At 56.9% G+C, this 51207-nt stretch carries 52 protein-coding genes, 2 tRNA genes and 1 riboswitch (1 of these 55 cut by a window edge); of the genes, 18 read left to right on the top strand and 36 right to left on the bottom strand.

The genetic code is table 11. From position 1 onward, the window contains the following. Window positions 1-382: 382 nt before the first annotated feature. Both HKD40_RS12665 and HKD40_RS12660 read left to right on the top strand, forming a co-directional pair. Window positions 383-790, top strand: coding sequence for a CidA/LrgA family protein (locus tag HKD40_RS12665; RefSeq protein WP_248306574.1), 408 nt, complete (start codon window positions 383-385; stop codon window positions 788-790). Beyond that, the gene (locus tag HKD40_RS12660) at window positions 787-1506 is read left to right on the top strand and encodes an LrgB family protein (RefSeq protein ID WP_169196137.1); all 720 of its coding nucleotides are present in this window, start codon (window positions 787-789) and stop codon (window positions 1504-1506) included. Before HKD40_RS12665 ends, HKD40_RS12660 begins: the two co-directional genes overlap by 4 nt. A 39-nt stretch (window positions 1507-1545) precedes the next feature. On the opposite strand, the gene HKD40_RS12655 is transcribed toward HKD40_RS12660, so the two are convergent. Then, window positions 1546-2391: a division plane positioning ATPase MipZ gene (locus tag HKD40_RS12655; RefSeq protein ID WP_248306053.1), complete on the bottom strand. Its 846-nt coding sequence runs from the start codon at window positions 2389-2391 to the stop codon at window positions 1546-1548. Between the two features lie 387 nt (window positions 2392-2778). Here HKD40_RS12655 and HKD40_RS12650 point away from each other — a divergent pair, with 387 nt between their 5' ends. Further along, window positions 2779-3612: an HAD hydrolase-like protein gene (locus HKD40_RS12650; protein WP_282567623.1), complete on the top strand. Its 834-nt coding sequence runs from the start codon at window positions 2779-2781 to the stop codon at window positions 3610-3612. A gap of 12 nt (window positions 3613-3624) precedes the next feature. Here the strand turns inward: HKD40_RS12650 and HKD40_RS12645 are convergent, their stop codons facing one another. Beyond that, a complete protein-coding gene (locus HKD40_RS12645) occupies window positions 3625-4671 on the bottom strand; it encodes a metalloregulator ArsR/SmtB family transcription factor (RefSeq protein ID WP_169196134.1) in 1047 nt (348 codons plus the stop codon). Between the two features lie 166 nt (window positions 4672-4837). On the opposite strand from HKD40_RS12645, the gene HKD40_RS12640 reads away from it, so the two are divergent. Next, window positions 4838-5524 carry a hemolysin III family protein gene (locus HKD40_RS12640; protein WP_169196133.1) on the top strand — a complete coding sequence of 229 codons (687 nt, stop codon included), beginning with the start codon at window positions 4838-4840 and terminating at the stop codon, window positions 5522-5524. A 3-nt stretch (window positions 5525-5527) separates the two neighbouring features. Here the strand turns inward: HKD40_RS12640 and HKD40_RS12635 are convergent, their stop codons facing one another. After that, complete coding sequence (locus HKD40_RS12635) at window positions 5528-5980, bottom strand: DUF192 domain-containing protein (RefSeq protein ID WP_169196132.1); 453 nt, start codon at window positions 5978-5980, stop codon at window positions 5528-5530. Window positions 5981-6006: 26 nt separating this feature from the next. Beyond that, on the bottom strand, window positions 6007-6615 hold the full coding sequence (locus HKD40_RS12630; RefSeq protein WP_248306052.1) for a cold-shock protein: 609 nt from the start codon (window positions 6613-6615) through the stop codon (window positions 6007-6009). Window positions 6616-6815: 200 nt separating this feature from the next. On the opposite strand from HKD40_RS12630, the gene HKD40_RS12625 reads away from it, so the two are divergent. From HKD40_RS12625 to HKD40_RS12615, 3 genes are all read left to right on the top strand, one after another. Continuing rightward, window positions 6816-7232, top strand: coding sequence for a VOC family protein (locus HKD40_RS12625; RefSeq protein ID WP_169196130.1), 417 nt, complete (start codon window positions 6816-6818; stop codon window positions 7230-7232). A gap of 139 nt (window positions 7233-7371) precedes the next feature. After that, window positions 7372-7848, top strand: a complete 477-nt coding sequence (locus tag HKD40_RS12620) for a D-Ala-D-Ala carboxypeptidase family metallohydrolase (RefSeq protein ID WP_169196129.1) — start codon at window positions 7372-7374, stop codon at window positions 7846-7848. Window positions 7849-7930: 82 nt separating this feature from the next. Further along, window positions 7931-8005, top strand: a tRNA-Glu gene (locus HKD40_RS12615). A gap of 134 nt (window positions 8006-8139) precedes the next feature. Here the strand turns inward: HKD40_RS12615 and HKD40_RS12610 are convergent. The 10 genes from HKD40_RS12610 to HKD40_RS12565 all read right to left on the bottom strand — a co-directional run bounded on the left by HKD40_RS12610 (window position 8140) and on the right by HKD40_RS12565 (window position 19864). Then, the gene (locus tag HKD40_RS12610; protein ID WP_169196128.1) at window positions 8140-8592 is read right to left on the bottom strand and encodes a GreA/GreB family elongation factor; all 453 of its coding nucleotides are present in this window, start codon (window positions 8590-8592) and stop codon (window positions 8140-8142) included. A 179-nt stretch (window positions 8593-8771) separates the two neighbouring features. Beyond that, window positions 8772-9035 carry a hypothetical protein gene (locus HKD40_RS12605; RefSeq protein WP_248306051.1) on the bottom strand — a complete coding sequence of 88 codons (264 nt, stop codon included), beginning with the start codon at window positions 9033-9035 and terminating at the stop codon, window positions 8772-8774. A 207-nt stretch (window positions 9036-9242) separates the two neighbouring features. After that, window positions 9243-10478 (bottom strand): cyclopropane-fatty-acyl-phospholipid synthase family protein, encoded by a 1236-nt coding sequence (locus HKD40_RS12600; protein WP_169196127.1) that lies wholly within the window; start codon window positions 10476-10478, stop codon window positions 9243-9245. A gap of 165 nt (window positions 10479-10643) precedes the next feature. Beyond that, window positions 10644-12434 (bottom strand): single-stranded-DNA-specific exonuclease RecJ, encoded by a 1791-nt coding sequence (gene recJ, locus HKD40_RS12595; RefSeq protein ID WP_169196126.1) that lies wholly within the window; start codon window positions 12432-12434, stop codon window positions 10644-10646. 417 nt (window positions 12435-12851) lie between these two features. Continuing rightward, complete coding sequence (glpX, locus tag HKD40_RS12590) at window positions 12852-13838, bottom strand: class II fructose-bisphosphatase (protein ID WP_169196125.1); 987 nt, start codon at window positions 13836-13838, stop codon at window positions 12852-12854. Between the two features lie 38 nt (window positions 13839-13876). Further along, window positions 13877-15217 carry a homoserine dehydrogenase gene (locus tag HKD40_RS12585; RefSeq protein WP_248306056.1) on the bottom strand — a complete coding sequence of 447 codons (1341 nt, stop codon included), beginning with the start codon at window positions 15215-15217 and terminating at the stop codon, window positions 13877-13879. Window positions 15218-15439: 222 nt separating this feature from the next. Beyond that, the gene (locus HKD40_RS12580; RefSeq protein WP_169196123.1) at window positions 15440-16276 is read right to left on the bottom strand and encodes a DMT family transporter; all 837 of its coding nucleotides are present in this window, start codon (window positions 16274-16276) and stop codon (window positions 15440-15442) included. 121 nt (window positions 16277-16397) lie between these two features. Next, window positions 16398-17366 (bottom strand): ABC transporter substrate-binding protein, encoded by a 969-nt coding sequence (locus HKD40_RS12575; RefSeq protein WP_169196122.1) that lies wholly within the window; start codon window positions 17364-17366, stop codon window positions 16398-16400. A 78-nt stretch (window positions 17367-17444) separates the two neighbouring features. Further along, the gene (gene rlmC, locus HKD40_RS12570; RefSeq protein WP_210257103.1) at window positions 17445-18590 is read right to left on the bottom strand and encodes a 23S rRNA (uracil(747)-C(5))-methyltransferase RlmC; all 1146 of its coding nucleotides are present in this window, start codon (window positions 18588-18590) and stop codon (window positions 17445-17447) included. 53 nt (window positions 18591-18643) lie between these two features. Further along, window positions 18644-19864 carry an LL-diaminopimelate aminotransferase gene (locus HKD40_RS12565; protein ID WP_169196121.1) on the bottom strand — a complete coding sequence of 407 codons (1221 nt, stop codon included), beginning with the start codon at window positions 19862-19864 and terminating at the stop codon, window positions 18644-18646. Window positions 19865-20284: 420 nt separating this feature from the next. On the opposite strand from HKD40_RS12565, the gene HKD40_RS12560 reads away from it, so the two are divergent. Continuing rightward, window positions 20285-21580: a glycosyltransferase gene (locus tag HKD40_RS12560; protein ID WP_169196120.1), complete on the top strand. Its 1296-nt coding sequence runs from the start codon at window positions 20285-20287 to the stop codon at window positions 21578-21580. Window positions 21581-21745: 165 nt separating this feature from the next. Here the strand turns inward: HKD40_RS12560 and lon are convergent, their stop codons facing one another. Next, window positions 21746-24169 (bottom strand): endopeptidase La, encoded by a 2424-nt coding sequence (gene lon / locus HKD40_RS12555; protein WP_169196119.1) that lies wholly within the window; start codon window positions 24167-24169, stop codon window positions 21746-21748. Between the two features lie 251 nt (window positions 24170-24420). Here lon and rocF point away from each other — a divergent pair, with 251 nt between their 5' ends. Further along, window positions 24421-25401, top strand: coding sequence for an arginase (gene rocF, locus HKD40_RS12550; protein WP_169196118.1), 981 nt, complete (start codon window positions 24421-24423; stop codon window positions 25399-25401). Window positions 25402-25607: 206 nt separating this feature from the next. On the opposite strand, the gene clpX is transcribed toward rocF, so the two are convergent. The 3 genes from clpX to HKD40_RS12535 all read right to left on the bottom strand — a co-directional run bounded on the left by clpX (window position 25608) and on the right by HKD40_RS12535 (window position 28145). Further along, on the bottom strand, window positions 25608-26885 hold the full coding sequence (gene clpX, locus HKD40_RS12545) for an ATP-dependent Clp protease ATP-binding subunit ClpX (protein ID WP_169196117.1): 1278 nt from the start codon (window positions 26883-26885) through the stop codon (window positions 25608-25610). A 174-nt stretch (window positions 26886-27059) separates the two neighbouring features. Continuing rightward, window positions 27060-27689, bottom strand: a complete 630-nt coding sequence (locus tag HKD40_RS12540) for an ATP-dependent Clp protease proteolytic subunit (protein WP_169196116.1) — start codon at window positions 27687-27689, stop codon at window positions 27060-27062. A 228-nt stretch (window positions 27690-27917) separates the two neighbouring features. Further along, complete coding sequence (locus HKD40_RS12535) at window positions 27918-28145, bottom strand: hypothetical protein (protein WP_169196115.1); 228 nt, start codon at window positions 28143-28145, stop codon at window positions 27918-27920. A 184-nt stretch (window positions 28146-28329) separates the two neighbouring features. On the opposite strand from HKD40_RS12535, the gene HKD40_RS12530 reads away from it, so the two are divergent. Next, window positions 28330-29589, top strand: coding sequence for a cytochrome P450 (locus tag HKD40_RS12530; protein ID WP_169196114.1), 1260 nt, complete (start codon window positions 28330-28332; stop codon window positions 29587-29589). Between the two features lie 94 nt (window positions 29590-29683). Here the strand turns inward: HKD40_RS12530 and HKD40_RS12525 are convergent, their stop codons facing one another. The 5 genes from HKD40_RS12525 to HKD40_RS12505 all read right to left on the bottom strand — a co-directional run bounded on the left by HKD40_RS12525 (window position 29684) and on the right by HKD40_RS12505 (window position 34152). Then, entirely contained in the window at window positions 29684-31051 is a 1368-nt protein-coding gene (locus HKD40_RS12525; protein ID WP_169196113.1) for a dicarboxylate/amino acid:cation symporter, read from the bottom strand. Between the two features lie 166 nt (window positions 31052-31217). Further along, the gene (locus tag HKD40_RS12520; RefSeq protein ID WP_169196112.1) at window positions 31218-31826 is read right to left on the bottom strand and encodes a hypothetical protein; all 609 of its coding nucleotides are present in this window, start codon (window positions 31824-31826) and stop codon (window positions 31218-31220) included. Window positions 31827-31991: 165 nt separating this feature from the next. Beyond that, window positions 31992-32474, bottom strand: a complete 483-nt coding sequence (gene rpsI / locus HKD40_RS12515; RefSeq protein ID WP_169196111.1) for a 30S ribosomal protein S9 — start codon at window positions 32472-32474, stop codon at window positions 31992-31994. 1 nt (window position 32475) lies between these two features. Next, the gene (gene rplM / locus HKD40_RS12510) at window positions 32476-32940 is read right to left on the bottom strand and encodes a 50S ribosomal protein L13 (RefSeq protein ID WP_169196110.1); all 465 of its coding nucleotides are present in this window, start codon (window positions 32938-32940) and stop codon (window positions 32476-32478) included. Between the two features lie 159 nt (window positions 32941-33099). Continuing rightward, the gene (locus HKD40_RS12505) at window positions 33100-34152 is read right to left on the bottom strand and encodes a COX15/CtaA family protein (RefSeq protein ID WP_169196140.1); all 1053 of its coding nucleotides are present in this window, start codon (window positions 34150-34152) and stop codon (window positions 33100-33102) included. 89 nt (window positions 34153-34241) lie between these two features. On the opposite strand from HKD40_RS12505, the gene HKD40_RS12500 reads away from it, so the two are divergent. Then, the gene (locus tag HKD40_RS12500) at window positions 34242-34460 is read left to right on the top strand and encodes a DUF2842 domain-containing protein (RefSeq protein ID WP_169196109.1); all 219 of its coding nucleotides are present in this window, start codon (window positions 34242-34244) and stop codon (window positions 34458-34460) included. Here the strand turns inward: HKD40_RS12500 and HKD40_RS12495 are convergent. Next, complete coding sequence (locus tag HKD40_RS12495) at window positions 34457-35497, bottom strand: polysaccharide deacetylase family protein (protein ID WP_169196108.1); 1041 nt, start codon at window positions 35495-35497, stop codon at window positions 34457-34459. The two genes, HKD40_RS12500 and HKD40_RS12495, sit on opposite strands and share 4 nt — an antisense overlap. Before the next feature lie 11 nt (window positions 35498-35508). After that, the gene (locus HKD40_RS12490; protein WP_169196107.1) at window positions 35509-37785 is read right to left on the bottom strand and encodes a GumC family protein; all 2277 of its coding nucleotides are present in this window, start codon (window positions 37783-37785) and stop codon (window positions 35509-35511) included. Between the two features lie 150 nt (window positions 37786-37935). Between HKD40_RS12490 and HKD40_RS12485 the strand changes: the two genes are divergently transcribed. The 3 genes from HKD40_RS12485 (at window position 37936) to HKD40_RS12475 (ending at window position 41209) form a co-directional block, all read left to right on the top strand. Beyond that, complete coding sequence (locus HKD40_RS12485; protein ID WP_169196106.1) at window positions 37936-38487, top strand: polysaccharide biosynthesis/export family protein; 552 nt, start codon at window positions 37936-37938, stop codon at window positions 38485-38487. 29 nt (window positions 38488-38516) lie between these two features. Beyond that, window positions 38517-39623, top strand: a complete 1107-nt coding sequence (locus HKD40_RS12480) for a glycosyltransferase (protein WP_169196105.1) — start codon at window positions 38517-38519, stop codon at window positions 39621-39623. 185 nt (window positions 39624-39808) lie between these two features. Continuing rightward, on the top strand, window positions 39809-41209 hold the full coding sequence (locus HKD40_RS12475) for an undecaprenyl-phosphate glucose phosphotransferase (RefSeq protein WP_349236810.1): 1401 nt from the start codon (window positions 39809-39811) through the stop codon (window positions 41207-41209). A 268-nt stretch (window positions 41210-41477) separates the two neighbouring features. Here HKD40_RS12475 and HKD40_RS12470 read toward each other — a convergent pair. Beyond that, window positions 41478-41554 (bottom strand) — tRNA-Pro (locus HKD40_RS12470). 234 nt (window positions 41555-41788) lie between these two features. On the opposite strand from HKD40_RS12470, the gene HKD40_RS12465 reads away from it, so the two are divergent. The 3 genes from HKD40_RS12465 (at window position 41789) to HKD40_RS12455 (ending at window position 43707) form a co-directional block, all read left to right on the top strand. Next, window positions 41789-41992, top strand: coding sequence for a YMGG-like glycine zipper-containing protein (locus HKD40_RS12465; RefSeq protein ID WP_169196103.1), 204 nt, complete (start codon window positions 41789-41791; stop codon window positions 41990-41992). Between the two features lie 191 nt (window positions 41993-42183). Beyond that, window positions 42184-42325: riboswitch (FMN riboswitch) on the top strand. A gap of 94 nt (window positions 42326-42419) precedes the next feature. Beyond that, window positions 42420-43382 (top strand): DMT family transporter, encoded by a 963-nt coding sequence (locus HKD40_RS12460; RefSeq protein WP_169196102.1) that lies wholly within the window; start codon window positions 42420-42422, stop codon window positions 43380-43382. 76 nt (window positions 43383-43458) lie between these two features. Beyond that, window positions 43459-43707, top strand: a complete 249-nt coding sequence (locus HKD40_RS12455; RefSeq protein ID WP_169196101.1) for a hypothetical protein — start codon at window positions 43459-43461, stop codon at window positions 43705-43707. Between the two features lie 33 nt (window positions 43708-43740). Here HKD40_RS12455 and HKD40_RS12450 read toward each other — a convergent pair whose 3' ends face one another. From HKD40_RS12450 to HKD40_RS12425, 6 genes are all read right to left on the bottom strand, one after another. Next, window positions 43741-44196, bottom strand: a complete 456-nt coding sequence (locus tag HKD40_RS12450; protein WP_169196100.1) for a MerR family transcriptional regulator — start codon at window positions 44194-44196, stop codon at window positions 43741-43743. A gap of 27 nt (window positions 44197-44223) precedes the next feature. After that, window positions 44224-44535 (bottom strand): integration host factor subunit alpha, encoded by a 312-nt coding sequence (locus tag HKD40_RS12445; RefSeq protein WP_169196099.1) that lies wholly within the window; start codon window positions 44533-44535, stop codon window positions 44224-44226. A gap of 185 nt (window positions 44536-44720) precedes the next feature. Then, entirely contained in the window at window positions 44721-45698 is a 978-nt protein-coding gene (locus tag HKD40_RS12440) for a beta-ketoacyl-ACP synthase III (RefSeq protein ID WP_169196098.1), read from the bottom strand. Between the two features lie 5 nt (window positions 45699-45703). Then, window positions 45704-46765 (bottom strand): phosphate acyltransferase PlsX, encoded by a 1062-nt coding sequence (gene plsX / locus HKD40_RS12435; RefSeq protein WP_169196097.1) that lies wholly within the window; start codon window positions 46763-46765, stop codon window positions 45704-45706. A gap of 74 nt (window positions 46766-46839) precedes the next feature. Next, window positions 46840-47385 carry a YceD family protein gene (locus HKD40_RS12430; RefSeq protein WP_169196096.1) on the bottom strand — a complete coding sequence of 182 codons (546 nt, stop codon included), beginning with the start codon at window positions 47383-47385 and terminating at the stop codon, window positions 46840-46842. A 3-nt stretch (window positions 47386-47388) separates the two neighbouring features. Continuing rightward, entirely contained in the window at window positions 47389-47910 is a 522-nt protein-coding gene (locus HKD40_RS12425; protein WP_169196095.1) for a ubiquinol-cytochrome C chaperone family protein, read from the bottom strand. 167 nt (window positions 47911-48077) lie between these two features. Here HKD40_RS12425 and bamE point away from each other — a divergent pair, with 167 nt between their 5' ends. Then, window positions 48078-48515, top strand: a complete 438-nt coding sequence (gene bamE / locus HKD40_RS12420; protein ID WP_169196094.1) for an outer membrane protein assembly factor BamE — start codon at window positions 48078-48080, stop codon at window positions 48513-48515. Here bamE and HKD40_RS12415 read toward each other — a convergent pair. The 4 genes from HKD40_RS12415 to glyA form a co-directional block, all read right to left on the bottom strand. Then, window positions 48420-49523, bottom strand: a complete 1104-nt coding sequence (locus HKD40_RS12415) for an acyltransferase family protein (protein WP_169196093.1) — start codon at window positions 49521-49523, stop codon at window positions 48420-48422. The genes bamE and HKD40_RS12415 overlap by 96 nt on opposite strands. Window positions 49524-49616: 93 nt before the next feature. Beyond that, window positions 49617-50099: a transcription antitermination factor NusB gene (nusB, locus tag HKD40_RS12410; RefSeq protein ID WP_169196092.1), complete on the bottom strand. Its 483-nt coding sequence runs from the start codon at window positions 50097-50099 to the stop codon at window positions 49617-49619. 20 nt (window positions 50100-50119) lie between these two features. Beyond that, entirely contained in the window at window positions 50120-50596 is a 477-nt protein-coding gene (gene nrdR / locus HKD40_RS12405) for a transcriptional regulator NrdR (RefSeq protein WP_169196091.1), read from the bottom strand. A gap of 15 nt (window positions 50597-50611) precedes the next feature. Further along, on the bottom strand, window positions 50612-51207 hold the final stretch of the coding sequence (glyA, locus tag HKD40_RS12400; RefSeq protein WP_169196090.1) for a serine hydroxymethyltransferase. Its footprint extends 694 nt past the window's final position; only the last 596 of its 1290 coding nucleotides appear in the window; the start codon falls outside the window, past its right edge — the gene reads right to left on this strand; the stop codon is at window positions 50612-50614.

The following is a 51207-nucleotide window of genomic DNA, read 5'->3' as shown; positions in this document are numbered from 1 at the left end:
CAGGGACAATCTTGCGCGGTTCAATCGGCGGACAAAGCGCGTCTCCAAAACAGTGCAGATGCTCGAGATTACGCTCAATCTGTTCTTCAACAGACACCTCATAAGGAGTCCCAAATGAACAGTCCCCCTGAAGGGGGAGGCGTGCATCGCGGTCGTGGATGGAAGGGCAGAAGGAACTCGCCGAGGTGGGAGTGAGTTATCGGGTTGTGGCGAAACTGATTCAAAACGCCTGCCTATCTGACTGACAAGCTTTGTCTTTTTTCATGCGGCAGATGTGACAGGGCCGAGGCAGGCGATTGCGTCTTGGCGGGGAGCGGCATATGTCGGGCGCAATAGCTCAGCGAAGCGGCAGCCCTATGCACGCTTCACAACGGAGATTTCGGTGCCCCCAATCGAAGAACAGCCGCTAAAGCCCGGTGATTATGTCGCCGGGTTTGCCATTCTCATCCTCTGTCAATTGGCGGGGGAAGTGCTGGTGCATGCGATCCGCATTGTGCTGCCTAGTTTTGCTTTCCCCGGCCCTGTGGCGGGAATGCTGCTCTTGCTGGCGCTGCTGCCCAGATTACCAAAACAGCGTCGCTCGGTGATGGCTGTCGGCAATGCCCTCCTCGGCATTTTGGCAATGCTATTTGTGCCTGCGGCAGTGGGCGTGATGCAGTATGGCGATCTCGTGCTGGCTTGGGGCATTCCCCTTGTCTTGGCGCTGGTCGTTTCAACGGTGCTGACACTGCTCGCGACGGTTGGCACGTTCCTGCTGACAGAAAAGCTAATAAACCGAGGCAAGCCATGACCGGGCTGACGGGCGTTTGGGTATATCTCGCAGCCTCCCCCCTCACCTGGCTGGCAGTGACGCTGGTGGCCTATGCCACCTCGCTCAAGATCGGGGCATTCTTCAAAGGCTCTCCCTTTGCCAACAATGTGCTGATCAGCGCCGCGATCATCATTCCGATCCTGCTGATCTCCGGAACGAGCTACCCGACCTATTTTGAGGGGGCGCAGTTCGTGCACTTCCTGCTTGGGCCAGCAACCGTTGCGCTGTCGATCCCCTTGTTCCGGAATATCGACGCGGTGAAGCGCTCGCTGGTGCCAATTGCGGTATCACTGGTGGTGGGAGCTATCGTGGCCATGGCGAGCGCCGTGGGCATTGTCTATCTCTTTGGCGCGCCGGCTGAGGTGATCGCGTCGATTACCCCGAAATCGGTCAGTGCGCCGATTGCGATGGAGCTAGCCAAGAGCCTTGGCGGCATTCCATCGCTGGCCGCCGTCTTGGGGATCTCCACGGGCATTACCGGGGCTATTTTGGTTACGCCTCTGATGAACGCCCTCAAGATCAAGAACTATGCGGCGCGTGGCTTTGCTGTCGGCGTAACTTCGCATGGCATCGGCACCGCCCGCGCCTTGCAGGTGAGCGACGTGGGGGGCGCGTTCTCAGGCATTGGCATGGCGCTCAATGGCGCGTTCACAGCGCTGATCGTGGTGGGCTTACAAGTGTTGTTTGGCGCGTAGCCAGACAGACAAAAAGCGGCGTTTCGGCGCCGCTTTCTTTTATGCTGAGAGACGTTCGTCCTGCGCGAGACGCGGGTCTGGCAAATGCAGCATGGCGACCAGATCGCGGTATTCCTGCCGCGCATTGACGTGGGACATGGACGGCGCCGCGCCCAAGAGCTGGGCGTCCAATGGATCAAACACGGTCATGCCGATGGGGAAGAGCGAGCGGAAGATCACGCGCTCGGCAATGCCATCGGCGACGCGGCAGGTCAGTGCATCGGCAATTTTCACCACGCTATCATGCACGCTCGCGCCATTGCGGTTAGAGAGCGCCGAGATGCGGTTGCGGACAATGACCCAATCGCTTGGAGCGCCGGTGGCGATTTGGCGCTCGGCGCGGGCGCGCTGCACGTTCTTGGAATAAGGCGAGAGACTTTCTGGATCGCCGGTGCGCACGTCAATTTTCGCCAACACGTCGAGGTCGATCATGCTGTCGTTGACGGGGGTCACAAGCGTGTCGGCTGCACTATGGGCGAGACGGGCGAGATGAGCATCAAATCCCGGCGTGTCGATGACGATGAAATCGACCTCGTCGTAAAGCTTATCCATCGAGCGCGAAAAGAGCTCGAGCTCGGCCTTTTGGTTTTCCTTGATCGAGTCGCTCCAGCCAGTGGGCACATGGACGTGCTTTGGCATAGGAATGTCACGGCCCGTGGTGTCGAGCGTATTGCGGCGATTGCGGATGTAGCGGGTCAGCGTTTGCTGGCGGCTATCGACGTCGACCGTGGCAACGCGAAAACCTTGATGCAGCAAATAGACAGCTAGGTGCAGCGACAAGGTCGACTTGCCGGAGCCACCCTTCTCATTTCCCACCACAATGACGTGCGCGCGTTGCTGGCCCAATTCCGCCTCCAAATCACAGGAGTTACCCTTAATGCCATCAACGGCTCGCATGGTTAATAAGGATTTAAGAGTACCCCAAAACACTGCGCTTATGCCGCGTGGTTTTGCGCTTCGGCACATGGTGAGTCTGGCAAAAGACGCCGCGCCTTCACCTTGCATGAACGAGCGGGAGGCACCTTGCGCCCGGCCATGGGAGTTCTTCCAAGTGCATTTTCTGGAGGGCGAAGTCCCAAGGGCCACTCTCTGGGACCCGCCACAGCGTTCGGGAATAAATTTCCAGCTCAGGTCAGAGACTTAATAGAGCGCTCAACTGGTCGATAACCCTGAGCTTTTTGGGAATTTGTTCGGGCTCAGAGCAGTGGAAAGATCGGATTTGAGCGCCCGATATTGTGGCTTCTCCGCGGCAAGTGGGCGCGGGGTTGGCCCTGCAGGGTTGTACGGCGGACAAATTTAGGCCATTTTAACTATCGTCTAACGGGAGCTGAACCTCTGGCTAACCAAGCGAACCGACCAACCATCGTCCTCTTCGATCTTGATGGGACCCTGGTGCACCACGTCAATCCACGCGTGCTGCAAATGCTCGAATTCTTGGACGACTGTTCCCATAAGGGTGGACGGCTCGCAGCACGATTCCGTCTGCAGCGTCGCCAGCGCTTAAAAGAACAACGCCCACCGCGGTTATTGGTTCACCGCGCGATCCACAAAGTGCGTCGTAAGACGGTCAACGAGATGCTTTCGCCATGCGAGAACATGCGTTGCGTCCTCGAGCGCCTCCACGCCGAAGGTGTTGCCACTGGCGTCGTCAGCAACGGCCTTGGCCGTGGCTATGGCCATGATGTGCTGGAAGCTTTCGATCTGCGGAAGTATTTCTCGACGGCCGTGTTCCGTGAAGACGTACGCCGCGGAAAGCCGTGGCCAGATTCGATCCTCGAAGCGCTGTCCAATATTGGCCGCGACCTCCGCCGGACCGACGTGATCTGGTACATTGGCGACCAGCGTAAAGACATTGCCGCTGCACAAGCGGCTTCGGAAATTATCGGCCACACCATTCGCCCGATCGCCTTGGGCGCAAGAGCAGCACTTGGCGCGATCGAACAGCGCATCCCGAATTCGCAGATTATGTGGTGTGCAGCTGATTTTGAACGCGCGGTCCATAACGCCTTCGACAGCGATGATTACTCGCTGCCGATGTATGGTCCTGTCGCTGCGCCTGTCGTCTAACAGCCGACCTCTTTAGAAGTCGAAGCCCATTTGGTTGATCGAAAGCTCAATCTCTTCGGCTTCGACTTTTTTGTCTTTCTTCTTTGGCTTCTGCTTGGCCTTTGCGGCCTCTTCGGCCGCAGCTAGTGCTGCCGCTTCAGCAGCGAGATCCGCCTCGGACTGAATGACGAAGATCGACTCTAGGTCGTCCACGGGCTTTGCGTCAGCGGCACTGGCATCGCTCGACACAGGCTGCGTGACGCCGACCTCAGAAGCTGCCTCTTCCAAATCCGTGCCCTGCAGGACGCTTTCATCCTCGACAACGAAGTCCTCAGCGGCGGCAGCGAGCTCCTCCCCGTCGAAGAACGGCGTATCGTCGGTAGAGGCATAAGCAGGCGCGCTAAAGACCTCAGCGTCTTCCAAAGTATCCATGGCCGCAAATACGGCTTCGGCTTCAGCTTCGGCTTCGGCTTCGGCTTCGGCTTCGGCTTCGGCTTCGGCTTCGGCTTCGGCTTCGGCTTCGGCTTCGGCTTCGGCTTCGGCTTCGGCTTCGGCTTCGGCTTCGGCTTCGGCTTCGGCTTCGGAGGTCATGTCATCTGGCTGTTCAGATGCAAGCGCTTCTTCGTCAAACACCGGCGCAATATATTCGCCCAGCTCAACGTGCTGCGGGTCTTCCGTTTCGGCAGGTAACACTGGCGCGCTGTGGGCGTGTTCAGTGGCTTCAAAACTTTCAGCGACCGGAGCCGACACGGTTACCTGTTCGTCGGCTGAGACGAGCACATCGGCTTCATCATCCACGACCGCTTTACTGAGCAGAAGCTCGACCCAATCGGTGGCTTTCACCAGCGGCTTGGTTTTAAGAGTGTAGAGGTTTTCGCGCCCCTTCTTCACCTCAACCACGAGCCCCGCCGTCTTTAGCACGCGCAAATGGCGCGAAATGGCCGGGCGGCTGATCGTGAAGGCGTCCGCGAGCTTATGCACGGGAATAGGCCCCTGCATGAGGATCTCGATAATGCGGCAGCGCGTAGCGTCGCCGAGTGCGGAATAAACTGCGATGGGGGCTTTGGTCTTGCGCTTCATACTCTGGTTTAAAGTAACATCAGAGTTACCCGTCAAGTGAGCACGCAACTTCCTCAGAGTTTGTTCACTGAGATTGTTAGAGCATTCTAGACCATGGCCGTATTTTGCGGAACTGAAGAAAGGTTTCGGTCATTCCCGTCCCACAGGATGCTGGAAAAGGCCAAACATGAAACAGACCAGTTACAGCACCAATGCCATGCAGTTCGACCCGCGCCGCCGATATTCGGTTGGCGAAATGGTGGCCGACGCGGTGGTGCATGTCCTAGGCCTGATAGTGGCGATTGCCGCTGGCTCGGCTCTGCTGACGCTCACAGCCTTCGAGACCGCCCCGGAAGCGGTGCCCGCATTGTCGATTTACGTTGGCACGTTGATCTTCGTCTTGGGCGTATCGCTCGCTTATAATCTATGGCCCCACAATTCCTGGAAACACGTGTGGGCGCGCCTTGATCAGGCGGCCATCTTTCTCTTCATCGCGGGTAGCTACACGCCATTTTTGGCAGTGCTCGGAAATTCCACACTCGGGATTACGATGATGGCAATTGTCTGGGGCGCGTCGCTCGTCGGAGTAGCGCTAAAGCTGATCGTGCCAGAGCGTTTTGGGCGCGTTGCCATCCCGCTTTATCTCGGGATTGGTTGGAGCGGCATCTTCGTGTTCAACGCCCTTGCCACCGCCCTGCCCCCAACAACCCTATGGCTGTTGCTGGCAGGCGGCGTCGCCTATTCGGCGGGGATCATCTTCCACGTGTGGGAAAAGCTTCGCTTCCAAAACGCGCTTTGGCACGTGTTTGTGGTGGCAGGGGCAAGCCTGCACCTTTGGGCCGTCATTGACTGTATGATCGTTGCACGGATGTAGCGGTTACTGAATGCGCGAATGAACGACGCTGTCGCCAGCCTCGATGCCCAATTCGACGGTGCGTCCGCCGGGCACTTCAAGCACATACTGCACAGGACCATCCGAAGGGATTGAGGTCTTGTCATGCGGGACGGCGTTGACGTGAATGTTCTTGATGGTGCCATCCGCGGTGATGAACAGCATGTCGAGCGGGATGAAGGTGTTCATCATCCAGAAAGCAACGGGACGCTCTTCTTTGAAGTCAAAGAGCATGCCAGCGTCTGGCGCGAGCTCATGGACATTCATCAGGCCCTTGGCACGGGTCTCAGGCGTATCGACAACGTCAACCGTAAACACATGATCACCGGTCGCCGACTTTATCGTCAGGCCCTCTTCCTGGCTATACGCAGCCAACGGCAGCGCAACGACAAGAGCCGTCGCAGCGGCGGCGAGAGTGCGGGTTACGCTGTGTATCATGAGGTCCTCGTCAGGTAGGGCAGCCGTCAGTGTGACGACGGCGCGTCGCCCCAACCGTCAGGCCGAATTTCGGCGACCATAAGGCCTTTCGGGCCGTTACCATAACGAACCAACACATATTGGCCGGGACGCAGTTCTGTAATGCCGAAGCGGCGCAGGGTTTCCATGTGAACAAACACATCCGGAGCACCCTCGCCTTCCGAGAGGAAGCCGAACCCGCGGATACGATTGAACCACTTCACTTCAAGGCGAACCATGCCGGAGGTTGGCTCAACCACCACATGGGTGCGCGCTGCTGGCATTTGGGAAGGATGGCGAGCCGTCGACTCGTCCATGGAAACAATGCGGAAGGCCTGCAGACCACCAGGGCGGTTCAGCGCTTCGACAACGATGCGCGCGCCTTCATATGCGGTCTGATAGCCATCTCGTCGGAGGCAAGTGACGTGCAGCAGGATATCTGCGGTGCCATTATCGGGAATGATGAAGCCAAAACCTTTGCCCGCGTCAAACCACTTAATGGTACCGGTAACTTCTATGGTGTCTAAAGCGCCCTGTGGAGACAGGGCAGTTTCGTCAACCCGTTTCGTCACCGCTGCCTCACTGGACAGATCGATAGTGCCGTCGCTGTCGCCCATGCCCTTGGCCCCCATGACCCCTCAGCCCTTTTACACGTCCGCTTACGCGGGTACTCAACCACTAGACCAAATCAGTCTGTCCGATTCAGTGTCAGAAGTTAAGAAGTTCTTGCTGATTTGTCGACATATGCCGTGAACGCATTGTCGAATTGCCAGTGACTTGGTAGCCCAGAGGGAATTTCGTCCGATTGGAGGATGTCTTGAAGTATCTACACACGATGGTGCGCGTCACCAATATCGAAGAAAGCCTGCGGTTTTACTGTGAAGGCCTCGGCCTTGAAGAGGTGCGCCGCCGCGAGAGCGAAAAAGGTCGATTCACACTGATCTTCCTCCGCGCCCCGGGCGATGAGGGCGGAGAAGTCGAACTCACCTATAATTGGGACCCAGAAGAGTACACAGGTGGACGCAACTTCGGCCACCTCGCCTACCGCGTTAAGGACATCTATGCCCTGTGCCAGCATTTGCAGGACATGGGCGTCGTCATCAACCGCCCACCACGCGACGGGCACATGGCCTTCGTTCGGTCGCCAGACGGCATTTCCGTTGAACTGATCCAAGACGGCACCCTTGAACCACAAGAGCCATGGCTCTCGATGCCGAACACCGGCAGCTGGTAAACAGCGTTTAGAGCGAATTCATGTTTCGCTAACCTTTCCAGTTAGCGGGTGGTTAGCGAAACATCTCTAATTTTAGCGATTATCTCACCGGCCACTTGCCTGTTGCGCAATGACGACACCGGCCCCGTGGAAATCGCTCATGCCCCCTATCGCACGCTCACTCGCCGCTATCATCACCACCGCCACTGTTTTGGCGGGCTGCTTGCCAATGGCTCTATTCGCGAGCGGTTCAGGATCTGGCTACAGTGGCGTGCGCCAAGACTGGGGCACCTACGTCGCGTCAAAGCAGGTGAATGCCTTCTGCATTTCTCCAAAACTCCGATTTGTCATCTGGGAGTTTGAAGGTCGCTTTGGCAAGAAGGTGGTCATGCAGTCGGGCTATCGCGACACTGCGCATAACAATGCGGCTGGCGGTGCCTCCAACTCGTTCCACACCAAGTGCATGGCGGCGGACTTCTACATACCGGGTGTTCCGAAGGACCAGCTCATCGCCTTCGCACGCAATCTTCCCAGTGTTGGCGGCTTAGGTTGCTATCCGGGCCGGAACTTCATCCACGTCGACGTTCGCGATCGTCCACGCAGTTATCGCGGCCCTGTTACCTTCTCAGGCTGTTGAAAACTAACAGGTTTGCATTTTTCTTCGCGCTCGGGGTTGCGCAAGCCGCAACCTCCATCTATACGAGCTTCATCGAACTGATGCGCCCTTCGTCTATCGGTTAGGACGGCACCCTTTCACGGTGCAGAGAGGGGTTCGATTCCCCTAGGGCGTACCACTTTCCACCTGTTTTCCTTACAACGGTGGACGATCTCTCCTCCCCCACACTGTTATAGTTCAAGCAGACGCAAGTCCGCTGTGTATTTTCCGTTCGAATTGGCAGCCCCTGCGAACAGAGACTGCCAGTGGTTTTTAGGCTGCCGTGGGGCCAGATGGATCTGTGTCGGTGGTGTCTGGGTTTGACACGCTAAGCACTTTAATGCGCCGCACGGCCTGATCCGCCCCTTCAACCCAGCTCATGACATGGCCCGGCCGCAAGCCGAGAAGGGCCGCGCCCTCTGCCGAAGTCACCGATAGGCGGTATGTACCGCCCAATTGCGCCTCTTCCGGCATGACCAGCTTGGCGCAACGCTCTTCGCCCGGCAGCAGAACATATTTGACCAAGCTGCCAATCCGCACGACATCTCGCGGCAAGAACGCATCGGCAATAATGCTTGCCCGATCAAGCTCATAGAGTAGAAAGTCCATGCGCTCGGCGGTTTGTCCAACTTCGGTCAGAGCTGCCACCGTCAGGCGCTTATGATCCTGCTCGCCAATGAGGAGCTCTGGCGAAGGCATCCAATCAGACAAAGAAATGGTCGTCATTTTCCGGTCTCCTTGAGGGACAAGGCGGTCGATGGAATTTTCGATGCTCGGTCAAAGGTGGTAAATAAGTGTTCTGGTGCCGCAGGGGGCTTATCGAAATCGCGCAGGCACCACGGGCAGCGATTAGCTGCCCGTGGCCTCGGTCCTGAACAGGATCGACAATAGCGGAGAACCTGCATTCATTTCTCCGAGCCGTCGAGCGACCTTCGCGAGATGTTCTGCAACAGTGTCTGACGGTCTTCCAGCGAGCGCAGACGGATGGTCATCGTCTCCGTCTTGATCGGCGTTTGTGGTGGAAGATTGTAATCGAGCTCCGGCATGTGAGCATCGGCCCAAGCCTTGAAACGGCTCAGCTTGTGGCTGCCAAGGATAGCGAGGGTGACTGAATACTTATAGGTCATCGACAGGATCTCATGCGCAAATAGACCCGATGCAGAAAGCATCCGGCTAAAGCGTTCAAAATGTGAGAGAGGGGAACACTGAGGTTATCCTGGTGCCGCTCTTGCCATTACGGCAGGTAGCAACACCAGGCTACTAAAGTGCCTGGCGAAGACCGTGTCCCAACAATCGGGTTATGCAGATCGTCCCGTTCATGGCCCCATCATGGCCATTTAGACAGCTTTGTCAAACCGTTGGCGAAAAGCCCGAAATTACTCGGGCTTTCTGTATTGATAGATACCGACGTCGATAGCGCCCTCAGCAAAACCCGCTTCGCAATAGCTCAGATAATAGACCCATTTGCGCTTGAAGTGCTCGTCATAGCCTAGCGGCGCGATCATGGGCCAACGCTCCAGGAAGCGCTCACGCCAGAGTTTTAGCGTGCGCGCATAGGACAGCCCGAAGAGCGATGTGTTTTCGAGCACGAGGCCGTGGCGCTCGCCAAATTCCTTCATCGCCGACTTGGTCAGCAGCATGCCGCCCGGGAAGATGTAACGCTGAATGAAATCAGGGCCACTTCTATAGGCCTCAAAATCCTCTTCCCGGATCGTGATCGCTTGGATGGCGGCGGTGCCGCCGGGCTTGAGACGGTCATTCAGGGTTTTGAAATAGCTTGGCCAATTGTCTTCGCCGACGGCTTCGATCATTTCGATGGAACAGATGTGGTCAAACTGCCCCTGCGTATGGCGATAGTCCTCAAAGACGAGAGTGCCGAGATCATCCAGCCCTTGGCGGGCGAGGCGTTCTTTGGCGAATTTGAGCTGTTCCGCAGACAGGGTGATGCCGCGCAGATGGGCCTTATAGTCTCGCGTGACCGTTTCAGCGAACCCGCCCCAGCCGCAACCGATCTCGAGAATGCTGCTCCCCTCCGTGACGCCTGCCATATCGGCAACGCGGCGATATTTTGCCAGCTGCGCCTCTTCAAGGCTTTGGTCACCGGAACTGAAGAGCGCTGACGAGTAGGTCATCGAAGGGTCGAGCCACTGCCCGTAGAAGTCATTGCCGAGATCGTAGTGCTCGGAGATGTTTTTCTTGGAGCCCTCAAGCGTGTTCCGGCGCGAAAGGTGATAGTGCAAATCGCCAGCGGCCTTCTTAAAGAACCCCTTGTTGGCATTATCGAACATGTCGCGGTTTTGCAGGAAGAAGCGAAACACCTGCGTGAGGTCATCCGCTTCAATATCCCCATTCATATAGGCGGCTGCAAAGCCAACAGTGCCGCGCTGACTGGCTTCTTTAAGGACCTTAAAATTGTTCAGGCGAAGCGTGGCATGGCCACCAGCATTCCCCTGCCCGACAGTCCGACTGCGACCATCGGGAAACACAACCGTTAGGGAACCATGGCGCGGATTGCCGATTAGAGAAACGCCAATCTGCGCGACCAACCAAGACGAAAAATGCGCCCACAAAGACGCGCCGCCGTTGGAATTATTGACAGCTGTCTTGCTCATTGCCGTGTCGTCCTACCATCCAAAAAGGCGATGGCTCATGGCCGTCGCCGAGACATCTAAGCGCAGGCACCCGAAGTGTTGCTCGCCCTTGGGCGCACTACAGGTCAGCGCTTAGTTTATTCACTGCAAATGGATACGCAAGCGGGCAGTTCCCAGATCACCGCTTTAGCGGCCGGGACGAGCAATATCTGTAAGGCGAAGCTGAGCTTGCTCGCGGCCTTGGTAATGATCGAGCGAGAGGCTGCCAGCGAAGTGGAATGGCTGATCGGCCTCACGCAAAAGCGTGTCCCCAATTGGTGTGCCCGCCGCGCGGAAGGCGATGGCTTTGAGCTTGGCACCATCGTCGGAGGTGAGGGTGAAACTGACGTGACCGCCCTTGCCCACAACTTGCGGATAGCGCGCGCGGTGCGCCGGAAAGACGAAGACCGGATTTGGGTTGCCAGAGCCATAAGGCCCGGCTTTTTCGATTTTGTGCAGAAGATCAACTGTTGCCCCACGGGCCGTGAGCGCAGCGTCAATTTTGAGCGCGGAAGCGGCGCGCGCCGTGCGCACGCTGGCCTCAAGACGATCAGCCATAAAGGCGCGGAAGACGCCGAGGTCGCCTTCCTTGATGGTGACGCCTGCCGCCATCGCATGGCCACCGCCTTTGGGCAGAATGCCGGCGTCCACAGCAGCGATAACCGCGCTACCGAGATCCACGCCCGGAACCGAGCGGCCCGAGCCCGTGCCGGTCCCATCCGGATTGATGGCAATGGCAAAGGCGGGCCGATCAAAACGCTCTTTGAGGCGCGCAGCGACGAGCCCGACAACGCCAGGGTGCCACTTTGCCGAAGCCAGAACCAGAAGCGGAGGCCCCTCACCGCCGGCGATTTCAAGCTCGGCAGTGGCGTAGGCTTCTTCGACGGCCTCAACTTCAATGCGCTGACGCTCGGTGTTGAGTTCATCGAGTTTGGCCGCAATGACCATCGCCTGCTGCTCATCATCAATGGTGAGGAGCTTGGTGCCCAAAGCGGCATCGCCGATGCGACCGCCAGCGTTGATGCGCGGCCCCAAAAGGAAACCAAGGTGATACGGGTTAAGGGGACCATTGAGGCGAGCGGCTAAGCTAAGCGCCTGCATGCCGGGCTTCTCGCCCTTGCGCGCAACTTCGAGACCGCGAAGGACAAAGGCGCGATTGAGCCCGACCAAAGGCACGACATCGCAAACAGTCGCTAGTGCCACAAGATCGAGCAATTTCATCAGGTCTGGGAGGCCTGAGTCGCCGCGATTGCGCAGCACACGATTGACCGCGACCAGAACCATAAAGGTTACGCCTGCGGCGCAGAGGTGGCCAAGGCCCGAGATATCATCGGGCCGATTTGGGTTCACCAGCGCATTGGCATTTGGCAGAGCGTGGTCGGCCAAATGGTGGTCGATCACCAGAACATCGGCGCCGCGCTCGCGCGCATGGGCGATTGGCTTTTCGCTGGTGGTGCCGCAGTCGAGCGTGATGATGAGCGTTGCGCCACCGTCGATGAGCTTATCCATCGCGCCGATGTTGGGGCCATAGCCTTCAAAGATGCGATCGGGGATGTGAACCTGCGGGTTGAGCCCGAAGTGATGCAGGAAGCGCGCCATCAGCGCACAGGAGCACGCGCCATCGACGTCATAGTCACCAAAGAGCGCGACGTTTTCATTGTCGGCGACGGCTTTGGCAATGCGCTCGGCCAGTTCGTCCATCGCCGTGAGGGTGGACGGATCGGGCATGAGATTGCGAATGGTGGGCTCTAGGTAAGTCGCTGCTTCCTCGATGCCAATCCCGCGCCCGGCAATGATGCGCGCCAGAATATCGGGCAGTTCAGAGCGCTGGGAAATCGCGGCCGCGATGCGCCCTGTCGCTGTGTCCAAACGATCCACCCATGCACGACCGGTGATGGAGGAGGTGACGTCGAGGAAATGGCGCGGAGCTTCTTGCATGAGGCAGGGTTAGGCGATTTTGGTCGCGCGGTCGAGAGGGATGAAGCTTTCATTAGCACCCTTGAAATGCATAATAGCACTCCCTATGTTCGAAATTCACGAACGAAAGGCGCAACATGAGTGTCAGCGCAGCTCTATCCAACATTACCAAACAGTACGCGGCTTCCGGCGAAAAATTGGTCAGATCGCTGCCCAGGCGCCGACTAGACCGAAACGGACGACTATCAGTTGACCCGAATGAGGACGCAAACTGGTTTGAATGCTACGCTCTCGCGCAAGACCTCTACTACGGCATAAGGCATGAGCTCACCGGCGGCGGCCGATATTTGCTAAGGCCCGAATATTTAACCCTCTGGAACGCCACCGAGGACACGATGTCTAAAATAGATGCAGCGGCAAGGGCGTAAGGCATAGCCGTCACCTTGCGTGGCGGGCTTTGATCCAGCGAGTGGTTTGGCTCCAGGAGCGCATGACAACGGTGGAGGTTTCGATTGTCGTGCGGCGGAGGCGGACGCCATCGACGAGCGAACCATCGGTGACGCCAGTTGCCGAGAACAAAACATCGCCCGAGGCGAGCTCGGAAACATCGTAGACGCGGTTTGGATCGGTAATGCCCATTTCATGCGCGCGCTTACGCTTGTCGGGCGTGTCGAGAATGAGCTTGCCCTGCATCTGCCCGCCAATGCAGCGCAGTGCTGCGGCCGCCAGAACGCCCTCAGGCGCGCCGCCGGAGCCGAGGTAGATGTCGACGCCGGTATCTTCAGTGTTCACCGCGTGGATAACGCCAGCGATGTCGCCGTCGCTGAGGAGTTTTACGGAAACACCAGCGCTGCGCAGCTCTTCGATGAGAGCGGCGTGACGGGGACGATCGAGCACGATAGCGGTGATTTCACTTACCGGAACGCCTTTGGCCTTCGCGAGCGAAGTGACGTTTTCAGTGGCGGTCCAATCAATGTGAACCGTTCCGGCCGGGTAGCCAGCACCAATGGCGATCTTGTGCATGTAGACGTTGCGAGCAACGTTGAGCAGACCGCCTCGTTCGGCCATGGCCAGTACGACGATCGAGTCAGGCTGGTTCTTGGCGCAGAGGGTGACGCCTTCGAGCGGATCGACAGCAATATCGACTTCGGGCCCCTCGCCCAAGCCGACTGTCTGACCGACGTAGAGATCGTCACATTCGAACTGTTCGCCTTCGCCAATAACGATGTTACCGGAGATTTGAACGCGGTTGAGTTCGGTCACCATGGCTGAGACAGCCGCTTCGTCAGCGGCCTTCTCATTGCCCTTGCCGCGCCATTCAGCGGCAGCAATTGCGGCCCGCTCGGTGACGCGGACCATTTCCAGCGTCAGCCAGCGATGCAGCTTGGTTGCGTTTCTGTCCTGGTCGACTTTACTCAGCTTCATGCCGTCCCCCTCCGAGCACTAGGCCCAGACCGGTAAGGTCAGAGCTTTTCGATGCGGATCAGTTGTGCTTTCCCGACTATGAACCCATCTGCTGCGATGAGCGCAAGCGCTTCTCGCACGGATGATTCCAAAGTCTGTTGGGTAATCATCACAACGGTACGGGTTGGTGACCCATCCGGAGCGACTGCCTTAGCACCAAGATCAGACCGCTGGATGACAGAATCGATAGAAATTCCCTTTTCACCCATGCGTGCGGTAATGGCTGCCAAAGCCCCAGCAACATCCTTAGCGGCAAGGCGAACGTAGAACCCACCTGCATGAGGAAGCGATGGCGCCTCAACATAGGGAAGTAGCTCGTCGCTTGGCACGCCCAGAGGCGGCACGCGGGTGCCACGGGCAATATCTAGAATATCCGAAAGAACCGAAGACGCAGTCGGAGGACCACCTGCGCCTGGACCTGCGAGGAGCAGTTCGTGCACGTGGTCGGTTTCGAGCGCGACGGCGTTCATCACGCCATCTACGCCAGCAATGGCGCTGCCCTTGGGCACGAATGTCGGGTGAACGCGCTGTTCAACGCCGTTCTCGGTGCGCTCAGCAATGCCGAGGAGCTTGATTTTATAACCAAGGTCCTGCGCGACCTGAATGTCGTGCTGGGTGATGTTGGAGATGCCTTCGATGCGCATCTTGTCCGGCGCAATCTCATAGCCGAAGCAAAGAGTCGCGAGGATCGAAAGCTTGTGCGCGGTGTCAAACCCTTCAACATCGAAGGTCGGGTCGGACTCGGCATAGCCAAGGGCCTGCGCATCCTTCAAGCAATCGGCGAAGGAAATGCCTTCGTTGCCCATGCGGGTCAGGATGTAATTGCAGGTGCCGTTCATAATGCCAAAGACCTTGGCGATACGAGCGGAGCCGAGACCTTCGCGCAGGGTTTTGATGACCGGAATACCGCCCGCAACGGCGGCTTCAAAGCCGAGCTGCGCGCCGGATTCTTCGGCGATCTTAGCAAGGCCCACGCCATGCTTGGCAAGAAGGGCCTTGTTTGCAGTGACGACCGGACGGCCGATTTCGAGAGCAGCTTTAACGGCTGCATAGGCGGGGCCATCTTCGCCGCCGATGAGTTCTACAAAGAGATCGATGCCATCCCATTTCGCCAAGGCGACCGGATCGTCGAACCACTCTATGTTAGAAATATCAATGCCGCGATCTCGGGAACGCGAGCGCGCGGCAACAGCAACAACTTCGAGCTGTCGACCAAGTTTTCGCGTGAGTTCGGTGCCGTCTTTTTGCAGGATACGAACCAAGGTCGCACCCACATTGCCAAGGCCAGCTACGCCAATGCGTAGTGGTGCTTGGCGGTCAGCTTCGCCGAGTTCCGCCATCGCCTTGAGAATACGCGCGCGCGTTTCGGTGCGTGGCTCACGGCCATCGCGCAGATCGAAAACGAACAGCGGATCCCCTGCAACAATTCTGCCGAAACGGGTGGGTGTCCACCCACGAGCAGAGATGAAGGATTCGACGGTTTGGCGGAAAGACTGAATGTCACTCATAGTGGGCGCCATCTGCATAGGAAATCGCCTAGAGGTCAATAGGAGTTTGGTCGATTATCGAGCGAGACCCAAGCAAATCGCGCCTATAGCGACGATGACCGCCGAGACGATGCGCCATGCGTTGAGTTTTTCGCCCAAGACCAGCCAACCGATGATCACCGCAAACACAACTGAGGTTTCACGCAAGGCAGATACGGGCCCAGCCGAACCGATGGAGAATGCAACAATGACGAGCGTATAGCTCACCATGGAGATCGCGCCACCAAGAAGAGCCTTGTGGGTTTCTCTGCTTTTCCAATCGACAGTGAATCGCCTGCGAACGGCCAGCACGCAGACCGGCAGCAGAATGCCAAAGCAGATATTGCCCCAGGCCGAATAGGCAATGGCATTCTCGGCAAACCGCACGCCGATTGCGTCGGCGGTTTGATAGCTGGCAACGAACAGACCTGTGGCAAAGGCAAAGAGTATGGAACTGGTGTTGGCCCTGCCCCGCGAAAAAGCCAGACTCATGATGCCGACTGCGATGATCGCAACGCCAATGATCTGAAGTTGCGATGGCACTATTCCGGTGAGCAGGAATGCACCCAGCATAACCAGTAGAGGAGCGGTGCCGCGAACAATGGGATAGACCTGCCCCAGTTGGCCGTAACGATAGGCCGCCACAAGGAAGAAGCCATAGGCCGTCTGAAAGAGTGCCGAAAGAAGAATGTAAGGCCACGCCTCTGCGCTCGGCATAGGCAAGGCGATCACCAGCGGAATAGAGATCAGGGTGCCGGCAAAGCTCATGACCGTCAGCACCCAGAGGCGATCGGCACCGGAGCGCAAGAAGGCATTCCACGTGGCGTGAAAAATTGCTGCGGTTAAAGCCAGCAGGATTACAGTCGTCGACATTAGTGCAGTCCAGCCGCCCACAAACAGGGGCAGCAGCACGACGCCCCGACAATATCCCCTCAGGCAGGCTATCAGCGCCTAAGGGGATGTCAATTTAACGCCAAGGCGTTTCGCCCCGATATTACTGCGCTTTAGACTTATCCACGGCTTCGCTGATGCGCCGAATGTATTCTGGATAGCCCCATTTGAGCGAAAGAGCGCTCGGGGGCGATACTGAATTGATCAACTCGGGACCTACCATGCTGGCAATAGCGCCGGAGCGCACTTGAAGGGTTCGTGCCATGGCTGGGTGGCCAAAGAAGGCCTCCGCATCGGCGTCGGTGTCAGCATAAGTGATATAGATGTCACTGGTCAGCTCGTTCGCACGCTCGAAACTGAGGCTGTAGTAGAAGCTGTTCACGTCACCCAATTGCGCAACACTGGGCGCGAGGGTGAGGCCAGCGTCTTCGAGGAAGGTCATGCGCGGATCGACCGCCGTATAGACCGACACAGCGCCATCATAACCGCCAATACCGGCAAAACTGGCGCCCTGTACCTGCGGGTATTTTGCCGTTTCGTCTGCAATAAACTGCTCCAATTCAGCGACCAATGCGTCAGCCTCTGCGGCCTTGCCCATAGCCGTGCCGGTCAGGGTGATTGTGTCCTGCCAGGTCGTACTCCATGGCTTGTCCAGGAATGCTACAACGGGCGCGATTTGGCTGAGGCGGGTGTATTCCTCTTCGGTGATGCCGGAATAAACGGCGATAATCACATCGGGCGTAAGCGCTGCGATGGCCTCATAGGGCACGCCACCGGATTGCGAGAGAATAGTGGGAAAATCAGCGCCAAGCGCAGCAATCGCGTCTTTGGTCCAAGTCAGAGCCCCATTATCGTCGCCACCGTAGGTGAAATGCGGAATGCCGACAGGCGCTTCGCCCAAGGCAACGACAGCGTCCTGAACGGCCCAGCCCCAAGTGACAATGTGAACCGGCTTCTCAGGGATGATTGTCTCCCCGTAGGTGTGCTGCATTGTGAGGGGGAACTCTTGGGCGAAACTGGCGCCAGCGAGCAGGAACAGCGGAACGGCGTATACAATCGACTTCGTCAGCATTGCGCACCCTTTTGCGGTTTAGTGAAACCTACAAAAGATGACAATCATTGTCATGTAAATTATTGGATGCCCGCGTGGTCAGTTTCGACGGGTGAGCAAAACCATGATTTCGTAGTGATCGGTTTGCGGGAACATGTCGAAGAGGCGGATACGCTCGGCTGCATAGGATGGCAGCATTTCTAAGTCGCGTGCCAAGGTGACGGCATTGCAGCTGGAATAGATGATTGTCTCGGCCTTAGTCGTTTCGAGCGTAGCACAAAGCTTGTCGCCAAGCCCACGACGTGGCGGGTTGACGATGATGGCGTCAATCGTTGTCTGAGCATCGAGCCCTGTGGCGTCTCCGACAGCGAAGGTGACATCGGCGAGGCCCGCTTCAGCGGCGCTCAGACGCGCAGACTCGACGGCGGGCTGACTAACCTCGACGCCATGCACTTTCCGTCCCGGCGCAGCGACGTGAAGGGCAAAGCCCCCTACTCCGCAATACAGGTCCCAAACGTTGTGCGCTTCGGCTTCGTCGATCCACTCGCGCGCCTGATCGTATAGAGCCTTGGCAATATCGGTGTTGGTCTGGAAGAAGCTCGCCGGGCGCAGGTGCAGCACATGCTCGCCCAAACGCATAGCGAGCGTTTCATCGCCCGCCAGCAGAACCTCCTCATCCCCTTCCACCACGGCTTTATGCTCGGGCAGCAGGTTTGCAGTAACGACAGCTAGCTGAGGGAGCGCGGAAAGCAGGTTCGGCAGATGTTTTTGCATCCGGCTCAGCGCTTCGGTGGAACGCAGAACGAAGCGCACCATCAATTCGCCGGTGGCGGATTGCGTGAGGAGGACGTTCTTGAGTTCGCCACGACGATTGGCAACATCGTAGGGCGGAATTCGCGCGGCGGTGATGAAGGCTTTGATTGGGTCGAAAGCGGCACGCAGACCAGTTTCGAGAATGCCACAGGCTGAGAGATCGACGCCGTGCTGGGTTGGGTCGAGAATGCCGAGTGTCGGCGCTTCTATCGTGCCGCCCACAACCATTTTGGCCTTATTGCGAAAAGCCTCCGGGCGACTGAGCATGGCTGGTAGCCATTGCGCCGAAGGGTATGCGGCGAGCAACGCGCGGGCATGCGCATCTTTTGAGGAAATCTGCGCATCATAGGGTGTCCCCATGAGCGTACACGAGCGGCAGACGCCATTGTCGTAGTAGCCGCATTGCATAACGGTGCTCAGAGATGAATTCACCCGTTTACCTCACGGCAAATAGGGAGGCGGACCCCGCCTCCCTAAGCTTGAAATTACTTTACTTCAGCGACTGGAGCGGTGTTGCTCTCATCAGACTTGCCGCCAAGGAAAGCCTTGATGTTGCGGGCCGCCTGACGAATGCGCTGTTCGTTTTCAACGAAGGCCAGACGAATGTACTGGTCGCCGTATTCACCGAAGCCAACGCCTGGAGCCACGGCAACGCCGGTCTCACGAACCAGAAGCTTTGCAAACTCGAGCGAACCGAGGTGCGCATATTTTTCTGGAATTGGTGCCCAAGCGAACATGGTCGCCTTTGGCACAGGAATATCCCAACCAGCACGGCCAAAGCTCTCGACCATAACGTCGCGGCGGCTCTTGTAGATCTTACGCACGTCTTCAATGACATCGTCCGAACCATTGAGCGCAGCGACTGCTGCCACCTGGATCGGCGTGAATGCACCGTAGTCGAGGTAGGATTTTACGCGGGCAAGAGCGGCGATGAGGCGTTCGTTACCGACGGCAAAGCCAACGCGCCAACCTGGCATCGAATAAGTCTTCGACATCGAGGTGAATTCAGCGGTGATGTCTATCGCGCCCGGAACCTGCAGAACCGACGGAGGTGGTTCGCTTTCGTCGAAGAAGATTTCCGAATAGGCCAAATCCGACAGAATGAAGATGTCGTGCTCTTTGCAGTATTTTACGACTTCAGCGTAAAAATCGAGCGTCGCGGTGTAGGCGGTCGGGTTCGCTGGGTAGTTCAGAACCAATGCGATCGGCTTAGGGATCGAGTGGCGCACAGCGCGATCAAGCGAGCGCATGAAATCTTCATTAGGATCAGCAGGCATGGAGCGGACAACGCCGCCAGCCATGATGAAACCGAACGAGTGAATTGGATAGGTCGGGTTTGGCACCAGAACCACGTCACCCGGAGCGGTGATGGCCGAAGCCATATTGGCAAAGCCTTCCTTCGAACCCAAGGTTGCAACAACCTGAGTGTCCGGGTTCAGCTTCACGCCAAAGCGACGCTCATAATAGTTTGCCTGGGCGCGGCGCAGGCCGGGAATGCCACGCGAAGTGGAATAGCGGTGGGTGCGCGGATCGTTGACCGTTTCCTTGAGCTTATTAACAATACGCTCAGGGGTCGGCATATCTGGATTGCCCATGCCCAGATCGATGATGTCTACGCCATCGGCGCGCAGCTTGGCCTTAATCGGGTCAATGTGAGCAAAAACGTAGGGCGGGAGACGACGGATGCGATGGAATACTTCGCTCATGGGGTCCTCGTGGTCTTTTCGACCGAAACAGGTCGCGACGCGCTCACAGGCAGCAGACCTCTGTATAGGAGATCAATTATCGCGGAATTGTGGTTCTGAATGGGTTAAGAGTCCGCTCGGCGGACCTCGACAAATTCTATTCGGCTCTTCCCGGCCAGCTCGTGGCCATTGGGAAGAGCTATCGGGCGCTCGCCTTAGCGACCGCAACGGCCGCCACAATATTGCCGGTGAGCGCAGCTCCAAACCATGCAACAGTGAACGGAGACGCCATGTCTCTTGCCCTTCGGAAACGACTTCTGGTACCACGTCGACGCGTGACCAAGCTTTCATAAGTTGTCCGACCGTGCTTGTAAATGCCGTAGAGGCGCTACAATTATGTCTGCCCCAAGGGTTATCGGCCGGAATTATTCAGGTAGGTGCATGAAGAAGCGTATCGCTATCGCAACCATAGGCACCTCGGGCGACGTTCGCCCTTATCTCGCGCTTGCGCTGGAATTGAAGCAAGCCGGCCATGATGTGATTCTGGGCACTAACGCCGACTTTCAGCACCTTGTGGAAAGCCACGGCATCGAATTCTGCAATCTTGGAACGCGTATTCAGGACTGGTTGAACGACAGCCGGTTCGACGACGCGGTCAGCAAGATGAAGATTCACCAGTTCCCTCAGATCCTGCGCAAGGGTCAGGCGCTGGTCGAAACTGCTGCCCGCAATGCCTGGACCATGGCGCAGGGCGCCGACGCGATTGTGGTCAATATCAACACCAGCTTTGGGATCGATATTGCCGAAGCGCTGAACATCCCAGTCATCATGACGGCGATGCAGCCGCTGAACCCAACGCGCGAATTCCCGATTAGCGCCTACGAAATTCCTGATCTCGGAGCGACGTTCAATAAGCTCTCCTATATCTCGATGAACTTCCAGCAGGCCTATTTTGACCTGCCGCGCGATCGTTTGCGCAAGGAACTCATGGGTCTCGGACCGCGCAAGAAGGGCGGGCTGTTTAAGGACAGCCTCGGCAATAATCTGCCGACGCTTTACACTTATTCCTCGCTGGTTTCCCCGCGCCCGCGGGATTGGCCGCAGACGGCGGTTGTGACGGGCTTTTGGTTCCTCGACGACCGCACAGGCTGGAAACCATCAGCAGAACTGCAAGCGTTTCTCGATGCGGGCCCTGCCCCGGTTTACATCGGCTTTGGTTCAATGCCGTTTGGATCGGATCGCAATACGGAAATTCTGCGCGGCGCGATCAACCTCTGGGGCGGTCGGGCAATCGTTTCGCGCGGCTGGGGCGGCATCAACACCGACAATTTGCCGGATACCGTCTTTGCGGTCGATGAAGCCCCACACGACAAGCTCTTCCCCCTTTGCTCGGCAGTCGTGCACCACGGTGGCGCCGGAACCACGGCTGTGGGGCTGCGCGCAGGTCGTCCGACCTTCACCGTGCCGCAGGCATATGACCAGCGCTATTGGGGCCGTCGCGTGCGCGCCTTGGGCTGCGGCCCAGCGCCGATCCGTCAACGCGAGATGACACAAGAAAAGCTCGCTGACGCGCTGCATGAAGTCACGAGCAATAAGCAAATGGCCATTAACGCACGCAACATCGGCGAAGCGTTAAACCAGGAAAACGGGCTAGAAACCTCGGTGACCTTTATCGAGGCGACGATCGCTGCCGCAGCTGCGGGTGCACGTCGGTTTCCACGGCCCAGCAAGCTCTGAGCTAAGAGCCTATCACTAAAATTGCCAACAGCGCCTCCTTTGGGACGGCGCTGTTTTCGTTTTGAAACAATGCACTAGCGATTGTCTCTCAGACATTGATTCCGAACCAGAAACAAAAATGGCGACCCGAAGGTCGCCATTTTAAAAGTTTGGTCTGCGGCCCGATTAGTGGGTCACGCCGAGCGCTGCTTCGTCAGAAGTGTCAGTGGTCTTGACCACTGGCTGTTCGTCGAAGTTCCACTCGATTGCCTCAGGCTTGCGCACTAGAGCATGCTCGATGACTTGATCCATCCGACTCACAGGAATGATTTCCATGCCCTGCTTGACGATGTCCGGGATCTCGACGAGATCGCGAACGTTCTCTTCTGGGATCAGCACGGTCTTGATGCCACCACGGAGTGCCGCAAGGAGCTTTTCCTTGAGCCCGCCGATTGGAAGCACGCGACCACGCAGCGTGATTTCACCCGTCATGGCAACGTCATTGCGAACCGGAATGCCGGTCATGACCGAAACGATTGCGGTTGCCAGACCGATACCGGCCGATGGGCCATCCTTCGGGGTTGCCCCTTCTGGCAGGTGGACGTGGATATCGCGCGTGTCGAACATCGGCGGCTTAATGCCGAAGTCGATGCAGCGGGACTTCACATAGGCCTGTGCCGCAGTCAGCGATTCCTTCATCACTTCCTTGATGTTACCGGTGACCGACATGCGGCCCTTACCCGGCGTCATCACGCCTTCAATGGTCAGCATTTCGCCACCAACCGAAGTCCACGCCAGACCAGTCACCAGACCGACCTGTGCTTCCGCTTCGATTTCGCCGTGCTTGAAGACCAGCGGGCCGAGATATTCGGTCAGCTTTTCATCATCGATGGTGATCGACTTGACCTTCTTGCGCACGATGTCGGTGACAGCCTTACGCATCAGCTTGGAGATTTCACGCTTGAGGTTACGGACGCCAGCTTCACGGGTATAACCGCGAATAACCTTCATCAGCATCTCATCGGAGAGAATGAACTCACCGTGCGCCACGCCATTTTCCTTCGCAGCCTCTGGAAGCAGGTGCTGCTTAGCAATCGCGTGCTTTTCCTCTTCGGTGTAGCCGGAGAGGCGGATGATCTCCATACGGTCCATCAGAGGACCTGGAATGTTGAGCGTGTTCGAGGTCGTCACGAACATCACGTCCGAAAGGTCGAAATCGACTTCCAGATAGTGGTCCGAGAACGAGTTGTTCTGTTCGGGATCGAGCACTTCAAGCAGAGCCGACGACGGGTCGCCCCGGAAGTCCTGGCCCATCTTGTCGATTTCATCGAGCAGGAACAGTGGGTTGTTCTTACCCACCTTCTTGAGCGACTGGATGATCTTGCCCGGCATGGAGCCGATATAGGTACGACGGTGCCCACGGATTTCGGCTTCATCGCGCACGCCGCCTAGGGCCATGCGGACGAACTCACGGCCTGTAGCCTTAGCAATCGACTTGCCCAACGAGGTTTTACCGACGCCCGGAGGACCAACGAGACAGAGGATCGGCCCCTTCAACGTGCCTGTACGCGCCTGAACAGCCAGATACTCGAGAATGCGTTCCTTGACCTTTTCGAGGCCATAGTGATCCGCGTCGAGAACCTTCTCGGCAATAGCCAGGTCGCGCTTGACCTTGCTCTTCTTGCCCCAAGGCAGGCCGAGCAGCGTATCGAGATAGTTGCGAACGACTGAGGCTTCCGCCGACATCGGGCTCATCGCCTTAAGCTTCTTGATTTCGCCTTCGGCCTTAGCCTTGGCTTCCTTGGAAAGCTTAGTCTTGGCAACGCGGTCTTCGAGCTCAGCGACTTCGTTGGCACCTTCTTCGCCATCGCCCAGCTCGCGCTGGATCGCCTTCATCTGCTCGTTCAGGTAGTACTCGCGCTGGGTCTTCTCCATCTGGCGTTTTACACGCGAGCGGATGCGCTTTTCGACCTGAAGGACGCCGATTTCGCCTTCCATGAGAACGATGATCTTCTGCAAGCGTTCGATAACGCTGACCATCTGCAGAAGCTCTTCCTTCTCAGGAATCTTGATGACGAGGTGGCTCGCAATTGTATCGGCCAGCTTGCTAGCGTTTTCGATCTGACCAACAGCGGCAACGACTTCAGCTGAAATCTTCTTGTTCAGCTTGACGTAATTTTCGAACTCGGACTGAGCCGAGCGCGACAGCGCTTCAATTTCGGTGGCGTCTTCGACTGGCTCTTCCAGCACAGACGCTTCGGCTTCGAAATAGTCTTCTGTCTGCAAATACTGGTCGATGCTGGCGCGGCTGAGCCCTTCCACCAGTACCTTAACGGTACCATCGGGGAGCTTGAGCAACTGCAGCACAGTGGCAATCGTGCCAGTAGGATAAATCTGGTCTGGCGCCGGATCGTCGTCCTGCGCGTTCTTCTGCGTCACGACAAGGATATGCTTGTCGTCGCGCATAACTTCTTCCAGCGCCTTGACCGATTTCTCACGGCCAACGAACAGCGGCACAATCATGCCTGGGAAGACGACGATGTCGCGCAGAGGGAGAACCGGATAAACCCGGTCCCGGCTGGTTTCGCCGGTGGAAGTAACTTCCGACATCACATTTCCTTTCCGAGGTGCGCCTGAGGCAGGCAAATGACGCACCCGTATTGCGACAACTCAACCAAACTAGGTTGGGCGATTTCCATTAATAAATAGGTTTAAGGAACGCTGTCGCAAGTGACCAATGACGCTTTTCTATCACATCTATGCCCTACGCACAGGAGATATGTCCGAGTACAGGGAACACTGATGTGCCTTGCATTCAGGCCGGGTGTATAGTTTCTGAACCGGAGCACAAGGAGCGCCCCATGACTGGCCCATTCCGACCCAAGCGCATCGACATTCTAGGGATCGCAACCGCGTCTGGCGCCTCAGTGAGAGGATGCGGCATGGGCCCTGAAGCGCTCCGTGTCGCGGGCCTTGTGGAAGCCCTCATCGACCTTGACCACGAGGTTGCCGATTATGGCGACCTGAGGCGTTCTCAGCCAGAAGTCTCCACCAATCCATCCAGCACGCGCCTGCCCGAAGTGCGCAAGGCAGATGTGCTGGATTTGGCGGCTCGCACCAGCGACGCTGGCTTTGCAATTTTGCAGGCTGGGAATACCCCGGTCTTTTTAGGTGGCGACCACTCGATCGCAATCGGAACGGTGTCGGCCGTCGCCCGCCACTGCGCGACAACGGGCCGACCTGTGCATGTGTTGTGGATTGACGCCCACGCGGACTACAACACGCCCGTAACCTCCCCTACCGGCAATCTGCACGGCATGCCGCTGGCGCTGCTCTGTGGCGAGCCAGAGTTTGACGAGAGTTTTAAAGGCGACTGGCTCGGTCGGATTGAGCCTCGCAATGTGACGATTTTTGGTGCGCGGTCTGTGGATCGCGATGAACGGCGGCTGGTGCAAGCGCGCGGTGTCGATGTGGTCGATATGCGCCGTCTGGATCAGCTTGGTATCGTTGCTGCTATGCAAAAAGTTATCGACAAGGCGAATATTGCGGGAGCGCATCTGCACGTCAGCTTTGACGTCGACAGTCTCGACCCCTCGGTTGCTCCGGGTGGTGGCACGCTGGTGCCGGGGGGCCTCACCTATCGTGAGGCGCATTTGATGATGGAAATGATCCACGACAGCGGCGTTATGGGGTCGCTCGATGTTGTGGAGCTGAACCCGTTCCTCGATGAAGGCGGGAAAAGCGCCACGGTTCTCGTGGATTTGGTCGCCAGCCTCTTTGGGCGATCCATAATGGGCGAAGAGCCTGGGCCGATGGAGTTTGTGACGGGGGAAGAGGGCTAGGCACCACACACTCACCCACTGCCCTCTCCAAGCCGTCATCCCCGGGCTTGTCTCGGGGATCGAGACTGACGCGCCATAGCAATGGATTGCCCGGTCGAGCCGGGCAATGACGGGGGATGGGGTGCAGGAACCGGCAGGGGACCTTTACCCAAAAACAAAAAGGCCTCCCCGAAGGGAGGCCTTTTCCAATTCGTAGGCGGGGAAGCTTAGGCGGTTGCCGGGGCTTCTTCCTTGGCCTTGTCGGAGTAGATGTAGAGCGGACGAACGTCCTTGCCCTTGACCACTTCTTCCGAGATGACGATTTCCTGGACGCCTTCGAGGCTTGGCAGGTCGTACATGGTGTCGAGCAAAATGCCTTCCATGATCGAGCGCAGGCCACGAGCACCGGTCTTGCGTTCGATTGCCTTCTCCGCGATCGCCTTGAGAGCGTCTTCGTGGAAGGTCAGTTCAACTTCTTCCATCTGGAAGAGGCGCTGATACTGACGAACGAGTGCATTCTTCGGTGCAGTCAGGATTTCGAGCAGTGCCGGAACGTCGAGATCTTCGAGCGTTGCCAGAACTGGCAGACGACCGATGAACTCTGGGATCAGGCCGAAGCGAACCAGATCTTCTGGCTCAACATCCGCCAGGATCTTGCCGACGCGACGATCGTTTGGATCCTTGACGACAGCGTTAAAGCCGATGCCGGAACCTTCACCGCGAGCGGAGATGATCTTTTCAAGGCCCGCAAACGCGCCACCACAGATGAACAGAATGTTCGTGGTGTCGACCTGCAGGAATTCCTGCTGCGGGTGCTTACGGCCGCCCTGCGGAGGCACGGAGGCAACGGTGCCTTCCATGATCTTGAGAAGAGCCTGCTGTACGCCCTCGCCCGACACGTCGCGAGTGATCGAAGGATTGTCCGACTTGCGGGAAATCTTGTCGACTTCGTCGATGTAGACGATGCCGCGCTGCGCCTTTTCAACGTTGTAGTCAGCAGCCTGAAGCAGCTTCAGGATGATGTTTTCAACGTCTTCACCAACGTAACCGGCTTCGGTCAGCGTGGTGGCGTCAGCCATGGTGAACGGCACATCGAGAATACGAGCCATGGTCTGCGCGAGCAGAGTCTTACCCGAACCCGTCGGGCCGATCAGCATGATGTTGGACTTGGAAAGTTCAACATCCTGATTCTTCTGCGCGTGGTGCAGGCGCTTGTAGTGGTTGTGGACAGCCACGGAGAGCACGCGCTTAGCGCGGTACTGGCCGATGACGTAATCATCGAGCACCTTGCAGATTTCTGCAGGGGTCGGCACGCCCTCGGAGGACTTGACCATAGAGGTCTTGTTCTCTTCGCGGATGATGTCCATGCACAGCTCGACGCATTCATCGCAGATGAACACGGTCGGACCGGCGATTAGCTTCCGAACTTCGTGCTGCGACTTTCCGCAGAACGAGCAGTAAAGCGTGTTCTTGGACGTTTCGCCGTTTGTTGTCTCTTTGGACATCAGTCACTCCCGGAGACTCATCGCCCCCAAAATCAAGCATTCGCCTTTAAGGCTAACGCTCAAGGCATAAAGAAAGTCTAAGCCGAAACAACCTTAAAGGTCGCTTCGGCTATGCGCAATTGCACCAGGATCACACTCCACGGCGCATTGGTTTAGTGCTTAACGCACCAAACCTTAGATGGCAGCGTCTGGAACAACGCGCTTTTCAAGCACGGTGTCGATCAAACCCATTGCCTTGGCTTCTTCTGGCGACAGGAAGTTGTCGCGTTCGAGAGCCTTTTCGATCTGGTCGTAAGTCTGACCAGTGTGTTTCTCGTAAATCTGGTTCAGGCGACGCTTCAGGCCTTCAACTTCCTTGGCGTGGATCATGATGTCAGTGACCTGACCCTGGAAACCACCGGAAGGCTGGTGAACCATGATGCGCGAGTTTGGCAGCGCTGTACGCATGCCAGCCTCACCCGCTGCGAGCAGGAGCGAACCCATGGAGCATGCCTGACCCATAACCATGGTCGCAACCGCAGGGCGGATGAACTGCATGGTGTCGTAGATCGACAGGCCCGAGGTCACAACACCGCCCGGGGAATTGATGTAGAGCGCGATTTCCTTCTTCGGGTTTTCCGATTCAAGGAAAAGCAGCTGCGCGACGATCAGCGAGGCCATGTTGTCCTCGACCGGACCGGTCACGAAAATGATGCGCTCGCGCAGCAGGCGCGAGTAAATGTCGAACGCGCGTTCGCCACGATTGGATTGCTCGACGACCATCGGAACGAGCGTGTTGGTCAGAATATCGTGCGGATCCCGCATGTGTAGCCCCTTGGCTCCCCGAATGGGTGAGCGGTTTTAGTTCACCTCTGGTCCCTTACGCGCACCGGACAGGACCATAACGTGACAAAGAAACGAATCGGCGCGTTTGAAGCCGATTGCATTCGATTTGCCCTTAACGCGCGGTAAAGGCAGAGATAGGCACCCATAGGGCAAGCTTCAATAGGAAGCACGCCCTATGATGCAGAACGGTAAATAGGCGCAAATTTATCAGCTGAAGCTGACAGCTACGCCCTTCTTTTTGAAGTAGGACTGCATCAGCTTGCGACCCTGACGGTTCGGCTGGGGAAGCTTGGCTGTTTCAAACACTGCTTCCTTGACGCCTTCATGGGCCATAGCGGCCTTGAGCGCTGCAATCTGCAGGTCCAAGTCTTCGTTGTCGTTCTTGATCGATGCCAGTACGGCGTCAATCGCGGCAGAGACGGTGATATCGCTCACTTGTCCAGAATCCTCAGTCGTATTTGCTCCTTCAAGACATGATTGCGAGGCAAATGCCAAGCCCTCTATGTTCACAGTGGCTTTTGAAAGGCTCGGTGTTTGCGGGCAAACTGGCATGCAAGAAGTGGATTTGCTTTGTCGCAAGAGCGCCTTAAGCTGGGCCATCGTATGAAAGTCCCGACCCATGGCCTCCATTCTTCAAGTTCGACCAGTCACCGATGTCCCCGCCCATTTGCGGGCGAGTGCCAAGCCACAAGACCCCGCATTCTTCCAGAACCCCTACCCGTTCTATGCTGAACGACACGCCACGAGCCCGTCGTTCTTCTGGGAGGAATATGGCCACTGGTGCTTTGCGGACTTTAAAACCGTCAGCCTACTTATGCGCGACAAGCGCTTCGGCCGCGACATTCTGCATGTGGCAACGCGCGAAGAAATTGGCCTCGAACCGCCAAAAGCGCACACAGCAGACTTCGATCTGACCGAAAAATACTCGCTGCTCAATCTCGAAGCCCAAGCGCACACGCGCCTGCGCACGCTGGTGAACCGCGCGTTCGTCTCCCGCCAGGTAGAGGCCTTGCGTCCGCGCATTCGCCAGCTGGCCAACGACATGATCGATAAGTTTGAGGGCCAAGACAGCGTTGACCTGATTAAAGCTTTTGCCGCCCCTATTCCGGCAATCATCATCGCCGAGATGATTGGCCTACCTGCGGAAATGGCACCCAAGCTGCTCGAGTGGTCCAACCGTATGGTGACCATGTACATGTACAATGTGACCATGGACACCGAGCTCGACGCCAATCAGGCGGCTAAGGAATTTACCAAGTATTTGCGCGGGGTCATCGCTGAACGTCGTAAGGAGCCCAAGGCGGACCTCCTCAGCCACATGCTGACGTCAGACCGCGATGGCGACGTTCTGATCGAAGATGAGGTCATGTCGACCGCCATTCTTCTGCTCAATGCCGGTCACGAAGCGACCGTGCACACGACGGGCAATGGAGTAAAATCCATCCTCGAGAGCGGTCTTGATCCCAAAACGTTGTTCGCAACGCCAGAGCAGACGGAAAAGACGGTGGAAGAATGCCTGCGCTATGACGCGCCGCTGCATTTGTTCACCCGCTACACACTGGGTAACGACACGGAGCTGAACGGCATCCCCCTGCGCAAGGGTGATGTGGTCGGCATGATGTTGGGCGCGGCGAACCGTGATCCGGTACGTTTCGCTAACCCGAACACTTTTGATCCCTTCCGGACTGATGGCGCGAACGTGTCGTTTGGCGCGGGCATTCACTTCTGCATCGGAGCGCCGCTCGCGCGTATCGAGTTGCAGGAGGCCATGAGCGTGCTTTTCGAGCGCCTACCGAATTTGCGCATCGCTGAAGAGCCAAAGTATGGAGACGTTTACCACTTCCACGGCCTCACGAAGCTCATGGTGAGCTGGAAGTAGTTCAAGCGCTAATAGTACCAGAAGTCGAAACGCGTGCAAAAACAAAGGGGAGGCCCAAAAGCCTCCCCTTCTGATTCAGGATGATGTGCCGCGCTTATTCTGCGGCAACGGCGTCTGCATCGAGGTCTTCGATGGTTTTGCCATTGTCGTAGACAGACTGATTGAGGATGCCCTGACGTTTAGCAACGATGGTCGGGACCAAAGCCTGCCCAGCCACGTTGACCGCTGTGCGGCCCATGTCGAGGATCGGGTCAATCGCCAGCAACAGACCAACGCCTTCCAGCGGCAGACCAAGGGTCGATAGGGTCAAGGTCAGCATGACGGTCGCGCCGGTCAGGCCAGCCGTCGCCGCCGAACCGATCACCGAAACGAACACGATGAGCAGGTAGTGTTCCAGACCGAGCGAGATGCCGAAGAACTGCGCGACAAAGATTGCGGAGATCGCCGGATAAATCGCAGCACAACCATCCATCTTAGTGGTCGCGCCTAGAGGCACAGCGAAGGAGGCATACTCACGCGGAACGCCGAGGCTCTTTTCCGTCACACGCTCTGTGACGGGCAATGTGCCGATGGACGAACGTGACACGAAGGCAAGCTGAATAGCAGGCCAAGCGCTCTGGAAGTAACGGATGGGGTTGAGGCCATTGACCTGCAACAGAACCGGATACACGACAAAGAGCACGAGGAAGAGACCGATGTAGATGGCAGCGGCATACCAGCCGAGTTGCGCCAGCGCGTCCCAACCATAGACCGCCACAGCATTGCCCAGAAGGCCAATGGTGCCGATGGGGGTCAGGCGAATGACCCACCACAGTACCTTGTGGATGATCTTGAGGAAGGACCGATTGAACGCAAGGAACGCATCAGCAGCGGGGCCAACACGTAGCGCAGCAATACCCACAACGATCGAGACAATCAGGATCTGCAGAACGTTAAAGTTAAGGCTGGTCGTCGCGCCAGCATCGGTGACGCGGGTTGATGCCTGCAAACCAATGAAGTTGGACGGGATGAGGCCCTTCAAGAAATCGAGCCAGGAACCCGTCGACGAAGGCGCGCGAGCCGCTTCTGCGGCGACTGCAGTGTTCACACCCGGCTGAATGATCAGACCAAGCGCGATGCCGATGGCGACAGCAATGAGGGCAGTAATGGCGAACCACAGAAGCGTCTGCCAGACGAGCTTAGCAGCGTTGTTGAGCTCACGCAGATTGGCAATGGAGGCCACAATGGCGGTGAACACCAGAACAGGCACCAGAGCGCGCAGCAGCGACACAAAGGAGGAGCCGACGGTGGACAGTGTAACAGTGAGCCAGTTCGCGCCGCCGGCGGCGTCTGGCCCCATGTTGCGGGCGATAAAGCCCAGGATGAGGCCAATCACCATGGAGATGAGAACCTGGACACCGAAATTGGTGTACCAAGGCTTTGGTGCGCGAGAGGTGACGCCTGACGATAATGAGGTGGGCATTTTCTTTCTTCCCCAAAGAACGGCATCGCCCGAGTTGTGAGCAACTTGCCTAGTAATTGGCCAGACTCTACGCCTGTGAGTTACGAAACGCAGCGAATGGCGTTTCATTTCCTTCGGGGAGAGAAGTTTTTTCTACTCGCTTAATGCGATCGCGCCGAAAACAGTATCAAGAGCGGCGCGTGAGCAAAGTCAGTAGACCCGCCACCAATGGCAGGACGAGGAAAACTGCCGAGATAGTCAGGATTAAGGCCCCCGGCCCCGGATTTGACCACGCCGCATAGCCGAGGCTCACAGCGCCGAGCGCACTGACGAGTGCGGAACCACGATGCACAATCACCCACGCACGATCCGAAACGACGCGCCACGGCATTCGCAAGCCGCCGTAGCTGTGACGCTCTGCTTCAAACAGCATTGCCGCCAGCACCATAAGTGCTGCTGCACACAAGCCCGCAGTTACACGAAAGAAATCAAGGTCTGACCCTATCCCCATGAGCAACAAGCCAAGCTGACATCCCGCGATGACCATCAAGATCAACCGGATAGCAGGCTCTAAAATATGCTGAGTTTTGGCAAAATGGTTTTTCGTAAACGCGCGACCAAGGAGAAAGAACCCCAGCATAATGACGAGTTGGATCGCCGGCGGAGTGAGCAGTGCAAGATTGCGCGGCCACAGCCAATCGGCGGTGCTGCGTGTGAAATGCGCGGGGAATAGAAACGTTTCAGGAATCTGCAGATAGCCGACCGCCGCTATCGCGACCGTGACGCCAAAAACCAAGAGATGGAAGCGAGTAATAAGAGACTGCATGATGGGCTATATAGCGATGCCCCGCGCAATTGGGAGGGGCGCACGAAGAATAATGCGCTGTCCTCTACCGCCACAACCGCGCAAAAGAAAAGGGCCGGTTTCCCGGCCCTTTCCCAAATACAGAATCCGTAGCGATTAACGCTTGGAGAACTGGAAGGACTTACGGGCTTTCGCCTTACCGTACTTCTTACGTTCAACAACACGGCTATCACGGGTCAGGAAGCCACCCTTCTTCAGAACGCTACGCAGGGTAGGTTCGAAGTAGGTGAGAGCCTTGGAGATGCCGTGACGAACAGCACCAGCCTGACCGGACAGACCACCACCGGCAACGGTGACGTTCACGTCGTACTGGTCCAGACGCTCGGTCGCAACGATTGGCTGCTTGACGATGAGCTGGAGAACTGGACGAGCGAAGTACTTGGAGAACTCACGACCGTTGATGGTCAGAGTGCCCTTGCCTGGCTTGATCCATACGCGAGCGACAGCGTTCTTACGCTTGCCGGTTGCATAGGCGCGGCCGAGGCTGTCGAGCTTCTGAACATGAACCGGAGCAGTGTTAACAGCCGGAGCGACTGCTGCAGTGCCGAGATCTTCGAGAGAATTGATGGTTTCGGCCATGTTACTTCACCCGTGCATTCTTGGGGTTCATCGCAGCAACATCCAGCGTAGCTGGGTTCTGTGCGACGTGTGGGTGCTCGGAACCAGCGTAAACGCGGAGGTTCTTGAGCTGAGCGCGGGTGAGCGGGCCACCTGGCATCATGCGGCGAACAGCGTTTTCAAGAACGCGGTTCGGGAAGCGACCTTCGAGCAGCTGACGTGCAGTGCGGTCCTTGATGCCACCAGCAAAGCCGGTGTGCCAGTAGAAGCGGTGCTGGTCGAGCTTGCGGCCAGTGAGCTTTACCTTGTCGGCATTGATGACGATGATATTGTCACCCATGTCCATGTGTGGGGTAAAGGTTGGCTTGTGCTTGCCGCGCAGGCGCGATGCAATGATCGAAGCAAGGCGACCCACGACGAGGCCTTCGGCGTCGATCAGGATCCACTGCTTTTCGATATCGCTCGGTTTTGCCGAGAACGTTGTCATAATCGAATTCCCTAGATTCAGGAGGCCAATTCCGCGCACGGATGGCCGTTTCGTGGCGGGTTTAAGAGGGATTCCCTCACCCGTCAAGAGCCTTTAAAAAGCTCAACAAAAACAACAGGTTAGAACTGCGGTATTATATTACCGCAGTTCTTCGTGTTGTTATCGGGCGCGACGCATATCAGCCAAATAGAGCACGATAGCGCCTGCCAGAATAAAGGCGAGACCCTGATGCGCGACAGCCAGATCGATCTGAATGTCCGACAGGAGTGTCGCAATACCGAGGGCGACTTGAGCGAGAACGAGCACGCCAATGCGGATTAGCCAAGTGTGCACGCCAGCGAAACCACCGTCCTTGGCACGACGCCAGATCAGGAAACCAACGAAGGCTGTGATCAGATAGGCGATGTTGCGGTGATTGAACTGAACAGTCAGAGCGTTCTCAAAGAAGTTCTTCCAAACCGGATCCATCACGAAGAGGCCGTTCGGAATGATCGAGCCATCCATGAGTGGCCAAGTCTGATAGCCCTTCCCCGCATCCATACCGGCGACAAACGCACCCGCAGCGATCTGCAAGACAAGGACGAGCAGCAGAGCAATCGTCGTCACCCAGTTAAAGCTGCTGACGTGTCCAAGTGTACGTCCGGGTGTGATCGTCCGTGCAACATAGAGCAAGGCGTAGAGCAGCACGCCAGCGGCGGACAAGTGCGCCGCTAGGCGATACTGAGATACCGAGGTCAGCTCAGACAGGCCCGAGGACACCATCCACCAGCCAAGGAAGCCCTGGAAACCGCCCAAAAGGAACAGACCGAAAAGCGGCAGAGCAAGGTCTTTGGAAAAGCGCTTCTGAGCCAAGAACACAACAAATGGGATCAGGAAGACGAACCCGAGCGCGCGCGCCAAAAGACGGTGGAACCATTCCCAGAAAAAGATCAGCTTGAAATCATCCAAGCTCATCCAATGATTGATGACCGTGTATTGCGGGATCTGCTTATAGGCTTCGAACTCCGCTTCCCAATCGGCTTGGGTCAATGGAGGAATTACACCCGCGACGACATTCCAGCTTGTGATCGACAGACCAGACTCGGTGAGGCGGGTGATGCCGCCCACAACGACAATCAGCAGCACGAATGCCGCCATGCCATAAAGCCAAATACGCACCGGGCGGAGGCGGTCGGCCGCAAAGCTCACTTTGCCCGGGGCCGCATCTTGCATGAAGGTCACGACGCTAATTTCCAGTATCAGTTAAGGTGCGGGAGTGGTAATCCCCCCGCGACATTATCGCAACAGACCGGATGCCGCATATGAGTCAGCGTAACCGCAAGTTGATTGGCGCATTTTTGCTGGTCATTTCCATCGCTGGATGGGCCGTTTTGGGCACTTGGGGCTATCTACTCTTGCCTGAAGGGCTGCCGGGGCTAGTGCTGATCATCTATTTTATTTTTGCGGGCATGGGTTGGACGATCCCAGCAATGATTCTCATTCGCTGGATGGCCAAGCCCAATCCCCTGCCCCAACGCTAACCCGATATCCGGCCCAACTGGGTGAACAGCCCGCCACTGGCGAAGACGTCGGCATACCGCTTTTGTTGAAACAGCCCATTGAGTGACACCCGCGGCAACGCCGTGGGTGTTTTGCGATGATGAGGATAAAGACCGCCGGGTCGCGTCGTCACGCCCGAGGTGAACCCCAGCTGCGCGACAAGTTCAAACTCCCTCTCCCCGCAAGAAAGCGGCCCGCCGAGGGGATAAGAGAAATGTTTCGGCCGCTGGCCAAGGCGCTGCTCTAACGCGGTCACCGACTCGACAATTTCAGCGCGTGCTTGCTCCAACGGCAGTTTGGCCAATTCATAGTGGTTGACCGTGTGCGCCCCGATCGTTGCCAGTGGGTGATTGGCCACCTGCTTGATCTCGTCCCAACCCATGATTTCTGCGCGACATTGGGCTGAGAGGTCATAGCCGTAATTGGCAGTGAATTCCGCCAGCAGCGCCAGTCGCTCCGTTTCCGGCATTTTGCGCATATGCCAATAGAGCTGATTGAAAGCGGTGTGCTTTTCTTTTGTTGAGCGAGAAGGGAGAACGACGGCACCCGCGGGGCCTTGGAACCGAACCTCCCCTGCCTTGCCGATTATGTCCTCGATAGCTTGCCACCAGAGCTGCCCGCCGCCCGAAGGAAATGCGGTCGGCACATAAAGCGTGAATGGGGTGCGGGCGGCCTGCAGCACTGGGAGGGCATGGATCAAATTGTCCTTATAGCCATCGTCGAAAGTCAGCACGACAAATGTCGATTTGGCCCTCGGCATCGTGAGGCGATCCAGCGCCTCGTCCAAGTTTACAACCGGTATTTTGCGATCGGCCAGACGCTCGAGGCAGTAGGCGAGGAATTCCGGCTGCACCTGCAATATGCCGTTTGGCGCAAAAGCCTTTGGGGGCTGAGGCAGCACGCGATGCAGTGTCCAAATGACGCCCCGCGCGTCTGAAAACTGTTCGAACAACCTCGATGCGTTCGCGAGCCAAAGTGCCTCAAAAGCGGCACGGATCAAGGTGTATTTTAACGCCATAGTCAAACTGCCTAGGCTGCGACAGACTTGGTGACCGCAGCGACGTCCACTGAAGCGTATCCGGCCTCAAGCAGCTTTTGTCGGGCCACAAAGGCTGACGTCAATTCGCTATTGCGACCAACAACCAGAACCACACGCCCCCCCACTTGCGCAAAATCAGCAAGCAAGGACTGCGTCTTCGTTTCCCCAGTCAGGACGACGACGACCTCGTAGATATCCGTCAGGGCTTCAATCAATGTCACAGGACGCGGTGAGGTGCGATCGAGACCAGCGTGGCGACCCCAAGACACTTCTGCAAAGCTGTTATCGGCAGACTTCTGGACCACATCTCCGAAGCGCGCTTCGCCCAGAGTGAGATCGGACAGTCCCGGCGCGGCCGTAACCTTGCCAGACCCCGCATCAACCAGAGCCACACTTAGGCCCTTGGCAAGCGCATCCGCGACGAGAATTTCAGCAAGATGCTCACCACCCTCCTCGGCTCCGTGATCGGTCAGCAGAAGGAGATTGGTACGCCCCAAAACCAGATCAGCAACGAGTTCGTCATAACGGATCAGTCCCTTGTCGACGGGCTCAACGACAGGCTCAGCCGCATTGAAACCAAACCGCTCAACAGACGCATCCTCTACAAGAGCAGGCGAAGCATCAGGAGCCCTGTTCTGGTCTGTCTCGGCAAGAATCTTGCGCACCATTTCTTTGACATTTGCCAGATCCACACCGCCGGACTGCGATTGTTCCGCAGTTGCGATGGTCTCATCATCAGAAGCGGCTCCAGCGAGAACGGGCTGTTGCAGCGTAGCGATATGCTCTGCGAGATCGCCCCCGGTACTGCTATTGGGCTCGTCCGACGGGCGGGCTTGTTGGCCCCAAAGTTCCGGCCCTGCTCGCGACGACACAAGCGCGCGACCGGACATCAGCTCCCCAAAAATTGCCCCGCCGATTTGGCAGAAAATCGACACAAATGCGACCGCAGACATAATGAGAGCGGTCTTCGGCGCTGACGGGGAAGAAGCAGCAGCAGCAGCAGTTACGACACGGACGTCAGGCAATTCCGAGTTGATGTCGACCCGTGTTGACGAGGCGTTGTAGCGCAACAAATACGCTTCCAGCAGGTCGCGTTGCGACTTAGCCTCACGCTGCAAGCTATCAAGGGTCACAGTATCGATGGTTGCCGTCGACGCGGTGTTCTTGGCGGCTTCAAAGTCAGCACGCAGCCAGGCTTCTTGGTCGGTATAAATCTGCGCTTCGGCCTCTAGCGCGACGGCCATCCGCTGCGCTTCGGCACGGACCTGCGCATTGAGTTCGCCCATCTGAGCATTGAGAGCACGCATCGTTGGATGGCTGCTGAGGAGCGTTGCAGACCTCTGGGCCAATTCACTCTGAATGCGCGCCTTCTCTTGCGACAGTTGCTGCACGACGAGGGATGACTGAACGTCCACCAAACTCTCTACCGGCTGGTTACGCCCGATGACGTCACGGATCAGCGCAGCGCGTTTTTCAGCATTGCCACGCTGCTCCTGTGCCGCACTGATCTGCGACGCAATGGCCGACAGCCGCTGATCAAGCAGACTGGTGTTTCCCTGTCCTATGTAAAGGTCATTGGCGACTTTGAAGTCAGCGACCGCACGCTCGGCTTCACCGACGGACACCCGCAGGCGATCGATTTCCTCGAGTAGCCAACCGGACGTCTCGACATTATCGGAGAGGCTCAATCCCGCACGACGCTCAACATGCGCTTTCGCGATGGCATTGGCGATTTGGGCGGCCAACTGCGGATCACGCGACGAGACCGTTATCGCGATCACGGCGGACTGAGGCTGCTGCGACACGGATAAGCTAGCAGAAAGAGCTGATAAAACCTGTGCGTCGACGCTTTGTGGTGTTTCCGCGCGGCGAACGAGCTGCGGCAGCAAGGCACCGAGGTCAAAGCCACCTTCTTCAGCGCCACTAAATTCGGGCACCGAGCGCAAATCCAACTCATCAATTACCCGCATCAGAGTGTCAGGTGATTTGATGAGCTGTATTTGACTTGCCACCACACCGGCCGGGTTCGTGGCAAACATACTAAGCCGCGCATCACCCGAATTCTGTCCGGACGCACTCTGTCGCGGCTCCACAAGAACAGCCGCAGTACCTTCGTAAGTCCTTGGAACAAACATTAGAATTACGAATGTCACCGCGAGCAAAGCAAGTGTTACCGCGATAATTCGCGGCAACTTCCGACCTACTGCAGAGAGCAAGCCAGCAACGTTAATTCGCCCATCATCGATGACTGGTGACTCGTAAACCATTAGTGGACCCCAAATTCCTTGTTGGAATAGAGCGCCGTTACGATCAAAATTCAGTTAATCTTCTCGCGTTTTTACTAACACCTACTCGACGCTATCACTTTCTTAACCACGACAGAACATAAGTTCAAAGACAGAATAAGTAGGGTTAAGATGCGCTGCGCTCTCATTATTGCGTTGGTTTTGCCGGTTATGTTGGGCGCATGCACCACAACGCGCCCAACAGCCTATTCTGTTGAAACACGCGGCCCCTACCAACTAGACACGGGTGATACTGTTCGGGTGTCGGTTTACGGCGACCCCGAAATATCCAAAAGCTACCGTGTGGACGACAAGGGCGCCATTGCCTTCCCGCTTGTCGGCGCGGTTCAGGTCCGGGGCACCACAACAGAACAGGCGTCAAAGCGTCTCGCCTCGGCGCTCGCCAATGGCTACATGCGCAGCCCGGATGTGGCAGTTGAGGTCGAGCAATATCGCCCGTTCTATATTGCCGGCGAAGTGAAAACCTCCGGCCAATTTCCATATGTTTACGGCATGACAGCGCGCGCCGCGATCGCCACTGCCGGTGGTTTCACGCCCACCGCAGACCGAAACCAAGTGGTCGTCTATCGCCGCCAGGCCGACAAGATGGGCCGTAGCCCAGAACCACTGGACTTCCCGATTGCCCCCGGCGACACGGTGGTGGTTTCAGAGCGCTGGTTCTAAACAGATATTCGCGCATAAGGAGCGTACCAATGCGTATTTTGCAGGTGCTGCGCGCTCCGGTGGGCGGCCTTTTCCGTCATGTTTGCGATCTTACCGAAGAGCTTTCGGCGCGCGGACACGAAATCGGCATAGTCGTTGATGCCCTCGCCAGCGACGCCCAGACAGAAGATAAACTCAAAGCGATAGAACAGTTCACGAGCTTGGGCGTCTACCGCCATCCAATGCCCCGCGTTTTCGGCATGGGCGACCTCAAAACACCGTTCGCGGTCAACAAATTGGCCAAACGCCTAAACGTGGATGTTATTCACGGTCACGGCGCCAAAGGCGGGTTCTACGCTCGTCTCGCCCGGCTGGGCGGCAATACGGCCCGCACCGTCTACACGCCTCACGGTGGTGTCTTGCATTTTCCGTCCACCTCACGCTCTGGGCAGATATTCCACAAGTTGGAACGCGCACTCATGCGCAAAACAGATGCGATAATTTTCGAAAGCCATTTCGCGCTCAAAACCTACAGCGCGTTGATCGGAGCACCCACCTGCCCGACGAGTGTTATCTATAACGGGCTCCGCCCTGCCGAATTCGAGCCCCTCGAACATATCCAGCCGCTGTCGGATTTTGTCTTTGTGGGCGAGCTACGCGAGCTCAAAGGCATCTTCCACCTTGTAGAAGCGCTGGCCCAAATCAAGCGAGCCGATGGTAGCGGACCGACCCTCGTCGTGGCAGGCGATGGCCCATCTCGACCAGAACTCGAGCAAATGATCTCAACCCTAGGACTGACTGATCAAGTCCAGTTTTTAGGATCGCGTCCGGCGCGCGAGGCTTTTGCGCTGGGCGAGTGCGCAGTGCTCCCGTCCCTCGCTGAATCCCTACCCTATGTAGTGATGGAAGCAACCGCCGCAGGTCTCCCGGTGATCAGCACCCGTGTTGGCGGAATCGCTGAAATATTCGGCCCCACTCAGGAGCGGCTAATTCCAGCCGGTGATACAACCGCCCTGACCAAGGCAATGCAGGCGCACCTTTCTAACCCGACGAACGAAATCAATGCGATGCACGCCCGTCGCAGCTATGTCTCTGAATTCTTTACGTTAGATTCAATGACAACGTCGATATTAAACATCTACCAACCAAGCAAATAACTTCGACCATATCGATTCACACATTAGCTGATGTTTGTGGTCAATAGTACCCATAGAGCGGGTATTAATTCGATATGTTTCAGATCGACACGCAGTCAGTATTACAAAATCAGGTAAGCCAGAGAGCACCATCTGATGGCACATTATCGCCGCGCGCAGAGGAACTCATAAGCGAACCTGCTGACGTGGGATATTCAAGCGCTGTTATTACGGGTATCGCGCAGATCGTTGAAGCGATCCTACTGATCACAATTGGCTGTGCGATCTACTGGAGCTACGTCGGCACGGGACAAGAGAATTTCTATCTGCCGGTCATTTCGGCAAGTGGCCTTGTGGCAAACTTGTTCTTCAACATTGCGCGAACCCATCGTATCCGCGCCTATAGATCGCGATTTTGGCAACTGGGGCGCGTGTTAGCAGGCTGGTCCAGTGTCATCGCAATCTTGGCTATCGGGTTCTTCTTCTTCAAAGCGGGCGATCAGGTTAGCCGCGTCTGGCTGATGAGCTGGTGGGCCCTCGGTGGCATTACCCTCGTAGTCTATCGACTTAGTCTGCGTTCGTTGGTTCAACATTGGAGCGACGCCGGACAACTCAAGCGTCGGACTGTTATCGTCGGTGGCGGACAAGACGCAGCTCAGCTGATCAACCAGATCCAAACTAGCGCCAAGTCCGACATTGAGCTTATCGGACTTTTTGATGATCGCGTTGACGATCGCTCACCAGATGAAGTGAGTGGATTTTATAAGCTCGGCCGTGTCTCTGATCTGGTGGAATTTGCCCGTCGCACGCGTGTCGACCTCGTGCTCGTCTCCATGCCACTGTCCGCAGAGAAGCGCGTTCTCGACATGCTGACCCAGCTCTGGGTTTTGCCTGTCGACATCCGACTCTCAGCGCATATGAGCAAATTGCGTTTCACCAATAAGGCATATTCTTATGTCGGCGACCTGCCCGTGCTCGACATGGCTGACAGACCGATTTCAGACTGGAACCTTGTGTTCAAATGGGCTTTTGACAAAACAGTAGCATTACTTGCGCTCATCGCGCTTTCGCCCATCATGCTCATCACCGCACTTGCTATCAAGCTAGAGAGCAAAGGTCCGATATTCTTCGTCCAAGATCGACATGGCTTCAACAACGAGCTGATCCGCATCTACAAATTCCGCTCTATGCGAACGGACATGCTCGACGCCAATGCTACAAAACTGGTGACTAAGGACGATCCGCGCGTCACCAAGGTTGGTAAGTTTATCCGCCGGACCTCAATTGATGAGCTACCGCAGCTTTTCAATGTGCTCAAAGGTGAACTGTCGATCGTCGGCCCTCGCCCCCATGCTCTACAGGCTAAAGCCGCGAACACGCTGTATTATGAAGCCGTGGAAGGGTATTTTGCTCGCCACAAGGTCAAGCCCGGCATAACCGGATGGGCTCAAATTAGCGGCTGGCGCGGCGAAACTGATACGCTCGATAAGATCGAACAGCGCGTGAACCACGACCTCTATTACATTGAAAACTGGTCGATCCTGTTCGACCTCAAGATCCTTGTACTTACGCCGTTCCGCCTCTTCTCGTCCGGGAATGCGTATTAAGTCCCGTCGTGCTGCGATTAGCTTTCCCAAGGTAGAACCAGCACACGCCCTGGCGCTAGTCTTCCCCGGCCTTGGGGACAGCCGACTCCCATAAATGCAAGGATATTGAGGCAGCTCAGGAGACGACCGAGCGGCCTCTTGGCCGCTGATACTCGCCCAGCCGCGCCTAACACTCGCCGCAGGCAAGAAGCGGCCAAGCCTCGAAGGTTTAGCAGACAAAAAAACCGCTCAGCGAGGCTAAGCGGCGTGCGAACTGTCATCATTAAAATGGTCGGAGCGGCGGGATTCGAACCCACGACCCTTTGTCCCCCAGACAAATGCGCTACCAGGCTGCGCTACGCCCCGACTAGAAAATCTCATAAGGAAACAGGGGTTTTGGCGCAACCCCTAAAAAGTCGGCGCATCGACCATTTGCCGAGTATCGGGAGGTTTTACACATCTCGGGCACCAATGACGGCAATAGCTCACCGCCCCGCAAAGTCGGCGGTTCAACAGCCACATTGCGGGTGCGGGATAAGTGTTTTGCTCGCCTGCGAGATCGACTATGCTCAAACTCCCATACCTATCCGGAGGACTATAATGAAGAAGTTCGCACCAATCGCACTTGTCGCTTTCGCTGCTCTGACAATGACCGCATGCACAACCACAGAGCGCACTGTGACCGGCGCAGCTGTAGGCGGCGCTGGCGGCGCGTTAGTTGGCGGCGCCCTTGGCGGCTATACCGGCGCTGTCGTTGGTGGCGCTGGCGGTGCGGCTGTCGGCGCTCTGGTCGCCAACCGCTAATCGTCGTTCTCTTCTTAGGGCCCTATCCTGAGCTAGCAAGCTAGGCTCGATCCGGGTGCTGAGGTATCCGGATTGAGTACGCTTTCTAGAAACTTAAGCGGCCCCGTCGCCTTCCTGCGCCAGTTACACTCTTGTGCTCTCTTGCATTCTCTGGCGCCCTCCCCTAGGTCTGAGGCATGCGGGATTAACCGCATAGTTCTCAGGGCGGGGTGCAAGTCCCCACCGGCGGTAAGGCTCACAAGGCCGAGCCCGCGAGCGCTTCCTTCGGGAAGGTCAGCAGATCCGGTGTGATTCCGGAGCCGACGGTCATAGTCCGGATGATAGAGAACGGGATTAGGTACCCAGATTGGGTATGCATGCCTTTGCGCGCGCATACCTGCTGTCGCCGCCCGTAACCCTGAGGAAACTGGTTACGGAAAGGACGACAATGAACCAGATTTCCTCCCCGACCCGAAATGCTGCCGTCGGCGCGATGTTTATGCTCGCTGCCTCGCTTGCTTTCGCAGGATCAAACACGCTTCAGTCTGTGCTGCCTTGGCAGTTTAACATGAGCTCCACAGGCATGGCATTCTGGCAATATGTCATTGCCTCCCTGCTCGCCCTACCGCTGATCATGCGCATTGGCCTGCAAAACCTCAGAACACGACACCCAATGTTACACGAGCTTCGCGCGTTTGTGTCGGCACTGGGCGTGCACGTGTTCGTTTACGGCTTCGCCTCCGGCGTACCGATCTGGCAAATGGTGACGTTACTTGCAACCGGCCCCCTCTTTATCATTATGGGCTCGTACTTCTTTCTCGGGGAACGCGTCTCTGCTGCCCGCCTTGGCGCGGCAATCGTGGGCTTTATCGGCGCAGTCATCGTCTCGGGCGTTGGCAGCGAAGGCTTCTCCGCACAAACACTGATACCCATTTTCGCTGCAGCCCTGTGGGCCGGTACAGATATTATCACTAAACACCTCGCCCGCGAGGAGAGCCCCGAAACGCTTACCATTTCGCTTCTGCTGCTGGTGACGCCCAACCATCTGGCAATCTTACTGATCGTCAATGCTCTCGGCTGGCTTGCCCCGACAGTGCTCCCTGCGGGACTGGCCACTGGCTTCCCGTTTGCATTGCCTGAAGGTTTTGGCCTGGTCCTGCTTTTGCTGCTCGGCGCACTCACCGCTGCAGCGAACTATCTGCTAGCCTTTGCCTATCGCAATGCAGACGCTACCTATCTGCAGCCTTTTGGAGACCTCAAGGTGCCGCTTGGCGGATTGATCGGCTGGATCGCTCTAGGACAAGTGCCGTCTGGCTACTTCTGGATTGGCGCCCTTTTGATTGTTGGCGCATCGGTGTTTATCTATTGGGTCGAACGCGACAGCACCCCAAACAGACTACAAACAGCGTAACACTTGCGTAATAAATGCTGGAGCATTGGTTGAGGGCCTTGTACTAAGGCCCTCAATGTTTTTGTGAGGGGGCCAGATGGCGCTGAAAGAAAACGACGTCAGCTTTTTTAGACCGATGTGGATACGCGGCGGTATCTCCGTGTTCCTTGCGATTTGGCTAGGCTGGGAACTGCTCTATACAGGCGACATGTTCTGGGCCTCTATCGTCTGCGTAGTTCTGGTTTACTTCGTATGGAATTTCTTCGTCAAATTCCCAAAGAACGACGCTTCGCCCCCAGAGGCGGCACCGACAGAGACCACTCAAAACGACGAAGAGCCGCGCTAAGCGCGGCTCTTCCGTATTCATTGCGTGACTGATTTAGTGTTCGCGAGCCCGCTCTAGGATACGCTTGCACTCGAGCAGTTCGCGCAGAACCTCTGAAAGCTTATTGCGCGAATCTTCATCGAGCTCAGGGCTAGCCGACAGCACGGCTTCTTCAAGCTCAGCTGCATCTCCCGCAGCTTCCGCCTCTTCAATCAGTGGCAGTATCTCATCAAGCCCTTTCCCCTCGCCTACGGCGATGACATAGCGCGGCCCTTGATCCTTGAGGATCTTCTGGACGCCTTTGATGGTAAACCCTTGATCGTAGAGCAAATGGCGGATGCCGCGTAAAAGCATCACATCTTCCGGCCGGTAGTATCGCCTGCCACCACCTCGCTTTAGAGGCTTGATGGTAGCAAACCGAGTTTCCCAGAACCGCAGTACGTGCTGCGGTAGATCCAGCTCTTCAGCTGCCTCCGAAATCGTGCGGAACGCGTCGGGCGACTTATCCAAAACAGCCGGTCCCCTCGTAAGAAAGCCTTACTCTGCAGAGGAAACCATAGACTTGTTGATCTTGGACTTCAACACGTTGCTCGGTTTGAACACAAGAACCTGCCGAGGCAAAATCGGAACCTCCTCGCCCGTCTTAGGATTACGTCCGATACGCTCGTTCTTCGAACGCACGTGGAACGACCCAAAGGACGATAATTTGACGTGAGAACCGACAACCAAAGCGTCTGAGACCAGCTCAAGCACTCGTTCGACAAGCTCAGCAGATTCCGTCCGAGATAGACCCACAGAACCATAAACTGCTTCGGCCAAATCGGCGCGCGTAATAGTCTTCTGCGACATAGCACCCCCAAAATCCAACGGACTGAATGTCCGTACCCAGTATCGAAAGCGACGAGACTGCTGCGCCCTTTGGCACAACGAATACTGCCCATTTCGCGGCATAAGCACGCTCCAGGCATTGGATCCTTCTCCCCGAGGGAGACAGTAATGCCTTGAACAGCTTAACGTCAATGCATGTCAGATATTTACCAGCGAATGAGCGAAGCGCCCCAAGTAAATCCGCCACCCATTGCTTCGAGCATCACCAGATCACCCGGCTTAATACGGCCGTCTGCGACAGCGACACTCAATGCGAGCGGCACAGACGCAGCAGAAGTATTGGCGTGTTGATCAACAGTGGTCACGACCTTCTCTGGCGCCAGACCAAGCTTGGCCCCAGCGCCGTCGATAATCCGCTTGTTGGCCTGGTGCGGCACAAACCAATCAAGGTCATCAGTCGTGTAGCCGGCCTGTTCCAATGTTGCGTACACAACGTCGGTGATCTTGCCCACGGCATGGCGGAACACTTCCGGACCCTGCATGCGCACGTGGCCAGTGGTGCCTGTCGTCGATGGCCCACCGTCGACGTAAAGCTTGTCCCAGTGCTTGCCATCCGAACGCAGAGCAGACGCTAGGATACCACGCTCTGGCTCGCCCTCAGCCAATTCGACGCGCTCCAGTACGATAGCCCCTGCCCCATCCCCGAAGAGGACGCAGGTGGTGCGATCATTCCAGTCGAGGAGGCGGGAGAAGGTTTCCGCGCCTATAACCAGAACACGCTTGGCCATGCCCGACTTGATATAGGTGTCAGCGGTTGTCACCGCATAGACAAAGCCGGAACACACGGCCTGGATATCGAATGAAAAGCCGTGGCTCATGCCCAACTTCATCTGCACCAGCGAGGCCGCCGATGGAAACGTATAGTCAGGCGTGGTGGTCGCGACGATGATCAGGTCGATATCGTCAGGCGTGAGCCCTGCATTGTCGAGCGCCGCACGTGCTGCCGCGGTGGCGAGGTCAGATGTAAACTCACCTTCCGCTGCAATGTGGCGCTTCTTGATACCAACGCGCTGCTGAATCCACTCGTCCGAAGTGTCCACACGCTTAGCGAGATCTTCGTTCGTGACAGCGTTTGCAGGCAGATAGCTGCCCACACCGCGGATGATGGATCGTACTCTGGTCACGCCGATTATGCCTCGGTTTCTGTAGGCAGAGAGGTCTCTGTCTTGTTAATGGGGAAGCGCTGCAAGGTATCGCCAACCTTGTCCATCAGGCGATTGCGCGCCATGTCATAGGCAAGGCCGAGAGCACTCTTGTAGCCGACTTCGTCAGTGCCGCCGTGCGATTTGATGACCACGCCGTTAAGGCCGAGGAACACACCGCCATTGACGGTACGTGGATCCATTTTGCGCTTGAGAGCGCGCAAGGCAGAGGACGCGAATAGCGCCCCAATCTTGCTCATCAAATTGGCGGTCAGAGACTGCTTGAGATAGGCAGCGACCTGACGGGCAGTACCTTCAGCAGTTTTAAGCGCAATATTGCCAACAAAGCCTTCGGTGACGACAACGTCGACGGTGCCCTTGCCGATATCATCGCCTTCAACGAAGCCATGATAGGTGAAGCCATTGCCGCTCGCCTGAGCGAGGATTTTGCCAGCATCCTTGATAGAATCCAGGCCCTTCACCTCTTCAGTGCCAACGTTGAGCAGGCCCACTGTCGGATTTTCGGAATCAAACAGTGCACGCGCTAGTGCCGAACCCAGAATGGCGTAGTCCACCAGCTGCTGAGCGTCAGCGCCGATGGTCGCGCCCATGTCGAGAACGATGATGTCCGAGCGCACAGTCGGCCAAATAGCTGCAATACCAGGACGGGAAATCCCTTCCATCGGCCGCAAGCAGAAGGTCGACATGGCCATAAGAGCACCGGTGTTACCACCTGAAATGGCAACATCGGCTTCGCCGTCCTTAACAGACTGAATTGCCTTCCACATGGACGACGTACCGCGCCCCTTGCGCAGAGCCTGGCTTGGCTTTTCGTCCATCGCGATCACGGTTTCGCACGGAATGAGCGTCGAGGCGGCTTTAAGCGCAGGAAATTCTTCAAGGAGCGGAGCAACCTGCTCCTCAATGCCGTGGAAAATAAAACGCGTGTTCTTGCGCTCTTTCAGCGCCAGATAGGCACCGTGGAGGACCGCGCGGGGCGCGTTATCGCCGCCCATAGCGTCCACGGAAATAGTTATAGTATCGTTCATTTCAGCCTGTTATCTGGCCCGCCGGTGGGGCGAGCAAACATATCCCAAGATGGGGTCGACGCAAGCCCTTCAACCTAGGACTTGTCTGCGTCCTTCTTCAAGGCTGCGAGCTTAGCAAAGGGATTTTCTTCCCCTTCGTTCTGCAAGTTTAAGCTCTCGACGGTTTCACCCGGGAGACGCGGATAGGGATCGAGCGCAAGTGCAAGAGTTTCAAGCATCAAAGCGCTCAAATCGACCTCAGAGCCATCGATGTGATCTGGAAATTCGTCATCTTCAAGGTCGATGAACACTTCCGAGCCTGGCGCAGCAGGTTTTTCACCCTTAGCTGCAGGCAAAAACACACGATCGATAGGCTCACGCAGCTTTTCTTCAACCGGATCCTGGCTGATGATCGAGGCTTGCTGGACTACTGCGTCCACAAAACCCTGCGCGCGTAACCCGCCGCGCAATGGCACAACGGTCAGCTCGGCAACAAAACGATCAACGGCGAGTATTTTTAGCGACTCAGCAATTGCAGCGCGCTGCGCTTCGTCGGCGTTGACGTTAACGGAACGACCAGACGCTGGGAGCTTATCAAGACGCACAATGGCGTCGAAAATTGGCTCGTCTTGGATAGTCATAATTTAGGCTCCAAAAGTCAGCTTACCGTCGGTTATGTCTGAGGTGCTCTGCGCCACCAGTGCTTGGTCTTGTGCCAACACATAAGTCGCAAGACCCGAGACATGTTCGTCGGTCGGCTGGTCATAAACGTTGCGGGCAAGAACGGCCTTTAAGGCTTCCTTATCGCCGCTATCGATGGCGGTATTAAGGGCTGCCAAGAGCCCAAAGAAGATGTTGCCCATCTTCTGAATTTTCTTCGGAATACCGATATCCGTCACGCCCATTTCGCGCAGCGAGCGATCCATATCCTTGAAGAAGAGATCGAATACGGCTTGGCTAAACGCCTTGTCAGATTCGCTGCCCGCGCGCAGACGGCGAAAAAGCAGGGCCATGTGAAGGCTGATCATGTCGAAACGGCCAGTAACTGTGTCAGCTACACCCCATTCGGCATAGAAAATAGGCTGCCGGGATTGCGCCACAATGGCGTTATAAATCGCATAAACTGGCTCTGTAGCGGAGTTCTTGCGAAACAAGGACATAATCATGGGATTGCGCTCGGCGTCGGTATGGGTCAAACACAGGCAGATTGGGGTGCCGGACCACTGTCAGCTTGCCAGAAAGCTAAGTTGACAGCTACACATTCCGGCGGCCACAAAAGGCACGCGCCTCGTTACAACCGCCTATAGTCGAGAGCCATTGGGAAAGTCAAACTATGAGCCTGCGTCTTGCAAAAGCCTCCGTTGTCGCGACCATTCTGGCCGTTGCGCTAGCTGGTTGCAGTAGCAGCACTGCTCTGGTGACACAGCGCACCCAAGGGTACGTCATCCCAAGCACTGCGCTGCAGCAGATCCGTCCGGGTCAAAGTCAGCAGACGGTACAGTTGGTTCTGGGGTCGCCACAGTCGACCAACACATTCGGTGACCAGACCGCTTGGTACTATGTCGAGACCAAGGTGAACCAAACCTCGTTTGGCTTCACGCAGATCAAGGAACGTACGGTTCTGGCGGTCTATTTCGACAAGAGCAAGAAAGTCAGCGAGCGCGCTGTCTACTCGCTACAGGATGGCCGCGCGGTCGACATCGAAACCCGCCGCACCCCATCTTTCGGTCAGGATGCGACCTTCATCGACTCGATCCTCTCCTCGTTCTAATTCTGATTCCAGAAACGAATTTAAGCCTCGGATTTTCCGAGGCTTTTTTTGTTTTCTTGGCCGCTGTGATTGTGCCCAAGCGAGGCCATACCGATAAGCCATTGCAAGGCCTAACGACACCGCGATCACCACAATGATCTGCGTGTATGGATTCCAGTGCGGGAAGTACTCCTCAACCCGCCTTAGGATGAAGACGTGGACCAGATAGGCTCCGAAACTGGCTTGCGCGAGTGCCGACAGAATGGGCGAAGTCGGCCTACTGATACGTAGGAATACAACGCCTACCCCCACGGCCCAGAACAGCGTGCCAGTTGAGTACTCGTTGTCCGAGAAGTTTGCCCCTCGAAGCCTGTACTTCTCAACCACGTGCAGCACGAGCCCCAGAAGACACACGAGGAGCCACCAGCATGTCGAGAGTTGCATCCACCTTGGATCGCGCTTCAGGCTGACACCAATCAGGAAGAATAGCGGCGCGAAGAACAGTCCGCTGCGCATCCAATAGATCGGAAAAACTTCGCCAGTCAGCAGCGCGCTATATACGCCTAGCGACATGCCCGTTGCGTATAAAACAGTCGTCAGTACCGCGGTTGCGGCAAAGCCCATGCTCGACAAACCAGCGAATACGATCGCCCCGCCGACGAGCAAGGCCGGCAAATACCACAGATGATATCCCGCCCCTCCGGTCCACGCGACGAGCAGAACTCGCTCCACGAGCGTGACGGGGTCGCCCACAAAGGCACTGGGGCGCAAGTTATAGAACGCGAGCCAGAACACGAGCGGCCATGCCACGCGCTGCCAGAGCTTGCGAACAGGGACGATCTTGGCGCTGAAGTATCCAGCAAGGATGAAAAAGCTTGGCACGGCGAAGCGCGACAGGTCGCGCAGTATATCGCGCATCGGATCGCCTTCGGGAAAAGCCCCATAGGCGTGAATGCAAACAACCGCGCAGAAGGCGACGAGGCGGAGTAAATCCGCCCCCGCATGTCTGTCTGCGGTTGTCTGTCCCATCCCCGACCCTCCCAACGGTCAGGATAGGGCGATCGCAGAACAAAAAAATACCCGGATTTCTCCGGGCATTTTGAATTCTTGATTTTGGCTCTTTTAGAGCTCGGAACCGGCGTCTCGGGCGATCTTGTCGAGAGCGCCATTCACGAGGCCCGCTGCATCGTCCTCATAGAACGCGCGTGCAACATCAACATATTCAGTGATGACGACGCGTGCCGGAATGTCCTTGCGGAACAGCAACTCAAAGGCAGCGGCGCGCAAAATAGCGCGCAGGGTCGCGTCTACACGCCCAATCGGCCAGCCTTCTGCCAGCGCTTTGTCGACCGTCGGGTCAACTTGGAGCTGGTGCTTAGCAACACCGGACACGATCTGGCGGAAGAAATCGGCGTCAGCGGGTAGATACTGCTCGCCTTCGATTTCACGGCCGAGATGGAAGGCGCCGAACTGTGCGAGCGTGTCTTCCAGCGTCGCGCGGCCAATATCCATCTGATAGAGCGCCTGAACGGCGGCAAGGCGCGCAGCACCACGCTGATTAGCGGGGCGCACAGCGCCGGGATCACGTTTTGGATGGTCGGTCATCGGCTGTTCAATCGGTTCTATCAGTCATCTTCACTCAGGACGGTTTTGTCCTGAGCAAGTTCGGCTAGGAAGTTACGGAAGTCGTCCGCCGCAGAGAAGTTCTTATACACACTCGCGAAGCGAACAAATGCGACATCGTCGAGCCCTTTGAGGCCTTCCATCACATATTCGCCAATTTGGTCAGAGGTGACCTCCATATCGCCCAAGCTTTCCAGCTGACGGACGATACCGGAGATCATGCGCTCTGCGCGCTCTGGTTCTACAGCGCGCTTACGCAAGGCCGTGTTAACAGAGCGGGCGAGTTTATCCCGATCAAACGGGACTTTTCGTCCGCTCTTTTTCACGACAGTTAGGTCACGAAGCTGCACGCGCTCGAAGGTCGTAAAACGCCCCCCGCAAGCGTTGCACACGCGGCGACGCCGAATAGCGCCCGAATCTTCCGTCGGGCGGCTATCCTTCACCTGCGTGTCGTCATTGCTGCAATAGGGGCAGCGCATGGGCCGTAACCTCTATTAGCTGTAGATCGGGAAGCGTGCGGTCAGGGCTTTCACCTTCTCGCGCACAGCCGCTTCTACAGCGCCGTTGTTGTCTTCGCCGTTGGTCTTGAGACCATCGAGAACTTCGATAATGAGCTCACCAACTTCGCGGAATTCAGCCTCGCCAAAACCACGGGTCGTGCCCGCTGGAGTGCCGAGACGAATACCGGAGGTGATCGCTGGCTTTTCAGGATCGAACGGCACAGCGTTCTTATTGCAGGTGATGTAAGCACGGCCGAGGGCAGCTTCTGTTGCCTTACCGGTCAGGCCCTTCGGACGAAGGTCAACCAGCATCAAGTGGTTGTCCGTACCGCCGGAGACGATCTCAACACCACCCTTTACGAGGGTATCAGCGAGCACCTTAGCGTTAGCAACAACTTGCGCCGCGTACTGCTTGAATTCAGGCTGCAGAGCTTCCTTGAACGCAACTGCCTTACCAGCAATCACATGCATCAGCGGGCCGCCCTGAATGCCTGGGAAAATGGCCGAATTGATCTTCTTCGCGATCGCTTCGTCATTGGTCAGGATCAGACCACCGCGTGGGCCGCGCAGGGTCTTGTGGGTGGTGGTGG

It is taken from the genome of Devosia sp. MC1541, from assembly GCF_012847305.1.
Taxonomy (GTDB): Bacteria; Pseudomonadota; Alphaproteobacteria; order Rhizobiales; family Devosiaceae; genus Devosia.
The sequence above is the reverse complement of the archived record's forward strand: the minus strand, read 5'-3'. Positions and strand labels throughout refer to the sequence as shown.

What these genes read in the sequence shown, in the direction of transcription:
- HKD40_RS12480 (WP_169196105.1), top strand. Translation starts at nt 38,517, where the DNA reads ATGCGTATTTTGCAGGTGCTGCGCGCTCCGGTGGGCGGCCTTTTCCGT.
- glpX (WP_169196125.1), bottom strand. Translation starts at nt 13,838, where the DNA reads ATGAAGCTGAGTAAAGTCGACCAGGACAGAAACGCAACCAAGCTGCAT.
- HKD40_RS12600 (WP_169196127.1), bottom strand. Translation starts at nt 10,478, where the DNA reads ATGAGCAAGACAGCTGTCAATAATTCCAACGGCGGCGCGTCTTTGTGG.
- HKD40_RS12465 (WP_169196103.1), top strand. Translation starts at nt 41,789, where the DNA reads ATGAAGAAGTTCGCACCAATCGCACTTGTCGCTTTCGCTGCTCTGACA.
- nrdR (WP_169196091.1), bottom strand. Translation starts at nt 50,596, where the DNA reads ATGCGCTGCCCCTATTGCAGCAATGACGACACGCAGGTGAAGGATAGC.
- HKD40_RS12425 (WP_169196095.1), bottom strand. Translation starts at nt 47,910, where the DNA reads ATGATTATGTCCTTGTTTCGCAAGAACTCCGCTACAGAGCCAGTTTAT.
- rpsI (WP_169196111.1), bottom strand. Translation starts at nt 32,474, where the DNA reads ATGGCCGAAACCATCAATTCTCTCGAAGATCTCGGCACTGCAGCAGTC.
- HKD40_RS12540 (WP_169196116.1), bottom strand. Translation starts at nt 27,689, where the DNA reads ATGCGGGATCCGCACGATATTCTGACCAACACGCTCGTTCCGATGGTC.
- HKD40_RS12500 (WP_169196109.1), top strand. Translation starts at nt 34,242, where the DNA reads ATGAGTCAGCGTAACCGCAAGTTGATTGGCGCATTTTTGCTGGTCATT.
- HKD40_RS12530 (WP_169196114.1), top strand. Translation starts at nt 28,330, where the DNA reads ATGGCCTCCATTCTTCAAGTTCGACCAGTCACCGATGTCCCCGCCCAT.
- HKD40_RS12485 (WP_169196106.1), top strand. Translation starts at nt 37,936, where the DNA reads ATGCGCTGCGCTCTCATTATTGCGTTGGTTTTGCCGGTTATGTTGGGC.
- HKD40_RS12415 (WP_169196093.1), bottom strand. Translation starts at nt 49,523, where the DNA reads ATGGGACAGACAACCGCAGACAGACATGCGGGGGCGGATTTACTCCGC.
- nusB (WP_169196092.1), bottom strand. Translation starts at nt 50,099, where the DNA reads ATGACCGACCATCCAAAACGTGATCCCGGCGCTGTGCGCCCCGCTAAT.
- HKD40_RS12505 (WP_169196140.1), bottom strand. Translation starts at nt 34,152, where the DNA reads ATGCAAGATGCGGCCCCGGGCAAAGTGAGCTTTGCGGCCGACCGCCTC.
- HKD40_RS12445 (WP_169196099.1), bottom strand. Translation starts at nt 44,535, where the DNA reads ATGTCGCAGAAGACTATTACGCGCGCCGATTTGGCCGAAGCAGTTTAT.
- HKD40_RS12645 (WP_169196134.1), bottom strand. Translation starts at nt 4,671, where the DNA reads ATGAAGCGCAAGACCAAAGCCCCCATCGCAGTTTATTCCGCACTCGGC.
- HKD40_RS12630 (WP_248306052.1), bottom strand. Translation starts at nt 6,615, where the DNA reads ATGGGCGACAGCGACGGCACTATCGATCTGTCCAGTGAGGCAGCGGTG.
- HKD40_RS12580 (WP_169196123.1), bottom strand. Translation starts at nt 16,276, where the DNA reads ATGTCGACGACTGTAATCCTGCTGGCTTTAACCGCAGCAATTTTTCAC.
- HKD40_RS12585 (WP_248306056.1), bottom strand. Translation starts at nt 15,217, where the DNA reads ATGGCGGAACTCGGCGAAGCTGACCGCCAAGCACCACTACGCATTGGC.
- HKD40_RS12620 (WP_169196129.1), top strand. Translation starts at nt 7,372, where the DNA reads ATGCCCCCTATCGCACGCTCACTCGCCGCTATCATCACCACCGCCACT.
- HKD40_RS12565 (WP_169196121.1), bottom strand. Translation starts at nt 19,864, where the DNA reads ATGAGCGAAGTATTCCATCGCATCCGTCGTCTCCCGCCCTACGTTTTT.
- rocF (WP_169196118.1), top strand. Translation starts at nt 24,421, where the DNA reads ATGACTGGCCCATTCCGACCCAAGCGCATCGACATTCTAGGGATCGCA.
- HKD40_RS12640 (WP_169196133.1), top strand. Translation starts at nt 4,838, where the DNA reads ATGAAACAGACCAGTTACAGCACCAATGCCATGCAGTTCGACCCGCGC.
- HKD40_RS12605 (WP_248306051.1), bottom strand. Translation starts at nt 9,035, where the DNA reads ATGCTTTCTGCATCGGGTCTATTTGCGCATGAGATCCTGTCGATGACC.
- HKD40_RS12460 (WP_169196102.1), top strand. Translation starts at nt 42,420, where the DNA reads ATGAACCAGATTTCCTCCCCGACCCGAAATGCTGCCGTCGGCGCGATG.
- HKD40_RS12660 (WP_169196137.1), top strand. Translation starts at nt 787, where the DNA reads ATGACCGGGCTGACGGGCGTTTGGGTATATCTCGCAGCCTCCCCCCTC.
- HKD40_RS12525 (WP_169196113.1), bottom strand. Translation starts at nt 31,051, where the DNA reads ATGCCCACCTCATTATCGTCAGGCGTCACCTCTCGCGCACCAAAGCCT.
- lon (WP_169196119.1), bottom strand. Translation starts at nt 24,169, where the DNA reads ATGTCGGAAGTTACTTCCACCGGCGAAACCAGCCGGGACCGGGTTTAT.
- clpX (WP_169196117.1), bottom strand. Translation starts at nt 26,885, where the DNA reads ATGTCCAAAGAGACAACAAACGGCGAAACGTCCAAGAACACGCTTTAC.
- plsX (WP_169196097.1), bottom strand. Translation starts at nt 46,765, where the DNA reads ATGAACGATACTATAACTATTTCCGTGGACGCTATGGGCGGCGATAAC.
- HKD40_RS12495 (WP_169196108.1), bottom strand. Translation starts at nt 35,497, where the DNA reads ATGGCGTTAAAATACACCTTGATCCGTGCCGCTTTTGAGGCACTTTGG.
- recJ (WP_169196126.1), bottom strand. Translation starts at nt 12,434, where the DNA reads ATGCAAGAAGCTCCGCGCCATTTCCTCGACGTCACCTCCTCCATCACC.
- HKD40_RS12560 (WP_169196120.1), top strand. Translation starts at nt 20,285, where the DNA reads ATGAAGAAGCGTATCGCTATCGCAACCATAGGCACCTCGGGCGACGTT.
- rplM (WP_169196110.1), bottom strand. Translation starts at nt 32,940, where the DNA reads ATGACAACGTTCTCGGCAAAACCGAGCGATATCGAAAAGCAGTGGATC.
- HKD40_RS12635 (WP_169196132.1), bottom strand. Translation starts at nt 5,980, where the DNA reads ATGATACACAGCGTAACCCGCACTCTCGCCGCCGCTGCGACGGCTCTT.
- HKD40_RS12490 (WP_169196107.1), bottom strand. Translation starts at nt 37,785, where the DNA reads ATGGTTTACGAGTCACCAGTCATCGATGATGGGCGAATTAACGTTGCT.
- HKD40_RS12455 (WP_169196101.1), top strand. Translation starts at nt 43,459, where the DNA reads ATGGCGCTGAAAGAAAACGACGTCAGCTTTTTTAGACCGATGTGGATA.
- HKD40_RS12575 (WP_169196122.1), bottom strand. Translation starts at nt 17,366, where the DNA reads ATGCTGACGAAGTCGATTGTATACGCCGTTCCGCTGTTCCTGCTCGCT.
- HKD40_RS12430 (WP_169196096.1), bottom strand. Translation starts at nt 47,385, where the DNA reads ATGACTATCCAAGACGAGCCAATTTTCGACGCCATTGTGCGTCTTGAT.
- HKD40_RS12610 (WP_169196128.1), bottom strand. Translation starts at nt 8,592, where the DNA reads ATGACGACCATTTCTTTGTCTGATTGGATGCCTTCGCCAGAGCTCCTC.
- bamE (WP_169196094.1), top strand. Translation starts at nt 48,078, where the DNA reads ATGAGCCTGCGTCTTGCAAAAGCCTCCGTTGTCGCGACCATTCTGGCC.